At 70.2% G+C, this 55,605-nt stretch carries 51 protein-coding genes and 1 tRNA gene (1 of these 52 only partly in view); 20 read left to right on the plus strand and 32 right to left on the minus strand.

Annotated elements, in window-relative coordinates; all coding sequences use genetic code 11:
- Positions 1-10: 10 nt before the first annotated feature.
- Together ACIQVL_RS08345 and ACIQVL_RS08350 are read left to right on the plus strand one after the other, a co-directional pair.
- A complete protein-coding gene (locus tag ACIQVL_RS08345) occupies positions 11-418 on the plus strand; it encodes an amidohydrolase family protein (protein WP_403475207.1) in 408 nt (135 codons plus the stop codon).
- Positions 415-1,656: a cytochrome P450 gene (locus tag ACIQVL_RS08350; RefSeq protein WP_403474809.1), complete on the plus strand. Its 1,242-nt coding sequence runs from the start codon at positions 415-417 to the stop codon at positions 1,654-1,656. The genes ACIQVL_RS08345 and ACIQVL_RS08350 overlap by 4 nt, the downstream gene beginning before the upstream one ends.
- Before the next feature lie 14 nt (positions 1,657-1,670).
- Here ACIQVL_RS08350 and ACIQVL_RS08355 read toward each other — a convergent pair whose 3' ends face one another.
- From ACIQVL_RS08355 to ACIQVL_RS08395, 9 genes are all read right to left on the minus strand, one after another.
- Positions 1,671-2,504 carry a glycosyltransferase family 2 protein gene (locus ACIQVL_RS08355; RefSeq protein ID WP_403437880.1) on the minus strand — a complete coding sequence of 278 codons (834 nt, stop codon included), beginning with the start codon at positions 2,502-2,504 and terminating at the stop codon, positions 1,671-1,673.
- Positions 2,505-2,608: 104 nt separating this feature from the next.
- Complete coding sequence (locus tag ACIQVL_RS08360; RefSeq protein ID WP_403474810.1) at positions 2,609-3,889, minus strand: sugar efflux transporter; 1,281 nt, start codon at positions 3,887-3,889, stop codon at positions 2,609-2,611.
- Positions 3,886-4,707 carry an HAD family hydrolase gene (locus ACIQVL_RS08365; RefSeq protein WP_403474811.1) on the minus strand — a complete coding sequence of 274 codons (822 nt, stop codon included), beginning with the start codon at positions 4,705-4,707 and terminating at the stop codon, positions 3,886-3,888. Before ACIQVL_RS08365 ends, ACIQVL_RS08360 begins: the two co-directional genes overlap by 4 nt.
- Entirely contained in the window at positions 4,704-5,588 is an 885-nt protein-coding gene (locus ACIQVL_RS08370; protein WP_403474812.1) for a glycosyltransferase family 2 protein, read from the minus strand. The genes ACIQVL_RS08365 and ACIQVL_RS08370 overlap by 4 nt, the downstream gene beginning before the upstream one ends.
- Positions 5,585-6,547, minus strand: a complete 963-nt coding sequence (locus tag ACIQVL_RS08375; RefSeq protein WP_403474813.1) for a nucleoside hydrolase — start codon at positions 6,545-6,547, stop codon at positions 5,585-5,587. The genes ACIQVL_RS08370 and ACIQVL_RS08375 overlap by 4 nt, the downstream gene beginning before the upstream one ends.
- Positions 6,537-7,049, minus strand: a complete 513-nt coding sequence (locus ACIQVL_RS08380; protein ID WP_403474814.1) for an NUDIX domain-containing protein — start codon at positions 7,047-7,049, stop codon at positions 6,537-6,539. Before ACIQVL_RS08380 ends, ACIQVL_RS08375 begins: the two co-directional genes overlap by 11 nt.
- Positions 7,034-7,774 (minus strand): PIG-L deacetylase family protein, encoded by a 741-nt coding sequence (locus ACIQVL_RS08385; RefSeq protein ID WP_403437867.1) that lies wholly within the window; start codon positions 7,772-7,774, stop codon positions 7,034-7,036. The genes ACIQVL_RS08380 and ACIQVL_RS08385 overlap by 16 nt, the downstream gene beginning before the upstream one ends.
- Before the next feature lie 44 nt (positions 7,775-7,818).
- Complete coding sequence (locus tag ACIQVL_RS08390) at positions 7,819-8,793, minus strand: ATP-grasp domain-containing protein (protein ID WP_403474815.1); 975 nt, start codon at positions 8,791-8,793, stop codon at positions 7,819-7,821.
- Between the two features lie 75 nt (positions 8,794-8,868).
- Positions 8,869-9,450, minus strand: a complete 582-nt coding sequence (locus ACIQVL_RS08395; protein ID WP_403437861.1) for a hypothetical protein — start codon at positions 9,448-9,450, stop codon at positions 8,869-8,871.
- A 785-nt stretch (positions 9,451-10,235) separates the two neighbouring features.
- Between ACIQVL_RS08395 and ACIQVL_RS08400 the strand changes: the two genes are divergently transcribed.
- Positions 10,236-11,069 (plus strand): hypothetical protein, encoded by an 834-nt coding sequence (locus ACIQVL_RS08400; RefSeq protein ID WP_403474816.1) that lies wholly within the window; start codon positions 10,236-10,238, stop codon positions 11,067-11,069.
- A gap of 160 nt (positions 11,070-11,229) precedes the next feature.
- Here ACIQVL_RS08400 and ACIQVL_RS08405 read toward each other — a convergent pair.
- The 4 genes from ACIQVL_RS08405 to sucC all read right to left on the minus strand — a co-directional run bounded on the left by ACIQVL_RS08405 (position 11,230) and on the right by sucC (position 15,148).
- Positions 11,230-11,314: transfer RNA gene (locus tag ACIQVL_RS08405), tRNA-Leu, on the minus strand.
- Positions 11,315-11,583: 269 nt separating this feature from the next.
- Positions 11,584-13,119, minus strand: coding sequence for an aldehyde dehydrogenase family protein (locus tag ACIQVL_RS08410; protein ID WP_403474817.1), 1,536 nt, complete (start codon positions 13,117-13,119; stop codon positions 11,584-11,586).
- A 2-nt stretch (positions 13,120-13,121) separates the two neighbouring features.
- On the minus strand, positions 13,122-14,006 hold the full coding sequence (gene sucD, locus ACIQVL_RS08415; protein WP_403437856.1) for a succinate--CoA ligase subunit alpha: 885 nt from the start codon (positions 14,004-14,006) through the stop codon (positions 13,122-13,124).
- An 11-nt stretch (positions 14,007-14,017) separates the two neighbouring features.
- Positions 14,018-15,148: an ADP-forming succinate--CoA ligase subunit beta gene (gene sucC, locus ACIQVL_RS08420; protein WP_403474818.1), complete on the minus strand. Its 1,131-nt coding sequence runs from the start codon at positions 15,146-15,148 to the stop codon at positions 14,018-14,020.
- A 189-nt stretch (positions 15,149-15,337) separates the two neighbouring features.
- Here sucC and ACIQVL_RS08425 point away from each other — a divergent pair, with 189 nt between their 5' ends.
- The 5 genes from ACIQVL_RS08425 to ACIQVL_RS08445 all read left to right on the plus strand — a co-directional run bounded on the left by ACIQVL_RS08425 (position 15,338) and on the right by ACIQVL_RS08445 (position 23,331).
- Entirely contained in the window at positions 15,338-17,020 is a 1,683-nt protein-coding gene (locus ACIQVL_RS08425; RefSeq protein WP_403474819.1) for a thiamine pyrophosphate-binding protein, read from the plus strand.
- Between the two features lie 12 nt (positions 17,021-17,032).
- Complete coding sequence (gene frc, locus ACIQVL_RS08430; RefSeq protein WP_403437852.1) at positions 17,033-18,265, plus strand: formyl-CoA transferase; 1,233 nt, start codon at positions 17,033-17,035, stop codon at positions 18,263-18,265.
- A gap of 4 nt (positions 18,266-18,269) precedes the next feature.
- Positions 18,270-20,414: an acetate--CoA ligase family protein gene (locus ACIQVL_RS08435; protein ID WP_403474820.1), complete on the plus strand. Its 2,145-nt coding sequence runs from the start codon at positions 18,270-18,272 to the stop codon at positions 20,412-20,414.
- Between the two features lie 123 nt (positions 20,415-20,537).
- A complete protein-coding gene (locus ACIQVL_RS08440; protein WP_403474821.1) occupies positions 20,538-21,926 on the plus strand; it encodes an OFA family MFS transporter in 1,389 nt (462 codons plus the stop codon).
- Between the two features lies 1 nt (position 21,927).
- Entirely contained in the window at positions 21,928-23,331 is a 1,404-nt protein-coding gene (locus ACIQVL_RS08445) for an OFA family MFS transporter (protein WP_403437849.1), read from the plus strand.
- 94 nt (positions 23,332-23,425) lie between these two features.
- Here ACIQVL_RS08445 and ACIQVL_RS08450 read toward each other — a convergent pair whose 3' ends face one another.
- Together ACIQVL_RS08450 and ACIQVL_RS08455 are read right to left on the minus strand one after the other, a co-directional pair.
- On the minus strand, positions 23,426-24,277 hold the full coding sequence (locus ACIQVL_RS08450; protein WP_403474822.1) for a helix-turn-helix domain-containing protein: 852 nt from the start codon (positions 24,275-24,277) through the stop codon (positions 23,426-23,428).
- Between the two features lie 10 nt (positions 24,278-24,287).
- Positions 24,288-25,040, minus strand: coding sequence for a DUF6879 family protein (locus ACIQVL_RS08455; protein WP_403474823.1), 753 nt, complete (start codon positions 25,038-25,040; stop codon positions 24,288-24,290).
- A gap of 173 nt (positions 25,041-25,213) precedes the next feature.
- On the opposite strand from ACIQVL_RS08455, the gene ACIQVL_RS08460 reads away from it, so the two are divergent.
- From ACIQVL_RS08460 to ACIQVL_RS08475, 4 genes are all read left to right on the plus strand, one after another.
- Positions 25,214-25,420, plus strand: a complete 207-nt coding sequence (locus ACIQVL_RS08460) for a hypothetical protein (protein ID WP_403474824.1) — start codon at positions 25,214-25,216, stop codon at positions 25,418-25,420.
- Positions 25,417-25,620 carry a hypothetical protein gene (locus tag ACIQVL_RS08465; protein ID WP_403474825.1) on the plus strand — a complete coding sequence of 68 codons (204 nt, stop codon included), beginning with the start codon at positions 25,417-25,419 and terminating at the stop codon, positions 25,618-25,620. Before ACIQVL_RS08460 ends, ACIQVL_RS08465 begins: the two co-directional genes overlap by 4 nt.
- A gap of 290 nt (positions 25,621-25,910) precedes the next feature.
- A complete protein-coding gene (locus ACIQVL_RS08470; protein WP_403474826.1) occupies positions 25,911-26,294 on the plus strand; it encodes a VOC family protein in 384 nt (127 codons plus the stop codon).
- A gap of 72 nt (positions 26,295-26,366) precedes the next feature.
- A complete protein-coding gene (locus ACIQVL_RS08475; protein ID WP_403474827.1) occupies positions 26,367-27,356 on the plus strand; it encodes a hypothetical protein in 990 nt (329 codons plus the stop codon).
- 12 nt (positions 27,357-27,368) lie between these two features.
- Here ACIQVL_RS08475 and ACIQVL_RS08480 read toward each other — a convergent pair whose 3' ends face one another.
- The 4 genes from ACIQVL_RS08480 to ACIQVL_RS08495 form a co-directional block, all read right to left on the minus strand.
- Positions 27,369-28,046, minus strand: a complete 678-nt coding sequence (locus ACIQVL_RS08480) for a GntR family transcriptional regulator (RefSeq protein ID WP_403474828.1) — start codon at positions 28,044-28,046, stop codon at positions 27,369-27,371.
- Positions 28,047-28,187: 141 nt separating this feature from the next.
- Positions 28,188-29,135 (minus strand): beta-ketoacyl-ACP synthase III, encoded by a 948-nt coding sequence (locus ACIQVL_RS08485; protein ID WP_351961649.1) that lies wholly within the window; start codon positions 29,133-29,135, stop codon positions 28,188-28,190.
- Positions 29,136-29,282: 147 nt separating this feature from the next.
- The gene (locus ACIQVL_RS08490) at positions 29,283-29,417 is read right to left on the minus strand and encodes a hypothetical protein (protein ID WP_293994368.1); all 135 of its coding nucleotides are present in this window, start codon (positions 29,415-29,417) and stop codon (positions 29,283-29,285) included.
- On the minus strand, positions 29,392-30,720 hold the full coding sequence (locus ACIQVL_RS08495; RefSeq protein WP_403474829.1) for an OFA family MFS transporter: 1,329 nt from the start codon (positions 30,718-30,720) through the stop codon (positions 29,392-29,394). Before ACIQVL_RS08495 ends, ACIQVL_RS08490 begins: the two co-directional genes overlap by 26 nt.
- A gap of 218 nt (positions 30,721-30,938) precedes the next feature.
- Here ACIQVL_RS08495 and ACIQVL_RS08500 point away from each other — a divergent pair, with 218 nt between their 5' ends.
- The 5 genes from ACIQVL_RS08500 to fdhD are packed head-to-tail and all read left to right on the plus strand — an operon-like array spanning position 30,939 to position 37,389.
- A complete protein-coding gene (locus ACIQVL_RS08500; RefSeq protein WP_403474830.1) occupies positions 30,939-31,910 on the plus strand; it encodes a 2-dehydropantoate 2-reductase in 972 nt (323 codons plus the stop codon).
- Complete coding sequence (locus ACIQVL_RS08505) at positions 31,907-33,853, plus strand: molybdopterin oxidoreductase family protein (RefSeq protein ID WP_403474831.1); 1,947 nt, start codon at positions 31,907-31,909, stop codon at positions 33,851-33,853. The genes ACIQVL_RS08500 and ACIQVL_RS08505 overlap by 4 nt, the downstream gene beginning before the upstream one ends.
- Positions 33,854-33,858: 5 nt before the next feature.
- On the plus strand, positions 33,859-35,676 hold the full coding sequence (locus ACIQVL_RS08510; RefSeq protein WP_403475208.1) for an NADH-ubiquinone oxidoreductase-F iron-sulfur binding region domain-containing protein: 1,818 nt from the start codon (positions 33,859-33,861) through the stop codon (positions 35,674-35,676).
- Positions 35,673-36,533 (plus strand): 2Fe-2S iron-sulfur cluster-binding protein, encoded by an 861-nt coding sequence (locus ACIQVL_RS08515; protein WP_403474832.1) that lies wholly within the window; start codon positions 35,673-35,675, stop codon positions 36,531-36,533. The genes ACIQVL_RS08510 and ACIQVL_RS08515 overlap by 4 nt, the downstream gene beginning before the upstream one ends.
- 7 nt (positions 36,534-36,540) lie before the next feature.
- A complete protein-coding gene (gene fdhD, locus ACIQVL_RS08520; protein ID WP_403474833.1) occupies positions 36,541-37,389 on the plus strand; it encodes a formate dehydrogenase accessory sulfurtransferase FdhD in 849 nt (282 codons plus the stop codon).
- A 72-nt stretch (positions 37,390-37,461) separates the two neighbouring features.
- Here fdhD and ACIQVL_RS08525 read toward each other — a convergent pair whose 3' ends face one another.
- Together ACIQVL_RS08525 and ACIQVL_RS08530 are read right to left on the minus strand one after the other, a co-directional pair.
- Positions 37,462-38,019, minus strand: coding sequence for a LysR substrate-binding domain-containing protein (locus tag ACIQVL_RS08525; RefSeq protein WP_403474834.1), 558 nt, complete (start codon positions 38,017-38,019; stop codon positions 37,462-37,464).
- Positions 37,919-38,320, minus strand: coding sequence for a LysR family transcriptional regulator (locus tag ACIQVL_RS08530; protein WP_403474835.1), 402 nt, complete (start codon positions 38,318-38,320; stop codon positions 37,919-37,921). The genes ACIQVL_RS08525 and ACIQVL_RS08530 overlap by 101 nt, the downstream gene beginning before the upstream one ends.
- A gap of 138 nt (positions 38,321-38,458) precedes the next feature.
- Between ACIQVL_RS08530 and ACIQVL_RS08535 the strand changes: the two genes are divergently transcribed.
- Entirely contained in the window at positions 38,459-39,178 is a 720-nt protein-coding gene (locus ACIQVL_RS08535) for an SDR family oxidoreductase (protein ID WP_403474836.1), read from the plus strand.
- 12 nt (positions 39,179-39,190) lie between these two features.
- On the opposite strand, the gene ACIQVL_RS08540 is transcribed toward ACIQVL_RS08535, so the two are convergent.
- On the minus strand, positions 39,191-39,718 hold the full coding sequence (locus ACIQVL_RS08540; protein ID WP_403474837.1) for an isochorismatase family protein: 528 nt from the start codon (positions 39,716-39,718) through the stop codon (positions 39,191-39,193).
- A gap of 176 nt (positions 39,719-39,894) precedes the next feature.
- Complete coding sequence (locus ACIQVL_RS08545; RefSeq protein ID WP_403474838.1) at positions 39,895-40,944, minus strand: bile acid:sodium symporter family protein; 1,050 nt, start codon at positions 40,942-40,944, stop codon at positions 39,895-39,897.
- Between the two features lie 158 nt (positions 40,945-41,102).
- On the opposite strand from ACIQVL_RS08545, the gene ACIQVL_RS08550 reads away from it, so the two are divergent.
- Complete coding sequence (locus ACIQVL_RS08550; RefSeq protein ID WP_403474839.1) at positions 41,103-41,966, plus strand: LysR substrate-binding domain-containing protein; 864 nt, start codon at positions 41,103-41,105, stop codon at positions 41,964-41,966.
- Between the two features lie 87 nt (positions 41,967-42,053).
- On the opposite strand, the gene ACIQVL_RS08555 is transcribed toward ACIQVL_RS08550, so the two are convergent.
- Positions 42,054-43,031 carry an Lrp/AsnC family transcriptional regulator gene (locus ACIQVL_RS08555; protein WP_403475209.1) on the minus strand — a complete coding sequence of 326 codons (978 nt, stop codon included), beginning with the start codon at positions 43,029-43,031 and terminating at the stop codon, positions 42,054-42,056.
- 513 nt (positions 43,032-43,544) lie between these two features.
- Here ACIQVL_RS08555 and ACIQVL_RS08560 point away from each other — a divergent pair.
- Complete coding sequence (locus ACIQVL_RS08560) at positions 43,545-45,371, plus strand: AMP-dependent synthetase/ligase (RefSeq protein WP_403474840.1); 1,827 nt, start codon at positions 43,545-43,547, stop codon at positions 45,369-45,371.
- A gap of 21 nt (positions 45,372-45,392) precedes the next feature.
- Here the strand turns inward: ACIQVL_RS08560 and ACIQVL_RS08565 are convergent, their stop codons facing one another.
- The 8 genes in view from ACIQVL_RS08565 to pqqC are tightly spaced (at most 12 nt apart) and all read right to left on the minus strand, a layout consistent with a single transcriptional unit that may run on beyond the window.
- Positions 45,393-47,423: a PQQ-dependent sugar dehydrogenase gene (locus ACIQVL_RS08565; protein WP_403474841.1), complete on the minus strand. Its 2,031-nt coding sequence runs from the start codon at positions 47,421-47,423 to the stop codon at positions 45,393-45,395.
- Positions 47,424-47,434: 11 nt separating this feature from the next.
- Entirely contained in the window at positions 47,435-48,778 is a 1,344-nt protein-coding gene (locus ACIQVL_RS08570) for a glycoside hydrolase family 27 protein (protein WP_403437798.1), read from the minus strand.
- Positions 48,775-52,011 (minus strand): glycosyl hydrolase family 28 protein, encoded by a 3,237-nt coding sequence (locus ACIQVL_RS08575; protein WP_403474842.1) that lies wholly within the window; start codon positions 52,009-52,011, stop codon positions 48,775-48,777. Before ACIQVL_RS08575 ends, ACIQVL_RS08570 begins: the two co-directional genes overlap by 4 nt.
- Before the next feature lie 12 nt (positions 52,012-52,023).
- Positions 52,024-52,815 carry a Tat pathway signal sequence domain protein gene (locus ACIQVL_RS08580; protein WP_403474843.1) on the minus strand — a complete coding sequence of 264 codons (792 nt, stop codon included), beginning with the start codon at positions 52,813-52,815 and terminating at the stop codon, positions 52,024-52,026.
- Positions 52,812-54,011, minus strand: coding sequence for a glycoside hydrolase family 105 protein (locus ACIQVL_RS08585; RefSeq protein ID WP_403474844.1), 1,200 nt, complete (start codon positions 54,009-54,011; stop codon positions 52,812-52,814). Before ACIQVL_RS08585 ends, ACIQVL_RS08580 begins: the two co-directional genes overlap by 4 nt.
- On the minus strand, positions 54,008-55,174 hold the full coding sequence (gene pqqE, locus ACIQVL_RS08590) for a pyrroloquinoline quinone biosynthesis protein PqqE (protein WP_403474845.1): 1,167 nt from the start codon (positions 55,172-55,174) through the stop codon (positions 54,008-54,010). The genes ACIQVL_RS08585 and pqqE overlap by 4 nt, the downstream gene beginning before the upstream one ends.
- A complete protein-coding gene (gene pqqD, locus ACIQVL_RS08595; RefSeq protein WP_403437789.1) occupies positions 55,171-55,425 on the minus strand; it encodes a pyrroloquinoline quinone biosynthesis peptide chaperone PqqD in 255 nt (84 codons plus the stop codon). Before pqqD ends, pqqE begins: the two co-directional genes overlap by 4 nt.
- Positions 55,422-55,605, minus strand: partial view of a pyrroloquinoline-quinone synthase PqqC gene (gene pqqC / locus ACIQVL_RS08600; RefSeq protein WP_403474846.1) — the 3' end only. It continues 578 nt past the right edge of the window; only the last 184 of its 762 coding nucleotides appear in the window; its start codon lies off the right edge, out of view; the stop codon is at positions 55,422-55,424. Before pqqC ends, pqqD begins: the two co-directional genes overlap by 4 nt.

Here is a 55,605-nt window from a genome sequence, read left to right on the forward strand (position 1 = left end):
GTTCTGGGGGGTGGGGGGGGGGGGGGGGGGGGGGGGGGGGGGGGGGGGGGGGGGGGGGGGCGGGCCCCGGGGGGGGGGGGGGGCCCGCGCGGGGGGGGGGGGGGCCCCCCCGCCGCCCTCCGGCCGGCCCGAGGCGGCCGCGGCCCCGTCGGCGGACCGGGCACCGGCCGTCGACCCGGTCGCCGCGCTGCGGCGCATGTACGTCGACACGAGCCCGTTCAGTTCGGCGCATCTGAGCCTGAACGCGGAGGTGCTGGGTCCCGGGCGGATGCTGTTCGGTACCGACTCACCGCCACTGGCCGTGCCACTGCAGGAACAGATCCGCATGATCGAGAAGCTGCCGGTCGACCGGGCGTCGCAGCAGCTCGTCCTCGGTGGCAACGCCGAGGCGATCTTCGACCTCGGGAGTCGTCCGTGACCACCACGCAAGAGGCCGTCACCGCGGCCGAACGCTGCACCCCGGAGTTCCGGCGGGACCCTCACACGGTCTACGCCCGTCTCCGCGACGCGGCCCCGGTCTGTCCCATGCGACCGCCGCACGGCAACGAGACGTACCTGATCACCCGGTACGAGGACGCGCGGGCCGCCTTGGCGGATCCGCGGTTGAGCAAGGACATGTACGGGGCCATGGACGCCTACCGGAGGATCTTCGGTGACTCGTCCGTCGCCCTGGACGACAACATGCTCAACTCCGACGGGCCCAAGCACACGCGGCTGCGCAGGCTGGTCAACTCCGCGTTCACCCCACGGCGGGTGGAGGCCCTGCGGCCGAAGATCCAGGACATCGTGCGGAGCCTGCTCGACGAGTGCCCGGTCCGGGAGCCCTTCGACCTGTTGCCGGCCTTCGCGTTCCCGCTGTCGGTCGTCGTGATCTGCGATCTGCTCGGCGTTCCGCCCCAGGAGCGGTCGCGGATGCAGAACCTGTCCTCCGCGGTGGCCCAGAGCGGTTTCACCGAGGAGGCCAAGCGGGCCCAGCAGAAGGCGGAAGAGGATCTGCACGCGTACTTCTCGGATCTCATCGCCGCCAAGCGGAGCCACCCGGGTGACGATCTCCTGAGCGCGCTCACCGCGGTCCGGGACGACGACGGCGGGCTGACCGAGAACGAGCTGGTGTCCACGGCGTTCCTGCTGATGTTCGCGGGTCACAAGACGACCGCGTACCTGATCGGCAACGCCGTGCATCACCTCCTGTCCCATCCCGGACAGCTGCGCGCCGTGCGGGAGAACGGGGAGCTGATGCGTGCCGCGGTCGAGGAACTGGTGCGCTACGACGGCTCCGTGGAGAGCGCGACGTTCCGTTACGCGACCGAGGACGTGGAGTACAGCGGGACCCGGATTCCCAAGGGGGCCCTGGTCCAGGTCGCGCTCAGTTCGGCCAACCGCGATCCGGCGAAGTTCGACGCCCCGGACGAGTTGAACGTGATGCGTCCGGGCAACGCGCAGGACGCGCATCTGGGGTTCGGGCACGGCAGCCACTACTGCCTGGGAGCCCCGCTGGCCCGGCTGGAGATGCAGCTGACGCTCTCCGCCCTGTTCGACCGGTTCCCGAGGATGACCTTGGCCGACCCGCGCGCCGGAACACGGTGGCTGGAGGTTCCCTTCCCTGCCTTCCGCGGCCTCGCGGAGCTTCCGGTCGTACTCGATCCCGACGGGTGACCGACGCATGCGCGCTATCTGATGGTCTTGAGCAGGGGCACGAGCTCCGGCCACGGTCCGTAGTCCGTGTAGGCGCTGCCGCAGCGGTGCAAGGAGAGTTCCGGCGCGGTGACGTCGATACGCCCGCCGTTGGCCTCCAGGTGCCGGAGCATCCGGCGGGACTCGTCCACGGTGTCGGGGTAGGTCAGGTGCCAGTCGCCCGACGCGTAGGCCTGTTCCCGTTGGACGAGCCGGGCCAGCACCGAGTCGTTCCATTTGAAATGGTGGACCTGGGGGAAGGACTCTTCGGCGGGCATGGGCCGCCCGGTCTCGGCACCGTGCTGTCCGAGGTGCAGTCGTACGTCGCCGCGGGCCAGGGTCACCTTGGACGATCCGCCTCCCGGCAGGCGCAGCGTCACGAGTCCGGCGAGTGGGTACTGCGCCCAGACGGATGCGTGCGGGTTCAGCGCCGCCAGGCTGCCGTCGGCGGCCACCCGGTCCAGCAGGGCGCCCTTGACGTAGTCGTACCCGCCGGCTTCGCACGCGGCGATGATCTCGCTCAGCGGCCGGTCGTAGACGTGGAACTCGTCAAGGTCGGCGACGACCCACCAGTCCTCGGGGTGGCGCCGCATCTGCGCCCGGATCAGATATCCGTTGAGGTCCTCGTCCCAGGGGCCCTGGTGCACCGCGGCGAAGGAAATGCCGTGCTGTGCGGCCACTTCCCGGGAGCGCCGGAAGCCGGGGTCGTCGAACGACTCGATGTGCCTGGCGATGTGGAAGGACTCGACGCCGAGGGCGCGGTAGTGCCTGATCGCGGCATCCAGCAAGCCGGTGTCGGCGCCGACGACGGATACGAAGCGGATCGTCACGTCAGATCTCTCTCGTCTTCATCTGGGCGGTTCGGTGACCCCGCACCGAAGCGGGGGCCGAGGGAGGGGGGAAGCGGCGGGGCGAAGACGCACGGCCGAGGACGCTAGGCCGCTGCCTCCTGCGAGTTCGCCGGGCTGCCGTCGTTCGCGCCCCGCGCGGCCATGCGGAAGAGGAGGAGGACGGCGGCGAGCGCGCAGAGAACGGCGCAGATCCAGAAGACGCTGCGGTAGCCCGCCTGCGCGGCGACCACCCCGGTGATCGCTCCGGCCAGCAACTGGGCCACCGGGAAGGTGGACGAGTAGAGCGCGGACACGGTGCCCGTCCCGCCGGGTACCTCCTGTTGCACCACCACCATGGGAAGACTCGTGATCACCGCGATCCACATGGCGTTGGGCACCTGGAGGGCGATCAGAGCGGGCGCCGACCCTGCCATCGGCAGCAGGCAGAAGAAGAGGACGGCGAGGACCACGGCGGCGGCCACGACCCGTACCTTCCCGACCCGGTCGGCCAGGCGGCCCACCGTGATCATCAGCGGGATCTCCAGGGCCGCGCAGGCACCGGCCATCAAGCCGACCAGGGAGGCCGACAGGTGCAGATCCCTGGTGACGTACAGGGAGATGGCGATGAGGTACATCTGGTTCGCCACGTTGACCGCTGTGACCGAGCCGAGCAGGAGCCAGGTACGGGGCGGCACGGTGGTGAGGAGGCTGTGCAGGGCCGAACGGCGGCCCCCGGACTCGTCCTTGGGTTCCGGACGGGGCCGCGCGGGCAGGGCCGGCAGGAACCACCGGCCGAGGACCACGGTGAGCAGCAGCAGGGCCGCGGCAGCCGCGTACATCCGCCCGAACCCCGCGTGGGTCAGCAGGTAGAGGCCGACCGGCGGACCGATCACCCATCCGGCGGAGAAGATCGAGCGCACCGCGGAACTGAAGGGGGTCACCTCTCTGCCGGTCGCGTCGGCGAACTCCTTGACGTAGGCGAACAACTGGGAGATGTACGCCTCGTTGAGGCCGAGGAGCACCGCCCCGGTGGCGAACACCACCGCGTAGTCACGGGCGCCCGTGAAGATCAGCGCGCCGGCACACCCTGCCGTCGCGGTCGCGGCCAGGGCGGTCCTTCTGTCGGACAGCCGGTCGGAGAACCAGCCCATGGCCAGGTTGATGCCGATACCGACGACGGCACAGCCGGTGAAGTACAGACCGATGCGTCCCGGTCCCGCGCCCACGGCATCCGCGAGGAACAGGCTGAGCGTGGTGCCGAACACCGACATCGCGAGGGCGTAGCACCCGGCGGCGATACCCAGGGACGACGCCGTCCTGGTGGACCGGCGCGCCCCGGGGGTCCGCTCCGCGTTCCCGGCGGCAGTGGGACGCGCGGGCTTCATGGGGTTCTCCCGTTGCCCGGACGGCAGGTACGCCAGCGATCGACGTGAGCCGCCAGCCAGGTGCCCACCGAGGCCGCGGACGAGAAGACCGAGAGGCCGGGTTCGGCAGGAGTGCCGATCACGACAGCCTCACCGACGGATTCGAGCATCGGAATGTCGTTGGCCCGGTCTCCGAAAGCGACGGCGTCGGCCGGTGTCAGGTCCGCTTCCTGGAGGATCCTCCGCACTGCGTGCCCCTTGGAAGCGAGGGGTGAGAGTACCTCGACCGGTCCGCCTTCCTCCGGCCCGCAGGAGTAGGTGACGGTGACTCCGAACCCCAGGGCCTGCGCGGTGCGGGCCAGGTCCCGGGCGTTCAGCTCGCCGCTGCGGCAGAGCAGTTTCGTGATGGGCAGGGCGCTGCCGACCAGGTCCGGGATGTCCGCGCAGAATCCGTCCGCCCCCGTATCCGTGGCCGGCCACCAGGCATATCCCGGCTCGTAACCGAACGCGGACTCGAACTCCGTCGCGAAGCTGACCATCGGGTCGGCCCTGCGGAGCGCTCGGCAGAAGTCCCGCACCCGCTCCCGGTCCAGTGTGGCCAGGATCCGCAGCCCGCCGTCCACCGTCTCCGACGCTCCGTTCGAGGTGACGACGTGGCGGGAGAGCTGCTCGACCGCCGGCGGCAGATCGGACAGGCAGCGGGAGGGGCGCCCTGTCACGAAGACGAGACGGGCTCCGCCGGACGTCGCCTGCCGGAGCAGGTCGATGTCCTCGTCGAGGACGAACCCGCCGGGGCGGACGAGAGTCCCGTCGAGGTCGCAGAAGATCGCGCTGATCACTTCGTCTCCCGTGGACGCCGTATCGTGGTCGCACGGCTCGCCACCACCAGGAGGTTCCTGAGGGCGGCGTAGGCCCCTGCGCCGGGTTCGCCGCGCTGCACGCCTCGCCACACCACCGTGGCTGCCTTCCTCAGCTCGTGGCGCAGGAACAAGGGGGGCAGCACTCCCAGTGATTCACCGAGCGCCTGGCCCGCTCCGTAGGCCCGGACGCTTCTCAGGTCGTCCCGCACGGTGAGAGGCTTGTGCCAGATGACCGCTTGCGGGACCAGCCGGATCGGTACGTTCGACTTCCGTCGGCGCAGCTCGAAGTCGCGGTCCTCGCGCCACTTCATCGCGGTGTTGAAGTGATAGCCGCCCATCTTCTGCACGATGTCCGTGCTGTAGAGCAGAGGCGGGCTGTAGGCGTTGACCTTCTTCGTGACCAGAGGGTCTTCCGTCAGCCGTCGGGCCGCGGCCACCAGACGGCTGCCGCGCCCCGCGGTCTCGAACTGAACGCGTCCCTTGACCAGTCCGAAGGACGCTTCGGCCAGCATCGCCGAGACGGCTCCTGGCTCGAACACGCAGTCGGAGTCCATGAGGAGAACCAGTGGTGTGACCGCGTGCGTGATCGCGCGGTTGTAGGCCAGACCGATCCCGCTCTCCGGAGTGTTCAGGACGGTCACCCGCGGTGCGGCCTTCGCATAGGTCGTCAGTCCCGCGAGGAACCAGTCCGGCGACCCGTTGGTGGAGATGATGACGGGGCAGGGGACGTCGATGGACGCCAAGCACCGATAGATCAGGGGATCGTCCCGGACCGGGATGACGATCGTCAGGTCCTGCGAGGACAACGGCGCGGGCGTGGGCGCGGGTGAAGGTGCGGAGTCGACGGCGTCGGCGCTCATGAGGAGCTCCTCGGCCGGCTCACGGCTGCTTCGAACCGCTCGACCACGGCATCCGGATCGGTGTGCGTCACCAGATGATGCGTTCCGTCGCCCTGCTCGAACCGGATGGCCCCGCGGTGCGCCAGATCCGTGCCGACGGAGACGGTCCCCGTCTCCTTCGTGCAGGACAGGGTGCCGTCCGCCAGGAGTGCGGCCGCCACCACGTCCCAGATGGGTTCGCGGTCCGTGCTCTCGCCCCGCGGCGACTCGCGTTCGAGCCTGTCCAGAGCCATGCCCAGCGGAGTGCCGGTACGCCGGATCCGCTCCACCGCCGCCGGAACCAGCCGGGGGGCCGCCAGGACCTCCAGCGGGACCATCACCACGGCCTGCCACCGCGCCGACAGGCACTCCTCCAGGGCTTCCGGATCGGCGAACGTGTTGAACTCGGCGTGGTCCGTGACGTTTCCGGTCCTGATGGAGCCACCGGAGATCCACAGACGATGCCGGGCCTGGTCGGAAGGGGCGAGCTGCCGCAGGGCCCGTGCGATGTTGGTGACGGGCCCGATGGCGAGGACGTCGGCCCCCTGAGACTGCGTGAGGGCCGCGGCCAGCGCATCCGGAGCCGGTCCGTCCTCGATGCCGGTGTCCCAGAAGCCCTCGTTGCCAGGGTGCAGCGAGGCAAGGTACGTCTCCTCCGGCAGGGCCGCGAGGACCTCGCGCACGTCCTCCCGGACCGGCCCGCGCCACCACAGGGGCTGCTCGCATCCCCGCACGACATCGATGTCCAGAAGGTGATCACGTACCAGTGCGCGCGCGTGTCCCGCCGAGGCGGTGGCCGTGACGTTTCCGAAGACGGTGGTGATCAGGCGGGGGACCCGCGCCATGGCGAAGAGATAGTGGAGCGCGAGAGCGTCGTCGTTGATGCCCAGCGTGTCGGTGTCGACGATCAGATCGCGCGCGCTGTCCGGCTCAGAACTCAATGGACGCTCCCGAGTTCATCCAGAAACGGAGCGCCTGCGCGTAGCCGCGACCTTCCTTTTCGAGAAGGTCCACGGCATCCTCCGGTCGCAGCACGCTGACGGAGGCGACCTGTTCGGCGCCGGCGGGGTTCGTGGGGGGACCGACGATCTCCCCTTCGACCACTCCCCACAGCCAGGCCTTCAGCGGGAAGGGGGCATACGGTTTGTAGGGGACACGGTGGTAGGAGACGCCGCTGTGCGCGGCGAACCAGCGGGGGTGCCCCGTCACGAGGAAGCCCGCCTCTTCGGCGAGTTCCCGTCTCATGCACGCGTCGACGGACTCGCCTTCCTCTCTGGTACCACCGGGGAGAAAGGCCGTGCCGTCGGACAGCCGGCAGACCACGACACCGTTCCCGACCAGCGGGACGGCACGAACGCTCTGGACCACTTCGTCCGGAGGCCTTCGGTCGGTGAACCTGACGAGGGTCTGAGCCCACTCCCAGTCCTCTAGGTGTTCTCGCACACCAGCCCCCGCGCTCCTGCCGCCTCGGCGATGAACTTCAGGTCGGTCCGGTACGTCACGAACGACTCGGCGTAGGGGACGCCGATGGCAGCCCCCTGAACGGCGTCGGCCCTCTCGATGCCGCTCATGGACCGCAGGTGCGGGTCCGGCTTGGTCTGGTGCTGGTAGCACGCGATCGCGGCCTGCTTCTGGCCGTAGTGCCCGGTGATGTCGAGGGTCGCGGTCGCCTGCTCCAACTGCGAGCTCCATGAGTCCTCGGGACACTGGTAGCCCAGGATCACGGGTGGCGTGTGATGCCCGGATCCGCGGTTGCGGCATGCGGCGAACGCCGCCTGATGGGCCACCTGGTGGTCCTGGTGGAATGCCCCGCGAGTCGGCAGCAGCACGAGTTGTGGCCGCACCCGGTCGATCGAGATCGGGGAACCGGACTCGATCGACTCGACGAGACGCGCCGCCTGTGTGTGCAGCGTGTCCCGGTGATCGCCGTCCTCGATCATCACGTGGAAATCACTGACGCCCAGCTTGCTGCAGGCCAGCGCGAACTCCGCACCCCTGTCGACGGTGACCCGGGCCGTCGCCGGGCCGCCCGTGTTGATCCCGTGCTGAACGATGAGCTCCACATAGACGTCCATGCCGGAGGCTGCCAGTGTCGCCATGGTGCCTCCGCACCCGAACGTCTCGTCATCAGGGTGTGGCGCAATTACGAGCACGCTCCCACGCGCCATTTCTCGTCCTCCCCCGTTCACGTCTCCATGAGAGTGGTTGTTTTCTACGTCTCCGGCCTGACCCGGAGCGTTTCGTAGCCGGGAACACGCACGAGCGTGGTCGTGGTGAAATCCCGTCTTCCGTGTATCCCTTCAGGAAGTTTTCTTTCTCCGGTGGTCAGAAGAGCGAGGTACTGTTCCACCAGATGCGTCGTGCCCCAGAACGCCGCCGCGCATCCGCCTCCGAACCGGACGTTGATCTCTGTGAAGACGATGCCGTCGGGCTGGAGGAATCCCTGCACACAGGAGGGCCCTACAACCTTCAGCTCCCGGAGCAGTTCGACGATGAGTCGTTCGAGTTCCGGGTGATGGAAGGTCTCGGTGACCGTGGACATGCCCGAGCGGGTCCGCAGTCGCCGCCGGGCGACGACGAGCGGCAGATCCGCGCCCGTGTACAGGCAGTCGGCCGAGAACTCCGGTCCGGTCAGCACTTCCTGGACCAGTCCGTCCGGATTGCGGGCCAGCCAGGCATCCAGCTCCGGCCGGCTGGAGCAGACCATGGCATCCGTCCCGCCGCTGCCCGAGCGCGTCTTGACGAACACGCCGGCAGCCGGGAGGAGATCGGCCTCCAGTTCACCGGCCGAGAAGGAGACCGGAGTCCGGAATCGGGGGTCCCGGCTCAGTCGACGTGCGAACTCCGCCTTGTCCGAACACACCCGAACCGTTTCAGGTGAAGGAATCCACTGCGTCAGGCCCAACTCGCTCAGGGTGTCCACCTGGTCGGCGGCGTAACGGACCTCGGCGTCCGTGTTGAAGCTGACGCAGTCGGCTCCGAACTCCCCGGCGGCCTTCGCCAGTGCTTCGAGATATGCGCCGCCTTCCGACGCCGGCGGAAGCAGTTGCGCCCGGTGGGAGTTGGCCAGCAGTGCAGGGCAGAGGGGATCGGCGTCGGCCCAGAGAACTTCGTACCCGAGCCGATCGGCTTGCAGTGCCACCGCGTAGCCGGAAGCACCGCCGGTTCCCGTGACAACTATCCGCATACGGTCCATTTCGTTCTCAGACTCGCAGGAGTCCCCGCCGCGGCGCGGGAGGAGGCAGTGCCGTCGGACACACGGTCAGCCCCACTCCCCCCGGGCCACGATCTCCCGGACGCGTTCACCGAAGGTCGGGTCGGCACCCGGGTACGGGTTGGCGATGACCGTGCCGTCCCCGAGGAAATGAGCCATCCCGCGGCCCATCTTGCGACCCGCCTCGGTATGGATGTCGAGCGCGTAGTCCGGGACGACCGGGCCGCGGATCCCCTTGTTCATCGTATGGCGCGACCACATGCATATCTCGTCCGTGGTCTCGTCCTTGGGGAACGCGACCAGGTAGCGGACAGCCTGGACAAGGAAGCCCCAGCGCTCGCCGGTGCCCCGCTGCATGCGCATGCCCACGCGATGCAGGGACTCGACGACGAGCGTCTGCAGGAAGGTCCCGTCATTGCAGTCCGACACCGAGATCACCAAGAGCCGGTTCCACAAGTGCGATTCCAGCTCCGGGCTCGTCTCGTACATCTCCCGCGCGACGAGAAGCGCCTCCTCCAGGTTCCCTCTGCGGATGTATTTCTGAAGGGCGGATATCAGCTCGTCGCACTGGAATCCGCGGACGCTTGTCACGTCTGCCCAGGGGTCTCGGTCGGTCGGCGGAAGGGACATGTTCCTCCTTGCGTTTCGATGGACGGCGCCGCCCCTTGCGCGAGGGCTTCCGCTCGCTTCCGCAGGGGCTGGGCGATGCCAGACGAGGCGCTGTTCACTCCGACATGACCGCAAACGTAGATCGCGGCAGCGGAAGAGGGGTAGGAACTTTCACGCCCCGCCGGGCGGGGCGGGAATGTACTGGTTCAGCAGCTAATCGGCCCCTAGCGGCACGCGTGACGGCCGAGCACTCGCACCGTGCGCGCCGATGCGCCCGGGCCGGCAATCCGCTGCTCAAAGGCGGCATGAAGAGCAACACTCTTCTTTCATGGTTTAAACAAAGGCGTGTATACGATCGGTTGGCCGGTTAACGCCCAGGACTGCGACGCGGACGGGAGGTGCACACGGCTCGCGACCTGGCCGGGCCGAGACACGAGGGCCTCCACGGTGGAGGTCGAGCAGGGCAACCGACCCGTCGGCGAGGGCCGGAATCAGCCACCCGAACGACACCACGCCTTTACTTAACTCATAAGGAATCGAGGTCCGCCTCGCGACCCGCTGAACTGCGGTCGCCACCTCGTCAGGCGTCGGCCCGTACGACAGGAGCGACTCGCCAACTGGCGGCTGACCGTCGCCAGTTGGGGTGCAAACGGGGGCATAGCGCCCCGGGCAGGGCGGCGCGAATCCTGCTGATGGTTCTCAACTGCGATGATCTACGTTTGCGACCACGGCCGCACGCAAGAGGCATCCCGTCCACCGGCTCCCGGCCGTTCGCAGTGAAGACGACTGGAGAGAGAGGAGTGACCATGCCCGATCTCATCCGCACACTGCGCGACTTGTCCATGTCGGGATATCGGTTGCAGTCGATGATTCGGCTCACGGAACGCATTCCGGTACTGCCGGACGAACTGCGCTACTCCTTCGGCCTCGTGGACCGGCCCATGTACGCCTACGGCGTGCGCAAAGCCGTCGAGCTGACCCGCTCGCTGGGGTACGACGGGGTGACCGTCATCGAGTTCGGCGTGGGAGACGGCGGCGGACTCGAGTCCTTGAGCCGGCACGCTCGGCACTACTCCCGCACCAGCGGTGTCGACATCCATGTCCTCGGCTTCGACACCGGTCGTGGACTGCCCGGTTCCGCCGACTATCGAGATGTGCCCTACATGTGGACGCAGGGCCAGTACCAGATGCACGAGGACGAGCTGCTCGCTCGGCTCGCCGGCTCGGCCCGACTCGTGCTCGGAGACGTGTCCGAGACGGTACCCGAGTTCCTTCGCACCCACGCAGAACACCTGGCCGGGAATCCGGTCGGGTTCGTCTCCTTCGACCTGGACTATTACTCCTCCACCGCATCGGCCCTGACGCTGTTCCGCGACGCGGACGACGCACACCTGTTACCGCGCGTCACCAGCTATTTCGACGACATTCTCTCCATCGTCGAGGAGACCGGCGAACTCGCCGCCATCGCCGATTTCAACCGTGCGGAGAAAAAGGGAATCATCGGCAAGGTGAACGCCTTGCGCAGTCATCTTCCTTTCGATCCCGTCTGGGCCGACCAGATATTCGAGTACCACCGCTTCAAGCACTCGGACTACAGCCGTCACGAGTCGGCGCGCAACAACCCCGGATGGCGCCCCTGAACACAGGGCTCCCGGCGGGCGGGATCAAGTCCCACCCTCGCCGCCGACGCATCCGTCCGGGTCGGTCCGGACCCCGATCTCGAACCGACGTTCGATGCCGCAAAACGCCTTGTGCGGGCCGAGGCATTCCTCGACCCGCACAGGTTGGGGTGGTGATCTGTGTCCGAGGGGGGACTTGAACCCCCACGCCCGATAAAGGGCACTAGCACCTCAAGCTAGCGCGTCTGCCATTCCGCCACCCGGACTAGGTGTCTGCCGCCTGACCGGGGGTGCTCCCCGCGGCGACATGGACAACAATACCAAGCTTTCGGAGTGCCCTTCACCTGCGTTTCCGTCGGCTCCGGCGCAGGTGGGCGCGGGTCACGGCGCGTGGCCGGCCCGTCACCGGGCGGGCGGGGGCGGCGCTCTGCGGCCCACCGCGCCTCCTCGGCCGGGGCCGCGGGATCGCACCCCGGAGTCCGGCACCGGGCGCGCCCGGGTAGCGGGCGCGCCACGGCATGAGCGTTGCGCGGGGTCAGGGCATGAGCTGGTACTCCGGGAAGTTCCCCGGCAGCCGCTCCCCCGCCGGCCCGTTGGTCACCGCCCGTACCAGCAGTTCCCCGCCGACGAAGGCGCCCCGCCAGGACGCGCCGAAGCCGCCGAAGAGCTCGTCGCGGTCGCCGCGGGAGCGTGGCGTGCCGTGGCCGACCTTGAAGGCACGGATCTGCGGGGCCAGGCGCGCGAAGGTGGCCTCGTCGTCGGTGGAGAGCGTGGCGACCAGCGCACCGTTGGACGCGTTCATGGCGGCCAGCAGTTCCGCCTCGGTGTCGACCAGGACGATCGTGTCGACCGGGCCGAAGGGTTCCGCGTGGTGGAGCGGCGAGGAGGGCGGCGGGTTGAGGAGGGTGACCGGGTGGACGTACGACGACGTGTCCTGGCCGGGCAGGAAGCGGGCGTCGGATGCGCTGCCGCGGTGCAGCGGGACGGCGCCGCGGTCGACGGCCTCGGCCACCTGGTCGGTCAGGTCCTTGGCCTTGGCCGCGTTGATCACCGGCCCGAAGTCCAGCTCGGGAAGCGGGTCGGCGGGGTCGGCGACCGCGAGGGGGTGGCCGATCCGGAGCCGGCGCACCGCCGGGAGGTAGGCCGTGAGGAACTCGTCGAACAGCTCACGCTGGACGACGAAGCGCGGGTAGGCGGTGCAGCGCTGTTTGCCGTAGTCGAAGAGCTTGGGGACGACGGCGGTGAACGCGGCCCAGTCGGTGAAGTTCCAGATGCCCCAGGTGTTGAGTCCCTCCTGTTCGAGTACGTGCCGCTTGCCGAGGTCGGTGACGGCCGTGGCCACCGCCGCCCCGGTGTCCCGGCCGCCGACGAAGGAGACGCAGCCGATCTCGGGCGCCCGCACCAGCGCCTCCGACAGCTCGCCCCCGCTGCCGCTGAGCAGCGTCACCGGCAGGCCCTCCCGGGCGGCCAGCGCGCAGGCCAGGGTGAGGCAGGCGACCCCGCCGTCGGTCGGGGTCTTCGCCACCACCGCGTTGCCCGCCAGGGTCTGGACCAGTACCGCGTGAACGAGCACGCTCATCGGGTAGTTCCAGCTGGCGATGTTGGACACGGGCCCGTCCAGCGGGGCCCGCCCGGTGAGCATCGGCCCGATGCCGTCCAGGTACCAGCGGACCCCGTCGATCGCCCGGTCCACGTCCGCCTGGGCCAGCCGCCACGGCTTGCCGATCTCCCAGACGAGCAGCAGGGCGAGGAGTTCGCGGTGTTCGGTGAGGGCGTCCAGGGTGGCGGCGATCCTGGCCCGGCGTTCCGCCAGCGGGATGTGCCGCCAGGCACGGTGCTGGTCGAGGCAGGCGCGGACGGCCCGGTGCGCGGTGGCCTGGTCGAGGCGTGGGGCGCCGGCGATCGGGCTGCCGTCGACGGGGCTGGTCGCGGGGAGCGGGCGGCCGTCGGGCTGCCAGGCGCCCGCCCAGAGGTTGAGGACGCGGTCGTCCCGGAAGGCCTCGGGGGCGAGGTCGAGACTGCGCGCCCAGGCGTCGTCCCAGCCGGTGCCGGGCTTGCGGACGAGGTCCATGGTCAGCCCCCCGCTTCCAGGAGTTCGAGCACCAGCCGGGCGGTCTCGGTCGGCGTGCTCCCCACCCGTACCCCGACCGCCTCCAGCGCCTCCTGCTTGGCCCGTGCGGTGCCGGCCGAGCCGGAGACGATGGCACCCGCGTGGCCCATGGTGCGGCCCTCGGGCGCGGTGAACCCGGCGATGTAGCCGACGACCGGCTTGGTGACGTGCTCCCGGATGTAGGCGGCGGCCCGCTCCTCGGCGTCGCCGCCGATCTCGCCGATGAGGACGACGAGTTCGGTGTCGGGGTCGTCCTGGAAGGCGGCCAGGCAGTCGATGTGGCTGGTCCCGACGACCGGGTCGCCGCCGATGCCCACGCAGGTGGAGAAGCCGATGTCCCTTAGCTCGTACATGAGTTGGTAGGTCAGGGTGCCCGACTTGGAGACGAGACCGATGCGGCCGGGCTTGGTGATGTCGGCGGGGATGATGCCCGCGTCGGACTGGCCGGGGGTGATCAGGCCCGGACAGTTGGGGCCGATGATCCGGGTGCCCTTGGCCCGCGCGTAGGAGGTGAAGGCCACCGAGTCGTGGACGGGTATCCCCTCGGTGATCACCACCGCGAGGCCGATGCCGGCGTCGGCCGCCTCCAGCACCGCCGCCTTGGCGAAGGCGGGCGGCACGAAGACGACGGTGACGTCGGCGCCGGTCGCCGCCATGCCCTCGGCGACGGTGCCGAAGACCGGGACGGCACGGTCGGCGAAGTCCACGCTCTGCCCGGCCTTGCGCGGGTTGACCCCGCCGACGACGTCGGTCCCGGCGGCGAGCATCCGCCGCGTGTGCTTCATGCCCTCGGCACCGGTCATGCCCTGGACGAGGACCTTGCTCTCCTTGGTGAGGTAGATCGCCATGACAGAACTCCTCAGGCGGTGGTGGCGAGTTCGGCGGCGCGGCGGGCGGCGCCGTCCATGGTGGTGGCCTGTTCGACCAGGGGGTGCGCGCGGGAGTCGAGGATCGCCCGGCCGCGGGCCGCGTTGTTGCCGTCGAGGCGGACCACCAGCGGCTTGGTGAGCCGGACGGTCTCCAGGGCCCGGACGATGCCGTCGGCGACCGCGTCGCACGCCGTGATCCCGCCGAAGACGTTGACGAAGACCGACTTCACCGACGGGTCGGACAGGATCACCGAGAGTCCGTCGGCCATGATCTGGGCGGACGCGCCGCCGCCGATGTCCAGGAAGTCGGCGGGCCGTGCGCCGCAGCCGGCCACCACGTCCAGGGTGGACATCACCAGGCCCGCGCCGTTGCCGATGATGCCGACCTCGCCGTCGAGCCTGACGTAGTTGAGCCCCTTCGCGGCGGCCGCCGCCTCCAGCGGGTCGGGGTGCTCGCCCTCCTCCGCGCCCCACCGGGACTGCCGGAAGCGGGCGTTGTCGTCAAGGGTGACCTTGCCGTCGAGAGCCAGGATCCGGCCCTCTGCGGTGCGCACGAGCGGGTTCACCTCGACGAGCAGCGCGTCCTCGCGGACCAGGACCTGCCAGAGCCGTACCAGGACGTCGACGGTCTGCGGCGGCAGTCCGGCGGCCGCGGCGATCTCCTGGGCCTTGGCGGAGGTGACGCCGACCGCGGGGTCGACGGGGATCCGGGCCACGGCCTCCGGCCGGGTCGCGGCCACCTCCTCGATCTCCGTGCCGCCCTCGGCGGAGGCGATCGCGAGGAAGCCGCCGGCCGCCCGGTCGAGGACGTAGGAGACGTAGAACTCGCGGTCGATGTCGACGGGTTGGGCCAGCATCACCTTGCCGACCGTGTGTCCCTTGATGTCCATCCCGAGGATCTGACGCGCCGTGAGTTCCGCCGCGGCCGGGTCGGCGGCGAGCTTCACGCCGCCCGCCTTGCCCCGGCCACCGGTCTTGACCTGCGCCTTCACGACGACCCTGCCGCCGAGCCGGCGGGCGATCTCCCGGGCCTCCTTGGGCGAGTCGGTGACCTCGGCCCTCGGCACCACGATGCCGTGATCTTCGAAGAGTTCCCTTGCCTGGTGTTCGTACAGGTCCATTCCGGCTCCTGTCTGCGAAGTCCGTCGAGAAGTCATCGAGAGGCCGAACTCCGATGACTGAAAAGTGCCGCACGCCCCCTGGACACCACCCACCGGATGCGGGATAACAAGGTTCATACAGTATTCGTCGACTGTATGCAATGTACCGCGAGAGCGTTCCAACCCCCTACGAAGGGACAGGACTCCGCCATGCCCGACGACACCCAGGACGTGATTTCCGGTGGTCATCTCGTTGCCAAGGCGCTGAAGGCCGAGGGGGTCGACCGCATCTACACCCTGTGCGGCGGCCACATCATCGACATCTACGACGGCTGCGTCGACGAGGGCATAGAAGTCGTCGACGTCCGCCACGAGCAGGTGGCCGCGCACGCCGCCGACGGTTACGCGCGCATCACCGGCAGGCCAGGCTGCGCGGTCGTCACCGCGGGGCCGGGCACGACCGACGCCGTCACCGGGGTCGCCAACGCCTTCCGCGCGGAGTCCCCGATGCTGCTGATCGGTGGCCAGGGCGCGCTCACCCAGCACAAGATGGGGTCACTGCAGGACCTGCCGCACGTCGACATGATGACGCCGATCACCAAGTTCGCGGCGACCGTCCCGGACACCGCGCGCGCCGCCGACATGGTCTCCATGGCGTTCCGCGAGTGCTACCACGGCGCGCCGGGACCCTCCTTCCTGGAGATACCCCGTGACGTCCTCGACGCGAAGGTCCCGGCCGAGAAGGCGCGGGTGCCCAAGGCGGGTGCCTACCGCGCCTCGACCCGCTCGGCCGGCGACCCCGAGGCGATCGAGAAGCTCGCCGACCTGCTCGTGCACGCCGAGAAGCCGGCCATCCTGCTCGGCAGCCAGGTCTGGACGACCCGCGGCACCGCGGACGCCATCGAGCTGGTCCGGACCCTCAACATCCCGGCGTACATGAACGGCGCCGGCCGCGGCACCCTGCCGCCCGGCGACCCGCACCACTTCCAGCTCTCCCGCCGCTACGCCTTCTCCCACGCCGACGTCATCGTGATCGTCGGCACCCCCTTCGACTTCCGCATGGGCTACGGCAAGCGGCTCTCCCCGCAAGCGACCGTCGTGCAGATCGACCTCGACTACCGCACGGTCGGCAAGAACCGGGACATCGACCTCGGGATCGTCGGGGACGCGGGCCTGGTCCTGAAGTCCGTGACCGAGGCCGCCTCGGGCCGGGTGAACGGCGGGGCCTCCCGGCGCAAGGAGTGGCTGGACGAGCTGCGCGCCGCCGAACAGACGGCGATCGAGAAGCGGTTGCCGCAGCTGCGGTCGGACTCCTCCCCCATCCACCCGTACCGCCTGGTCAGCGAGATCAACGACTTCCTCACCGAGGACTCGATCTACATCGGCGACGGCGGCGACATCGTCACCTTCTCCGGTCAGGTCGTGCAGCCCAAGTCGCCGGGGCACTGGATGGACCCCGGCCCGCTCGGCACCCTCGGGGTCGGCGTCCCCTTCGTGCTCGCCGCCAAGCAGGCCCGCCCCGACAAGGAGGTGGTCGCCCTCTTCGGCGACGGCGCGTTCTCGCTGACCGGCTGGGACTTCGAGACGCTGGTCCGCTACGACCTCCCCTTCGTCGGGATCGTCGGCAACAACTCCTCGATGAACCAGATCCGTTACGGCCAGGCCGCCAAGTACGGCAAGGAGCGCGAGCGGGTCGGCAACACCCTCGGGGACGTCCACTACGACAAGTTCGCCCAGCTGCTGGGCGGTTACGGCGAGGAGGTCCGCGACCCCGCCGACATCGGCCCCGCGCTGCGCCGGGCCCGGGAGTCGGGCAGGCCGTCGCTGATCAACGTCTGGGTCGACCCGGACGCGTACGCCCCCGGAACCATGAACCAGACCATGTACAAGTGAGGTGGAACGCCCATGACCGCCAAGGCACTTGAGGGCATTCGCGTCCTCGACATGACCCACGTCCAGTCCGGCCCCTCCGCCACCCAGCTGCTCGCCTGGCTCGGCGCGGACGTGGTCAAGCTGGAGGCGCCGACCGGTGACATCACGCGCAAGCAGCTGCGCGACCTCCCGGACGTCGACTCCCTCTACTTCACGATGCTCAACTGCAACAAGCGGAGCATCACCCTCAACACCAAGACCGAGCGCGGCAAGGAACTCCTCACCGAGCTGATCCGCCGCTCGGACGTGATGGTGGAGAACTTCGGCCCCGGCGCGGTCGACCGGATGGGGTTCACCTGGGACCGCATCAAGGAGATCAACCCCCGGATCGTCTACGCCTCCATCAAGGGGTTCGGGGACGGCCCGTACACCGACTTCAAGGCGTACGAGGTCGTCGCCCAGGCGATGGGCGGCTCGATGGCGACCACCGGCTTCGAGGACGGCCCGCCGCTGGCCACGGGCGCGCAGATCGGTGACTCGGGCACCGGAGTGCATACAGTAGCCGGAATACTGGCGGCACTCTTCCAGCGCGAACACACCGGCCGCGGCCAGCGCGTCAACGTCGCCATGCAGCACGCCGTGCTGAACCTGTGCCGGGTCAAACTCCGCGACCAGCAGCGGCTCGCGCACGGCCGGCTCGCCGAGTACCCGAACGAGGACTTCGGCGACGAGGTGCCGCGCTCCGGCAACGCCTCCGGCGGCGGCCAGCCCGGCTGGGCGGTCAAGTGCGCACCGGGCGGCCCCAACGACTACGTCTACGTCATCGTGCAGCCCGTCGGCTGGCAGCCGATCACCCGGCTGATCGGCCGGCCGGAGCTGGCGGACGACCCCGAGTGGGCGACCCCGGAGTCCCGCCTGCCCAAGCTCAACAAGATGTTCCAGCTGATCGAGGAGTGGTCCTCGACGCTGCCCAAGTGGGAGGTGCTGGAGAGGCTCAACGCCCACAACATCCCGTGCGGGCCGATCCTCTCCACCAAGGAGATCATCGAGGACGAGTCGCTGGTCGCCAACGAGATGGTGGTGACCGTCCCGCACCCCGAGCGCGGCGAGTTCGTCACCGTCGGCAGCCCGCTCAAGCTCTCCGACTCCCCCGTCGACGTCACCAGCTCGCCGCTGCTCGGCGAGCACAACGAAGCGGTCTACATCGGCGAACTCGGTCTCGGCGACGAGGAGTTGCGCCTGCTCAAGTCGAACGGAGTGATCTGACGTGATGGCAGAGGACCGGGAGCTGCGGGTCCGCGAGCTCCTCGACTCCGTGCGCGCACAGGGCCGTACGGCACTCACCGCGCCCGAGGGCAAGGTGGTCGCGGACGCGTACGGGATCGCCGTACCGGGCGAGGAACTGGCGACGGACGTCGACGAGGCGGTGGCGTACGCGGCACGCTTCGGCGGACCGGTGGTCATGAAGATCGTGTCGCCGGACATCCTGCACAAGACCGACGCGGGCGGGGTGATCGTCGGCGTGGAGGGCGCCGCGGACGTGCGCGCGGCCTTCCACCGGATCATCGAGAACGCGCGCGGCTACGACGCCGAGGCCCGCATCGAGGGCGTCCAGGTCCAGGAGTTGCTGCCGAAGGGCACGGAGGTGATCGTCGGCGCGGTCACCGACCCGACCTTCGGGAAGGTCGTCGCGTTCGGGCTCGGCGGGGTGCTGGTCGAGGTGCTCAAGGACGTGACCTTCCGGCTCGCGCCCGTCTCCGCCGACGAGGCGCTGTCGATGCTGGACTCGATCAAGGCGGCCGAGGTGCTGCGCGGGGTGCGCGGGCAGGCCGGGGTGGACCGCTGGGCGGTCGCCGAGCAGATCCGCCGGGTCTCCCAACTGGTCGCGGACTTCCCGGAGATCGCCGAGGTGGACCTCAACCCGGTGATCGCGACCGCGGAGGGCGCGGTCGCCGCCGACATCCGGATCATCCTCGCGGAGAAGCAGCCGCCGGAGCGCAGGAAGTACACGCGCGACGAGATCCTGGCGAGCATGCGCCGGCTGATGCAGCCCCGCTCGGTCGCCGTGATCGGTGCCTCCAACGAGCAGGGCAAGATCGGCAACTCGGTGATGCGCAACCTCGTGGACGGCGGCTTCGCCGGGGAGATCCATCCGGTGAACCCCAAGGCCGATGACATTCTGGGCCGCAAGGCGTACAAGAGTGTCACGGACGTTCCCGGTGAGGTGGATGTGGCCGTCTTCGCCATTCCCGCCAAGTTCGTGGCAGCCGCGCTGGAGGAGGTGGGCCGGAAGAGGATCCCCAACGCCGTCCTGATCCCGTCCGGTTTCGCGGAGACCGGCGAGGACGAGCTCCAGGCCGAGATCGTCGCCATCGGCGAGCGGTACGGCATCCGCCTCCTCGGCCCCAACATCTACGGCTACTACTCCACCTGGCAGGACCTGTGCGCCACGTTCTGCACGCCGTACGACGTCAAGGGCGGCGTGGCGCTGACCTCCCAGTCCGGCGGCATCGGCATGGCGATCCTGGGCTTCGCGCGCACCACCAAGACGGGTGTGTCGGCGATCGTCGGCCTGGGCAACAAGTCGGACCTGGACGAGGACGACCTGCTGACCTGGTTCGGCGAGGACCCGCACACCGAGTGCATCGCGATGCACCTGGAGGACCTGAAGGACGGCCGCGCCTTCGTCGAGGCGGCGCGGAACACCGTACCGAAGAAGCCGGTCGTGGTCCTCAAGGCGGGCCGGACGGCGGCCGGTGCCAAGGCGGCCGGTTCGCACACGGGCGCGCTCGCGGGCGACGACGCGGTGTACGACGACATCCTGCGGCAGGCGGGCGTCATCCGGGCGCCGGGCCTCAACGACATGCTGGAGTACGCGCGCGGCCTGCCGGTGCTGCCGCCCCCGCAGGGCGACAACGTAGTGATCATCACCGGTGCGGGCGGCAGTGGCGTCCTCCTCTCCGACGCGATCACCGACAACGGACTGACCCTGATGGAGATCCCGCCGGACCTGGACGAGGCGTTCCGCCGCTTCATCCCGCCGTTCGGCGCCGCCGGCAACCCGGTGGACATCACGGGCGGCGAGCCGCCGTCGACGTACGAGGCGACGATCCGGCTGGGTCTTGAGGACCCTCGGATCCACGCGCTGGTCCTCGGCTACTGGCACACCATCGTCACCCCGCCGATGGTCTTCGCCGAACTGACGGCCCGCGTGGTCGCGGAGTTCCGGGAGCGGGGCATCGAGAAGCCGGTCGTCGCCTCGCTCGCGGGGGACGTCGAGGTCGAGGAGGCCTGCCAGTACCTGTACGAGCGGGGGGTCGTGGCGTACCCGTACACGACCGAACGGCCGGTGGCCGTGCTCGGCGCCAAGTACCGCTGGGCGCGGGCGGCCGGACTGTTGGGGGGCGGGTCATGACGTAGCCGAGGAAGGGGCCGGCCGGCGGTGCGCGTCGGCCGGCCCCGGGACCCGAGCGCGCACGAAAGGCATTGGACAGGGGGCGCTGGCCAGAACTTTCGACGCAAGGGGTGCTGAACGAACATGTCATCCATCGATCTAACGGCGTCCGTCCCCTTCAGGGAGGTGACGGACCGCAACGGCCGCAGGTACCGGATCGGCGAACGCGATGTCGATCTGATGGGCCGGACACGCAAGTGGATGGTCATCCTGCCCTGGGTGGGCATGATGGGCATCAGCTCCGCCGAGTACGCGTTCACGTCGGCGGAGGACACGCTGCACGAGGCGCATCTGTGGAGCAGCGGGCACATCTTCTGGCTGATGGGCGTCTGGGTGTTCTTCCAGGCGGCCGTGGCCTTCCCGGCCGGGCAGCTGCGGGAGAGCGGACGGCTCCCCGCCCGTACGGCCATGCTGATCGGCGCGGTGGGCACGCTGCTGGGCTATGTGGCGCTGGCGTTCGCGCCGAACGTGGTCGTCGCCTATCTCGGCTTCGGCATGTGCAGCGGCATCGGCGCCGGTCTCGTCTACGCGACCTGCGTGAACATGGTCGGCAAGTGGTACCCGGAGCGCAAGGGCGGCAAGACGGGCTTCGTCAACGGCGGTTTCGCGTACGGATCCGTGCCGTTCGTGTTCCTCTTCACCTCCGTCCTGGACCTCGGCAACTACCGGGTCCTGCTCACCTCGGTCGGCATCGGGCTCTGCCTGGTGGTGGCGTCGGCCGGCTGGTTCTTCAAGGACCCGCCGAAGAACTGGTGGCCGCCGCACGTCGACCCGCTGAAAGCGACCCAGGACCCGAAGATCCGGCGGGCGTTGGAGAAGAACCCGCCGGCGGTCAAGCAGTACACACCCAAGGAGGCCGCCCGTACCCCCGTCCTGTGGATGATGTGGTTCTGTCTGCTCTGCACGGCCGGGATCAACATCTTCGGCATCGCCTTCCAGGTGCCGTTCGGCAAGGACATGGGTTTCGCGGGCGGGATCGTCGCCACCGCGATGTCGTTGAAGGCGATCGTCAACGGCACCGGCCGCGGCGTCATCGGCTGGATCTCCGACCGGTACGGCCGCCGCAACACGCTCATCATCGTGTGCATCGTGCTCGGTACGGCGCAGTTCGGCGTGCTGGTCTCCGGCCAGATGCACAGCATGCCGTTCTTCCTGTTCTGCTCCATGGTCTCCGGGTTCGGCGGCGGGGCGATCTTCCCGCTCTTCGCGGCCATGACGGCGGACTACTTCGGTGAGAACAACAACGCCACCAACTACGGAATGGTCTACAGCTCCAAGCTGATCTCCGGCCTGGTGGGCTCCGGTCTGGGCGCGGTCGTCGTCGGTGAGTGGGACTACCACGGCGCGTTCGTGCTCGCGGGTTCCGTCGGCCTGGCCTCCGCAGTGCTGGCCCTCTTCCTCAAGGCACCGGGCAGGCCCAGCGCCCGGCGCATCGTCCCCAACCCGCAGCCGCTCGGCGAGGAGATGGCGTGACATGACGGCAGACCCTGTAGCCACGAACAGCACGGACGCCGGACGCCGCCCGTACCGTGAGGTCACGGACGCCCGCGGCCGCGTCTACCGGATCGGCGAGACCGACCGGGACATCCTCGGCCACTCCCGGAACATCATGGTGTACCTCCCGTGGCTGGCCATGATGGCGATCAGCGTCTTCGAGTACGCGTACGGCTCGGCGGAGGACACCCTGTCCCACGCGCACGGCTGGACGCAGTCCAACACCTTCTGGATCCTGAGCGTCTGGGTGTTCTTCCAGGCCGGCATCGCCTTCCCGGCGGGCTGGCTGCGCGAGAAGGGCATCCTGACCGCCCGTCGCGCCATGTACACCGGCTCCGGGATGTGCCTGATCGGCTTCCTGGCCCTCTCCCACATCAGCGAGATCTGGCTGGCGATCATCGGCTTCGGTGTGATCGGCGGGCTGGGCTCCGGCCTCGTCTACGCGACCTGCATCAACATGGTGGGCAAGTGGTTCCCCGAACGCCGGGGTGCCCGCACGGGTTTCGTGAACGGCGGTTTCGCCTACGGCTCGCTCCCCTTCATCTTCATCTTCAACTACGCCTTCGACACGGCGAACTACCACCGCGTCCTCGACCTCATCGGCGCCTACGTGATGGTCGTCGTCCTCGTCACCGCGTTCTTCTTCAAGGACCCGCCGAAGAACTGGTGGCCGGCCGATGTCGACCCGCTCACGTACGCGACCGGCACCAGGAGCGGCGCGGCCCTCGCCAAGAACCCGCCCGCGGTACGCCAGTTCACCCCCAAGGAGGCGATCCGCACCGGCATGCTCCCCCTGATGTGGATCGCGATCGTCATGACGGCCGGCGTCTCGATCTTCGGCATCTCCTTCCAGGTGGACTTCGCCAAGGACGTCGGCTTCGGCCCCCTGGTCGCGGCCTCGTCCATGGGCGTGATGGCGGTCATCAACGGCATAGGCCGCGGCGTGGTCGGCTGGCTCTCCGACCGCCTCGGCCGCAAACCGACCCTCGTCTTCGTCATCGTCGTCCTCGGCCTCGCCCAGTTCGGCGTGATCTGGGCCGGTGACATCAAGAGCGAGTGGCTGTTCCTCTTCTTCGCCTTCCTCTCCGGCTTCGGCGGCGGCGCCTTCTACCCGCTCTTCGCCGCCCTCACCCCGGACTACTTCGGCGAGAACTACAACGCCACCAACTACGGCCTCGTCTACAGCGGCAAACTCATCAGCGGCCTCTTCGGCGGCGGCCTCGGCTCCATGGTCGTCGGCGCCTGGGGCTACAACGGCGCGTACGCCCTGGCGGGCGGCATCTCGATGCTGGCGGCGGCGATAGCACTGCTGCTGCGGCAGCCGGGGCGCAAGACGGGCACCGGCGCGAAGGTGGTGACGGCACAGCCGCAGACGGCGACCTGACGGATTCCGCGGAGCCTCAGGCCGAGGTCTTCCCGGTGCTGAGTCCCGGACCGGTGTCCGGGACTCAGCCGCTGCCAGCATGAGGCCAAATGCTTCAGAGGGGGTTCAGGGCACGACGGGCGGCGCCGATGACGTTGTGGGCGTCAGAGCCGTAGACGGCGGATTGGCGCAGGGTCCGCCAGACTTTCTTGTAGAGGGTGACGTTGTCGACGTCGTCGAGCCAGAGTTCGGCGTGCCAGTCCTCGGCGACGACCAGGCGGTCATCAAGGACCCAGAAGCCGTTGGCGGGCACGATCTTCACGGACGCAGTGAACGGGATGATGCCGAGTTCGACGGTGTCCATGCCGATCACGCCCGCAAGGCGGTCGAGCTGGGCCGCGAGGACGGAGGGCGGGCAGATCAGCGACCTGAGCGCGGCCTCCCACATCAGCACGTGGAGTTTGCGGCCGGGCCGGTACACCCACTCCTGGCGCTGGACGCGGGAGCGCACGCCGTCCTCGATGTCGCTGGCCGAGCCCATCAGGTCGGCGTACCGCCGCAGGACGTGACGGGCGTACTCGGGGGTCTGGAGCAGACCAGCGACCACCGATTCCTCCCACATCCACAGCTCGGAGGTGCGCTCAAGCTCCTGGGTGAGGCCTTCATGGAGAGGCGCGAAGCCGTTGGCCAGGGCGCGGCGCCACGACCTGATGTGGGACTCGAAACCGGCAAGCCGGGCGGCCAGCTCGGCGTACAGGTCGGGCTGGTCGGTCGCGTCGGCCCACGCCCTGAGGTCCTCGGGGGTGGCGGTCTGCTTGCCCAGCTCCAGTTTCGAGACCTTCGAGCCGGGCCAGCCGAGCCGCTGTGCGAGTTGCTGACCGGTGAGCCGGCCACCGGGGCACGAGAACCTGAGGTCACGTAGTCGCGCGCCCAGGGCTTCCCGCGCCTGCTGGTAGTCCGTGCTCACCGGTCGCGCTCTAGCTGGTCTGAGCCACCCGCTCGGCGAACTGGTCACGTGAGACGGCGCCGTGCATGGCCGCGTCCCGCACGATGGAGTACCGCACGACCTCGGCGGGCTCCGTGATCAGCTCGATACTGAGCAGGTTGTCGGTGTCGTCGAAGTTCAGAAGGGCGACCAGCCGCGAGTCGAAGATCCAGAAGTCCTCGGCGGGCAGGGCAAGCCGGTCAGCGTCGGCTCGCCACAGGTAGCGGATGTCCTCACCGACCGTGGCGTTGTGCCGGGCGTAGTCGAGCAAGAACAGCTGTTCAGTGGTCGGCGGGTTGTCAGCGACCCGCACCCGGCCGACGCGCTTACCGGCTTCGGTCTGGCGACGGATGTTGGTGAACCACGGTTCGCCCGGGTCCAGCACCGTCGTACCGGTGGTCAGGAACATCTGGAAATCGGGGTCCTGGCGGTCGGAGGCGTAGCCGCGCCGGGTCTCCAGGCGCCAGGCGGTGTGTTCGAAGGTCTCGAAGAGGCGCCGGAAGGTGTCGCGGTCGACCAGCTCGGGCACCCGCTCCATCTCCTTCGGCCCCCAGTTCACCAGCAGCTCGCGCGGTACGACCACGGCCGAGTCGTCCGGGCCGAAGTGCCGCAGCTGCGCTAGTTCGTCAGGATCGGTGACCGGCGCGCCCTGGACAATGATCTCGCCGCTCGCGGTGTCGGTGTGCAGGGCGGGGCAGCCATCGACCTTACTGTCCGTGCCGGTGAAGCGTAGCTGACGAGCCATGGGCTCTGTCCTTTCTGAGACCGCTGATCCAATCAGCATGGACGTGGCCCCAGTTCGGCACTACGGGATCGGGCCGGGCATGGAAGAAAGTGCGAGCAATCTCAGCATGCCCTTGAGAAATCACGAGAAAACAGCGTAGTACCGACCGCCCTTCCGGACCTAGCGTCCGGTTCATGGCACCGAAGAAAGTTCAGGACGTCACCGACACTCAAGCGGCGGTCGAGGAACTGAGAGCCGCCCTGGACACGGTGGGGATCGTCTTCCCCTCACTGAGGCTCGACCCTGCCTCGCCCGGGTTACAGCTGGTCGAGCTGGGGCGGGTGCGCGCCGACGTGGCCGTCCACCTCGCCAGGGCACTCCAACGGGGAGCAACCGAGTGACCGCCGGGGAGGTCGAACCGAACGGCACCCTGGTCATCGACACGGCTAGCGACCAGCTCGGCTACGTCATGGGGCACGAGGGGCCGTGGGACGCAGACCCCGCTCACGTCCGGCGCGCCACGGACGAGGAGCGGCTGCGGGCCCTGGTCGAGCGGACCCGTGCCATGAACACCTTCAGCAGCGGCGGCATCATCTTGTGACCGCCCCCGCTGACGACACCTCGAACATGTCCGCGGAATGCGCCCTCGCCCAGCGCCCCGGTTACTCGACGCTGCACTCCGACTGCCGCCGGACCAAGGACATCCCCCACCCCCACGGTCGCGGCATCCTGCTCGTACCTCGCTGTACCTGCTCCCACCACCGCTGCACCCCTGCCAGGTGACGTCCCCTCACGAACCCAGCCGTACCCCCGTCTCATGACCGAGGACACCGATCGCCTGGGACTCGTCGGTCTGCTCACGATGTCCGCGGCACCGCGCTAGGTTCAACCATGCGATCCCGAACAAGCGGCATGTGGTGGGGAACCGCCGTCGAGGCACCGGATCCGGCGCTCCTGGCCCGTTTCTACTCGGAGCTGCTGGAGTGGCCGATCGTGCACGAGGAGCCCGGGACGGTTGTCGTCGCGCCGCCGCAGGGGGCCGTGTACATCGTGTTCCAGGAGGCTGCCGGATACCGGCGGCCGGCCTGGCCGCCGGTCGACGGTGAGCAGCGCGCGATGATGCATCTCGACTTCCAGGTGGCCGACCTGGACGGGGCGGTGGCCGAGGCCGTCGCCAAGGGGGCCGTACTCGCGCCGGATCAGCCGCAGGACCACGTACGCGTGCTGTTCGATCCCGCCGGCCACCCCTTCTGCCTGTGCCGCGAAAACGGGTAGGCGCAGAGGCCGCGGGGTCCCGTAGATTCCCGGCGGGGGCCCGACCGAGGTGCTCTGGGGATGGGGGCATCGATGACCGTGGAGTCGATACCGGTGAAGTCGGCGCCGAAGTCGCTGGCGTGGGACGGCGACGAGCTGGTCTCCGCGACCGGGGGCGGGCGCCGCTGGGGCCCGGACGGGGTGGAGCGCTCGGCGCCCTACGCGTGGAGTTTTCCGTTCGACACCGGGACCGTCTCGGCCTCCGGGCGATACTCCGCCGTGTACCAGGAGCGCGGCACCAAGGCCGCGTTGCTCGAAGGCGAACGGGTCGTGCGGGAGCTGAACCGCAGCTACTACCGGGCGCCTAACTACGACTACCCGCTCGCCCTCGGCAGGTTGGGCGACGGACGCGAGGTCGTCGTGCACTGCCCGGACAAGTACAACGTGCTCCAGATCGAGGACGCGGCGAGCGGCGAGCGGCTGACCGCCGGTGGGCGGGAGCCGCAGGACGTCTTCCACTCCCGGCTCGCCCTGAGCCCGGACGGCCGGTACCTGCTCTCGGTCGGCTGGTTCTGGCAGCCCTTCGGGACGGTCCTGGTCTACGACACCGCGCTCGCGCTCACCGATCCCGGCACGCTGGACGGCGACGGCGTGCTGCCGCCGGAGACTGCCGCGAACGGCGAGGTGACGGCAGGCTGCTGGCTCGACGCCGACCGGCTGGTCCTGGCGACGGGGGCGGAGGACTGGAACGACGAGCTGACGGCCGCGCTTCCGCCGCGCCACCTCGGCGTGTGGTCGATCGCCGAGGGCCGCTGGCTCCACCGCAGCCCCGTCGCCGATGCCGACCCGGGTGTCCTGCTCCTGCCCCGTGGTGACCAGGTGATCTCGTTCCTGGGCCACCCGCGGCTGCTCGACCCGGCCACCGGCCGCATCGTCGCGGAGTGGCCCGAGGTCGCCGTGCCCGTCAAACCGACCTGCTTCGGCTACCGGCGCGTTCCCACCCCCGTCGCCGCCCTCCACCCCGACGGCACCCGGCTGGCCGTCGCGACGGCGGAGAGCATCGCGCTCATCACGCTGCCGTGAACCCGCGCGGCCTCATGTCTGCGCCCGCTCGTGGTACGACCGCCGCGTGTGCTCCGTGTGTTCGCGCATCAGCGTCGTCGCCAGCTGCTCGTCCCGCGCCGTGATCGCTGCGATCAGCTCGCGGTGTTCGATCCAGGACTGGTGGCCGCGCTGGCGGGCCACCGGCGTGTAGTACCAGCGGACCCGGCGGTCGACCTGGGCGGCGAGTTCGGCGAGGACGGTGTTGCCGGCCAGGTCCATGATCTTGGCGTGGAACGCGGCGTTCAGGACGACGGCTCCGTCCACGTCGTCCGCGGCGACCGCCTTCTCGCCCTCGGTGCAGAGGGATTCGAGGGCGGCCACGCCCGCGCTGCCCGCGTTGGCCGCCGCCAGCCGTGCCGCCTCGGCCTCCAACAGGGTGCGGACGGTGAGGAGTTGGTCGGCCTCCTCCTCCGTCGGCTCATGGACGAACGCGCCCTGGGCGGGCCGCAGGTCCACCCAGCCCTCGGTGTTCAGCCGCTGCAGCGCCTCGCGGACCGGCTGCCGGGAGACGCCGAGGTGGCCGGCGAGTTCGCTCTCGACGAGGTGCTGGCCGGGCTGGAGGGCGCGGGTGGTGATGAGTTCCAGGAGCGCCTCGTAGACGCGGTCGCGGAGCGGTCCGGGGCGTTCGAGCTTGGGCACCGCGCCCTGCGGCAGTCCGGCTGACAACATCGGGTCCCCCTTCGGCAGACACCCGTTACGAGCGGACACTCAGTGCGGACACTCAGTATCGATTGTCTTTCGTCTACAGTCTACGGCGCACTGCTGCCGACGGAAGCGGGAGTCGACCACGTCACACCGTGGAACGCGCTCTCAGGGGCAGCGCACGACCTGCCCCGCGTACGACAGGTTGCCGCCGAAGCCGAACAGCAGGATCGGGTCGCCGCCGGACACCCGGCCCTGCTCCACCAGCTTGGAGAGGGCGAGCGGGATGCTCGCCGCCGACGTGTTGCCGGATTCGGTGACGTCCCGGGCGACGACGGCGTTGACCGCGCCGATCTTCGCGGCGAGCGGCTCGATGATCCGCAGGTTGGCCTGGTGCAGCACGACGGCCGCGAGGTCGGCGGGTGCCACCCCGGCCTTCTCGCAGGCGCGCCGGGCGATGGGCGGCAGCTGGGTGGTGGCCCAGCGGTAGACGCTCTGCCCCTCCTGCGCGAACCGGGGCGGGGTGCCCTCGATCCGTACGGCGTGGCTCATCTCGGGGACGGAACCCCACAGGACGGGTCCGATGCCGGGCTCCTCGCCGGGCCCGCACGCCTCGACGACGGCGGCGCCGGCCCCGTCGCCGACCAGGACACACGTCGTACGGTCGGTCCAGTCCGTCACCTCGGACATCTTGTCGGCGCCGATGACCAGGGCCCGGGTGGCGGCCCCGGCCCGGACCGTGTGGTCGGCGGTGGCGAGCGCGTGGGTGAAGCCGGCGCACACGACGTTGACGTCCATCGCGGCGGGCTGCGGGATGCCGAGCCGGGCGGCGACACGCGCGGCCATGTTCGGGGAGCGGTCGATCGCGGTGGAGGTGGCGACCAGGACCAGGTCGATGTCCGCGGGGGTGAGGCCGGCTGCGGCGAGTGCCTTGGCGGCGGCGTGCGCGGCCAGCTCGTCGACGGGTTCGTCGGGGCCCGCGATGTGCCGGGTGTTGATGCCCACCCGGCTGCGGATCCACTCGTCACTGGTGTCGACCATGCCCGCCAGATCCTCGTTGGTGAGTACCCTGGCGGGCTGGTAGTGGCCGACGGCGGCGATGCGCGAGCCGATCATGGGTGGTGGAGCCCCCTCGTTGCCTCGGTGTGGGTCCACCAGTCTGTTCAGTGACTCACGGGTACGACGGCACGTGAGGCCACAGGAAACGGGCGTCCGAGTTGTCGGCTTCTTGCAGACCCTCGGACGCCCGGGTAGTCCCGCCGGTCACCCGTTGAACAGTTGTGTCGCTTTCTGTACCAGTTCATAGACCCCGTAGGCGAAGGGCGCGCCCACCCAGATCCAGGCGACGGCGATCAGCCAGCGGCGGTCCGGCTCAGGCCGGCTGCTCTCGTTCGACATCGACGGCCTCCCTCGGGGCGGGGATGTGGTGGCGGGTATGGACGGGCCGGACCAGCTCGTTGGCGACGAAGCCGACGACGAGCAGGCCGATCATGATGCCGAAGGACAGGGTGTAGAGGTCGGAGCCGTGCTTGCCGGCGTCCTTCTGGTGGTCGGCGATCCAGTTGACGATCAGCGGGCCGAGCACACCGGCGAGGGACCAGGCGGTGAGCAGCCGGCCGTGGATGGCACCGACCTGGTAGGTGCCGAAGAGGTCCTTCAGGTAGGCGGGGACGGTCGCGAAGCCGCCGCCGTAGAAGGAGAGGATCACCAGGGCGCAGAGGATGAACAGGGGTTTCGAGGAGTCCCCGAACAGCGCGATGAGCAGGTACATCACGGCGCCCACGCCCAGGTAGACACGGTAGATGTTCTTGCGGCCGATCAGGTCGGAGGTGGACGACCAGCCGATCCGGCCGGCCATGTTGGCGGCGGACAGCAGGGCGACGAACCCGGCCGCCGCGGACGCCGACACCGGGGTGGAGCTGTCGGCGAAGAAGTCCGTGATCATCGGGGCGGCCTTCTCCAGGATGCCGATGCCCGCGGTCACGTTCATGCAGAGCACGACCCACAGGCACCAGAACTGGGGGGTGCGGATCGCGCTGTTCGCGGAGACCTGCACGCCCTCGAAGGCGCTCGGCGCGTCCGCGACCGGCTTCTCGGTGCGCGGGACGCGGATCAGGAGCACGCCGAGGGTCATGAAGACGGCGTACGACAGCCCGTGCACCAGGAAGGCGAGGGCGATGCCATCGTTGTCACTGCCGAAGGACGAGAGCATCTGCGCGGACCAGGGGGAGGCGATCAGCGCGCCGCCGCCGAAGCCCATGATGGCGATGCCGGTGGCCATGCCGGGCCGGTCCGGGAACCACTTGATCAGCGTGGAGACGGGCGAGATGTAGCCGATGCCGAGGCCGATGCCGCCGACGAAGCCGTAGCCGAGGACGATCAGCCAGTACTGCTTGGTCTCGGCGCCGAGTGCGGAGATCAGGAAGCCGGTGGAGAAGCAGATCAGGGCCACCGTCATGGCCCAGCGCGGTCCGTTGCGTTCGACGAGGGTGCCGCCGAACGCGGCCGACAGGCCGAGCATCACGATGGCGAGCTGGAAGGGCAGCGCGCTCTCGGTGCCGCTCAGGTTCAGGGCGGATTCGAGCGGCGGTTTGAACACGCTCCAGGCGTAGGCCTGGCCGATGGCGAGATGGACGGAGAGGGCGGCGGGCGGGACGAGCCAGCGGCTCCAGCCCGGAGGTGCTACAGGGGGGCTGCTCATGAATCCCGAACGGTAGGGCCCCGTCAGGGTGGTTGAGAACCCGCGGGCTCGATCGTATGCGTTGAACGGTATCCAGAATGCGCCGAACGGTCGCTGCCCGAACCCTTGTCGACCCCGACTCCATACTGTAGACAATATTTCGTCGACATCTTACGAAGAGGCCGAGACCAAGTCCGAGGCCACCTCCGCGGTATCCCTCAAACCGAACGGAGCGTTCCGTGAAAGTCGCAGTCCTCGGCGCCGGTGCGATCGGCGCCTACGTCGGTGCCGCGCTCCACCGCGCGGGCGCCGACGTGCACCTCATCGCGCGTGGACCGCATCTGGCGGCCATGAGGCAGTACGGAGTACGGGTGCTCAGCCCGCGCGGCGACTTCACCGCGCACGCCCACGCCACCGACGACCCGGCCGAGGTCGGCCCGGTCGACTACGTCTTCCTGGGTCTGAAGGCCAACTCGTACGCGGCGTGCGGGCCGCTGATCGAGCCGCTGCTGCACGAGCGGACGGCGGTGGTCGCCGCCCAGAACGGCATCCCCTGGTGGTACTTCCACCGGCACGGCGGCCCCTACGACGGCCACCGCGTCGAGAGCGTCGACCCGGACGGCACCGTCAGCGCCGTGCTCGCCCCCGAACGCGCCGTCGGCTGCGTGGTGTACGCGGCCACCGAGCTCGAAGCCCCCGGCGTGATAAGGCACTTGGAGGGCACCCGGTTCTCGGTCGGCGAGCCCGACCGCAGCATGTCCGAGCGCTGTGTGCGGTTCAGCGAGGCCATGCAGACCGGCGGGCTGAAGTGCCCGGTCGAGCCCGACCTCCGCAACGACATCTGGCTCAAACTGCTCGGCAACATCTCCTTCAACCCGATCAGTGCGCTGGCCCGCGCCACCATGCGGCAGATGTGCCTGCACGGCGGCACCCGGCGGGTCATCGAGATCATGATGCGCGAGACGCTCGACGTCGCCGAGGCACTCGGCTGCGAGGTCGGGGTCTCCATCGAACGCCGGCTGGCGGGCGCCGAGAAGGTCGGCGACCACCGCACCTCCACGCTCCAGGACCTGGAGCGCGGCAAGCCGCTGGAACTCGACGTGCTGCTCGCGGCGGTCGTCGAGCTGGCGGAGATCACCGGCGTGCAGGTGCCCACCCTGCGCACCGTGCACGCCATCTCGGACCTGCTCGCACTGAGGAGCGCGGCATGAGGAGCACGACAGGCACGAAGAGCACCCGGAAGCGAGAACCGAAGACCTACACCCGCCTCACCCACCCCCTGGTCCGGGACTCCCGCGACGAGCCCTTCCGGCAGGCGAGCTGGGAGGAGGCCCTGGACCGGGCGGCCCGGGGTCTGGAGCGCAACCGCGACGCGTTCGGGATGTTCTCCTGCGCCCGCGCCACCAACGAGATGAACTACGTGGCGCAGAAGTTCGCCCGGGTGGTGATGGGCACCAACAACGTCGACTCCTGCAACCGGACGTGCCACGCCCCGAGCGTGGCCGGCCTGAGCGCGGCCTTCGGCTCCGGCGGCGGCACCTCCTCGTACGAGGAGATCGAGCAGACCGACGTCATCGTGATGTGGGGCTCCAACGCCCGCTTCGCGCACCCGATCTTCTTCCAGCACGTGCTGAAGGGGATCAGGAACGGCGCCCGGATGTACGCCGTCGACCCGCGCCGCACCTCCACCGCCGAGTGGGCGGAGAGCTGGCTCGGGCTGAACGTCGGCACCGACATCCCGATGGCGCACGCGATCGGCCGGGAGATCATCCACGCGGGGCTCGCCAACGAGGCGTTCATCGAGCGGGCCACCACCGGCTTCGCGGAGTACAAGGCGCTCGTCGAGCCCTGGACGCTGTCCCTCGCCGAGAAGGTGACCGGTGTACCGGCCCGCGCCATAAGGGAGTTGGCGCACGCCTACGCCCGTGCCGAGCGCGCCCAGCTGTGCTGGACCCTCGGCATCACCGAGCACCACAACGGCACCGACAACGTCCGCGCCCTGATCAACCTCTCCCTGCTCACCGGGCAGGTGGGCCGCTGGGGTGCCGGGCTGCAGCCGCTGCGCGGCCAGAACAACGTGCAGGGCGGCGGCGACATGGGCGCGATACCCAACCGCCTGCCCGGCTTCCAGGACATCCTCGACCCCGACGCCCGGCTGAAGTTCGAGTCGGCCTGGGACACGGTCATCCAGCCGCACTACGGGCTGAACCTCACCGAGATGTTCGAGGCGATGGAGGAGGGCACGCTCAAGGCCGTCTACTGCATCGGCGAGAACCCGGCCCAGTCGGAGGCCGACAGCGAGCAGGCGGTACGCCGGCTGGGCGCCCTCGACTTCCTCGTCGTCCAGGACATCTTCCTCACGAAGACGGCGGAGCTGGCCGACGTCGTGCTGCCCGCGACCGCCGGCTGGGCGGAGACCGAGGGCACGACCACCAACAGCGAGCGCCGGGTGCAGCGGGTCCGCCGCGCCGTCACCCCGCCCGGCGAGGCCCGCGAGGACATCGACATCCTCTGCGACCTGGCGGCCCGGCTCGGCCACGACTGGAAGTACCAGGACGCGGAGGCCGTCTGGAACGAGCTTCGCTCCGTCTCCCCCGACCACTACGGGATGACGTACGACCGGCTCGCCGAGCACCAGGGCATCCAGTGGCCGTGCCCGAGCACCGAGCGCCTCGAACCGACCTATCTGCACGGCCGGTTGTGGGAGACGGACCCGGCCGGGCGCGGGATGCCGGCGCCCTTCGGGCTGGTCCGGCACGACCCGCCGGTCGACCTCACCGACGAGGAGTACCCGATCCGGCTCACCACCGGGCGACGGCTGGACTCCTACAACACCGGTGTGCAGAGCGGCGGTTACGCCTCCCCGCTGCGGCGTGGCGAGTACATCGAGCTGTGCCCGGAGGACGCCGAGCGGTACGGGGTGGTCGTCGGCGAGGAGGTCCAGGTGTCCTCACGGCGGGGCGCGGTGGTGGCCCCGGTCTGGATCGACACGGCGCTGCGTCCCGGTCTCGCCTTCATGACCATGCACTTTCCCGACGAGGTGGACACCAACCAGCTGACGATCGAGGCGAACTGCCCGATCGCGGGGACGGCGGAGTTCAAGGCGTCGGCGATCCGTATCGAGAAGCTCCCGGTCGCGACCATCGTGAGGTGACACAAGTGGACCTGCACTTCGGCGACAGCAAACCGACGGACGACGAACGGGCCGCCGTCGACTCCCTGTTGGGCCCTCCGGAGTCCTCCTGGGAGGGTGCCGACCGTTCCGACGCGGACCTGCGGTGGGCGCGTGGCGGCCGGGAGGCCCGGGACCGCCGCGACCTGCTGCTGCCGGGGCTGCACGCGATCAACGACCGGATCGGCTGGATCAGCGAGGGCGCCCTCGGCTACCTGTGCCGCCGCCTGACCGTCCCCCCGGCCGAGGCCTACGGGGTCGCCACCTTCTACGCGATGTTCTCCGTCCGGCCCCGCCCGGCGACCGTCCTGCACGTCTGCACGGACCTGGCGTGCACGGCGGCCGGGGCGGCCGCGCTGTGCGCCGGGGTGGAGGCGGGCCTCGGCCCCGGGGTGCACGTCGAGCGCAGCCCCTGCCTGGGCCTGTGCGAGCGGGCCCCGGCGGCCCTCGCGATCCGGGCCGGGGATCCGGTGCGTACGGCGGTGACGGCCCCGGCGACCGTCGACACCGCCGTCCTCGCGGCGACCGCGCCCGACTCGGTGCCGGAGGAGCCGTCGGCGGCGACGGCCGTACCCCAGGCGGGACGGGAAGGCCTGACCCTGCTGCAGCGGGTGGGCGTGGTCGACCCGGCCTCGCTCGACGACTACCGGGCCAACGGCGGCTACACCGCGCTGCGGCACGCCTTCGCACTCGGCCCCGCCGGGGTCATCCGCGAGGTCACCGACTCGGGCCTGGTCGGGCGCGGCGGCGCCGCCTTCCCCACCGGCCGCAAGTGGCAGGCCACGGCCGCCCAGCCGGACCACCCGCACTACCTGGTCTGCAACGCCGACGAATCCGAGCCGGGCACCTTCAAGGACCGCGTGATCATGGAGGGCGACCCGTACTCCCTGGTGGAGGCCATGACGATCGCGGCGTACGCGATCGGTGCGCACCGGGGCTTCGTCTACCTCCGCGGCGAGTACCCGCGGGCCACCCGCCGTCTCCGGCACGCGATCGACCAGGCCCGCGCCCGGGGCTTCCTCGGCGACGACGTCCTCGGGCAGGGCTTCGCCTTCGACATCGAGATCCGGCGCGGCGCCGGGGCGTACATCTGCGGTGAGGAGACGGCCCTGTTCAACTCCATCGAGGGCTACCGGGGCGAGCCGCGCTCGAAGCCGCCGTTCCCGGTGGAGAAGGGGCTGTTCGGGAAGCCGACGGTCGAGAACAACGTGGAGACGCTGGTCAACGTCCTGCCGATCCTGACCATGGGCGCCCCGGCGTACGCGGCGATCGGGACCGCCAAGTCCACCGGCCCGAAGCTCTTCTGCGTGTCCGGAAGCGTGGCCCGACCCGGCATCTACGAACTCCCCTTCGGCGCCACGCTCGGCGAACTCCTCCAACTGGCCGGGGTGCGCGAGAACTTGCGGGCAGTGCTGCTCGGCGGTGCCGCGGGCGGCTTCGTACGGCCGGACGAACTCGCCGTCCCGCTCACCTTCGAGGGCACCCGGGAGGCCGGCACCACACTCGGCTCCGGTGTGGTCATGGCCTTCGACGACACCGTGCCGCTGCCGCGACTCCTGCTCCGGATCGCCCGGTTCTTCCGCGACGAGTCCTGCGGGCAGTGCGTGCCCTGCCGGGTCGGCACGGTCCGGCAGGAGGAGGCCCTGCACCGGATCGTCGAGCGCACCGGCGCCGACGCGGCCGGGGACGTCGCGCTGCTGCGCGAGGTCGGGCGGGCGATGCGGGACGCCTCGATCTGCGGTCTCGGCCAGACCGCGTGGAACGCCGTGGAATCCGCCATCGACCGTCTGGGGGCGTACGAATGACCGTGACACCGCTGGGGATCCCGCGCCGGCTGCTGGAGTTCACGATCGACGGCGAGGAGGCGCGGGTCCCGGAGGGCTCGACGATCCTGGACGCCTGCCGGGCGGCCGGGAAGGACGTGCCGACCCTGTGCGAGGGCGACACGCTGCGCCCGAAGAACGCCTGCCGGGTGTGCGTGGTGGAGGTGGAGGGGGCCCGGACCCTCGTTCCCGCCTGCTCCCGGAAGGCCGAGCCCGGGATGGTCGTGCGGACCGGCAGCGAACGCGTCCGGCACAGCCGCAGGATCGTCCTGGAGCTGCTGGCCTCCTCGGTGGACCTGTCGACGACGCCCCGCGCGGCCGAGTGGATCAAGGAGTACGAGGCGAAGCCGGACCGCTTCGGCCCCGGCGCGGCCCGCCTGAACGAGGAGCCCAGGGTCGACAACGACCTGTACGTGCGCGACTACGACAAGTGCATCCTCTGCTACAAGTGCGTCGACGCCTGCGGTGACCAGTGGCAGAACAGTTTCGCGATCTCGGTCGCCGGGCGCGGCTTCGACGCCCGGATCGCCGTCGAGCACGACGCCCCGCTGACCGACTCGGCCTGTGTCTACTGCGGGAACTGCGTGGAGGTGTGTCCCACCGGGGCACTGTCGTTCAGGTCGGAGTTCGACATGCGGGCGGCGGGTACCTGGGACGAGGCCCGGCAGACGGAGACGACCACCGTGTGCGCGTACTGCGGTGTGGGCTGCAACCTCACGCTCCACGTGCAGGACAATGAGATAGTCAAGGTCACCTCGCCGCACGACAACCCGGTGACCCACGGCAATCTCTGCATCAAGGGCCGTTTCGGCTACCAGCACGTACAGAACCGGGGCTGATCAGACCATGGGACGAGTCACGGAACGACGCAAGGTCATCCGCATCCGCGACGGAGCGGTCTCCGCCCGGCCGGACACGCTCGTCGCCGAGGAACCGCTGGAGATCAGACTCAACGGGAAACCCCTGGCCATCACCATGCGCACGCCCGGCGACGACTTCGCGCTGGCGGCCGGGTTCCTGGTGAGCGAGGGGGTGCTGGCGGCCGCCGGCGACCTGCAGAACATCGTGTACTGCGCGGGCGCCACGGTCGACGGGTCCAACACCTACAACGTGGTCGACGTGCGGACCACGCCGGGCGTCAAGCTGCCCGACTTCACCCTGGAGCGGAACGTCTACACCTCCTCGTCCTGCGGGCTGTGCGGCAAGGCCAGCCTGGACGCGGTGCGTACGACGGCCCGCTGGCCGATCGCCGACACTCCCCCGGTCCGGGTGGAGCCCGAGCTGCTCGCGAGCCTCCCCGACCGGCTCCGCGCGTCGCAGCGGGTCTTCGACCGGACCGGGGGGCTGCACGCGGCGGCCCTGTTCACCGAGGAGGGCGAGCTGCTGGACAGCCGTGAGGACGTGGGGCGGCACAACGCGGTGGACAAGCTGGTCGGCCGGGCCCTGCAGAACGGCGACCTGCCGCTGTCCCGGACGATCCTGCTGGTCTCCGGGCGGGCCTCCTTCGAGCTGGCGCAGAAGGCCGTGATGGCGGGCATCCCGATGCTCGCGGCGGTCTCGGCGCCGTCCTCGCTGGCGGTGGACCTGGCGGCGGAGACCGGGCTGACCCTGGTCGGTTTCCTGCGCGGCAGCAACATGAACGTGTACGCGGGCGAGGACCGCATCGCCCTGCGGGCCGCGGCCGCCCAGGGCTGACCCGGTTCCCCGCGGCACGGCGGCGGGGCCCCGACCGGCGGGGAGCGCCCCCTGCGCCGCAGGGGCCCCGCCTCAGCCCGGTCCGGGCGCGCCGACGCGCGCCGCGGCCTCGGCGAGGGCGGCGACCAGCGCGGAGCGACGCCCGGCCGCCCAGGCCAGCAGCACCCGGTCGGGTTCGGCGTCGACGACCGGGACGTAGACGATGCCGGGGCGGGAGTACTGCTCGGCCACCGAGCGCGGCACCATCGTGATGGCGGCCACGCACTCGAACTTCTCCTCGATGGTGCGCAGTGGCAGGTCGCCTGGCCGGGGGTCGTTGTAGCGCAGCCGCTGCTCGCCGTCGAGGTCCGAGAGGGAGATCTCCTGCTTCCCGGCAAGCCGGTGCCGGTCCGGGAGCATGGCGACGCGGGGCTCGCTGTACAGGGGGCGCAGGTCGAGCCCGTCCTCCCGGACGGGCAGCCGTACGTAGGCGAGGTCGACGGTGCCGTCGAGGATCAGCTGTTCCTGGTCGTCCCTCCCCCACTCTCGGCTACGCTCGAGCGGGAGGTGCCCCCATGCCCCGGTGGGCGCGCACCTCGACGTCCGGGTGGCCCGCGGTGAAGGCCCGCAACGCCTCGGTGACCACGACACCGGCCCGGAAGCCGACGACCAGCCGCCGCCGGCCGCGCGCGGCCTGCCCGACCCGGCGCCGGGTCCCGTCGGCGACGGCCAGCAACTGCCGGGCGTCCTCGACGAGTTGCCGCCCGGCGTCGGTCAGGGTCACACCGTGGCTGTCCCGTACGAACAGCTCGGCGCCCAGGTCCTTCTCCAGGGCGCGGATCTGACGGCTCAGCACAGGTTGGGCGATGTGCAGCCGCTCCGCCGCCCGGCCGAAGTGGAGGAGTTCGGCGACCGCCGCGAAGTAGCGGACCTTGCGCAGATCCAGGTCCATGACCGCGGCTCCTTCCAAGGTGGCGATGTCTTCAGGGTATCGCCACCACCGAAAGAGGTCTTGGACGGCCGACGCCGCGGGACCGCAGGCTGGAGACGTCCGAACAGGACGGAACACCGGCTTGGAAAGGGATCGGCCATGGGTCTGCAGGGACAGCGTGTCGTCGTCATCGGGGGTACGTCGGGGATCGGGCTCGCGGTCGCGGAGGGCGCGGCACGGGAGGGTGCGCGGGTGGTCGTCGCCTCGCGGCGGCAGGAGAGCATCGACGCGGCGCTGAAAACGCTGCCGGAGGACGCCGAGGGGCAGGTGCTCGACGCCACGGACGAGGACGCGGTGCGTGCCTTCTTCGCCCGGATCGGGGCGTACGACCACCTGGTGTACACGGCCGGTGACTCGATCCTGCTGGAGACACTGGCCCAGACGGAGATCTCGACGGCCCGGACCTTCCTGGACACCCGGCTGTGGGGTGCGTACGCGGCGGTGAAGTACGGCAGCGGGTCGATCCGGCCGGGCGGTTCGGTGGTGCTGACCACGGGGACGGCGGGGCGCCGGCCGCTGCCCGGGTCGAGCGTCGCCTCCGCGCTGTGCGGGGCGATGGAGTCGCTGACCCGGGCGCTGGCCGTGGAGCTGGCGCCGGTGCGGGTCAACGTGGTCTCGCCGGGAGTGGTGCGGACCGAGCTGTGGCGGGGGCTGCCGGAGACGGTCCGGGAGGAGCTGTACCGGTCCTCCGCCGAGTCGCTGCCGGTGGGGCGGATGGGCGAGCCGGCGGATGTGGCGGAGGCGTACCTGTACCTGATGCGTGGGGGGTACAGCACCGGGTCGGTGGTGGTCGTGGACGGCGGCGGGACGCTGGTCTGAGGGGCCGGGCGGTCAGGCGGGGCCGAGGCTGAGGCCGGCGGCGGTGACGACCGTGCCGAGGCGCGGGAAGTCGAGCCGGACGGACGCCTCGTGCTCGGGGCCGGTGAGGGCGGCCATGGCGTCCTCGACGAAGACCAGGTCGTAGCCGAGGTCGGCGGCGGCGCGGGCGGTGGACTCGACGCCGAGGTTGGTGGCGATGCCGCCGAACACCAGCCGGGTGATGCCGAGCCCGCGCAGCCGGGCGTCGAGCTCCGTGCCCTGGAAGCCGCCGATCGTCCGCTTGACGATCTCCACGTCCCCTGCCTTCCTGAGTCCGGCGACGAGTCCGCTGCCCGGCGGCTGCTCGGCGAGCGAGGGCCGTTCGACGCGGATCAGCACCACGGGCGCGCCGGCGGCGCGGAAGGTGTGGGCCAGTTCCTCGGCGGTGTGCAGGACTTCGGTGCCTTTGCGGGGCTCCAGGGGCAGCGCGACGATGCGGTCCATCAGGTCGACGAGGACGAGGGCCGTGTGCGCCGGATCGAGCGCCAGGGGTGCGGTCATGACGGAACGTTAGCCGTCATGAGCCGTCCGTACCGGAAATCCGGATCAACAGGCCCGTGAACTGGTCGCGTTCGGCAGCCGACGGCGGGGCGTGCGCCGCGCCGCCGAGCCCCGGCCACGGTCACGCCCACGGCCATCGTCACGCCCACGCCCACGGCCACGGCCACGGCCACGGCTCAGCGGCGGAGCGGACCGGTGCCGACCGCGGGCCGCGACTCCGCCGCCGGGGCGGCCTGGGGTCCGGTCTCCTCCTGGGCCTCGGGGTCGTGTGCGCGGCGCTTGGCGATCACCGCGCACACCATGAGCTGCATCTGGTGGAAGAGCATCAGCGGCAGCACGGCCAGCGAGGCGTGGGCGCCGAACAGGACGCTGGCCATGGGCAGGCCGGAGGCGAGGGACTTCTTCGACCCGGCGAACTGGATGGCGATGCGGTCCCCGCGGCCGAAGCCGAGCGCCTTGGCGCCGTACCAGGTCAGCAGGAGCATCACGGCGAGCAGGACGGCCTCGACGGCGAGCAGCCCGGCCAGCCGGACCACGCTGACCTGGTGCCAGATGCCCCGGACCATGCCCTCGCTGAACGCGGTGTAGACGACGAGCAGGATGGAGCCGCGGTCGACGAAGCCGAGGATCCTCTTGTGCCGGGCGATGAAGTCGCCGATCCACCCGCGCAGCAGCTGCCCGGCGACGAACGGCACCAGCAGCTGGAGCACGATCTTCACGATCGAGTCGGCGGAGAACCCGCCCCCGCTGTTGCCGAGCAGCGCGGCGGCGAGCAACGGCGTGAGGACGATGCCGATCAGCGAGGAGAAGGACCCCGCGCAGATCGCGGCGGGCACGTTGCCGCGGGCGATGGAGGTGAAGGCGATCGACGACTGGATGGTGGAGGGCACCAGGGTCAGGAAGAGGAAGCCCTGGTAGAGCGGATGGGTGAGCAGGACCGGCACCAGACCGCGAGCCGCCATGCCGAGCACCGGGAAGATCACGAAGGTGCAGACCAGGACCGTGACGTGGAGCCGCCAGTGCCGCAGCCCGTCGACGGCCTCACGGGTGGACAGGCGGGCCCCGTAGAGGAAGAAGAGAAAGGCGATCGCGGCCGTGGAGGCACCGGAGGCCACGTCGGCGGCCGTGTCCCGGGCCGGAAGGAGCGCGGCGAGGCATACCGTCCCGAGCAACAGCAGGACGTACGGGTCGATCGGCATCCAACTGGGCCAGCTGAGGCGTTTCACGGTGCTCCACTTGCGGGTCGGTCAGGGTGTCGTAGCGGCGGACGGGGCCGGTGCTCGCCGGGGCCGGAAGGGCCCCCTCCATCGTCCTCCTCCGACACTTGATCGGGAATCCGGTATACCACTCTCACTGCCATCGCGTTCCGCGATAACATGTTCGAGTGTACGACCCTTCGCAGCTGCGCACCTTCCTTGCGGTGGCCCAGACGCTCAGCTTCACCCAGGCCGCCCGGCGGCTCGGGCTGCGCCAGTCCACGGTCAGCCAGCACGTGCGCCGCCTGGAGGACGCGGCCGGCCGCCAGCTGTTCTCCCGGGACACGCACTCCGTGGAGCTGACCGAGGACGGCGAGGCCATGCTCGGGTTCGCCCGCCGGATCCTGGAGGTGCACGAGCAGGCGGCGGCCTTCTTCACGGGTACCCGGGTCCGCGGCCGGCTCCGCTTCGGCGCGTCGGAGGACTTCGTCCTGACCCGGCTGCCGGAGATCCTGGAGGGCTTCCGCCACGACCACCCCGAGGTGGACCTCGAACTGACGGTGGAGCTCTCGGGCACCCTGCACGAGCAGCTGGCCGCCGGGAAGCTGGACCTGGTCCTGGCCAAGCGGCGCGCCGAGGACCCGCTGGGCGAGCTGGTCTGGCACGACGACCTGGTGTGGATCGGTGCGGAGCGGCTCCGTCTGGACCCCGCGCGCCCGGTCCCGCTGATCGTCTATCCCCCGCCGGGCATCACCCGTGCGCTGGCCCTGGAGGCACTGGAGCGCCAGGGCCGCGACTGGCGCATCGTCTGCACGAGCGGCAGCCTCAGCGGCCTGCTCGCGGCGGCCCAGGCCGGCCTCGGTGTGATGGCCCATTCGAAGGGGCTGATCCCGCCGGGCCTGTTCCGGGTCCCGGAGCGGGCAGGGCTGCCGGAGCTGGGCAAGGTCGACTTCGTCCTCGTGCACGGCCCGAGACGGTCACCGGCCCAGTCGGCGGCGGACGCGCTGGCGGCAGCGATCCTGACCAGCGGAGCCCGCTTGAGACGGCCTTGACCGGAGGCGCCCCCAAAGGGGCGCGGGGCTGAATCCATGTGCGGCTGCCGCCGCGTGGGCACGACCAGCCCCCACCGGCCCGCGCCGTCACCACAACCCCTGGTACGTCAACTGCTTCACCCGCCGGAAAAACGGCATGGCCTCCACATGCTGCACCCCCTCCAGCCGCCCCACCGGCCCGCTCAGATACGCGTACAGGTGCGCCGTGTCGCGCAGCACCGCCGTCACCACGACATGCGAGGGACCGGCGGTGGCCGCGGCGGACGCCACCTCGTCATGGGCCGCCAGCGCCTGTCCCACGGAGTGCATCGCGGCCGGCGTGGTGGTGATCCACAGCACCGCGGACTTCGAGAATCCCAGCACCTCGGCGCGGTACTCCACGTCGATGTACACCGCCCCGGAGCCGAGCAGTGCGGCCAGCCGCCGCTTCACGGACGACTCGGACCGTCCCGTCGCCCGCTGCAACTCCGGATACGTCGCCCGCCCGTCCCGCTCCAGGGCGGCGAGCAGCGGCGCGTCCTCCGGCTCCAGCCGCGCGGGCCCGTCGGCCTCCGGCAGCGCCGGCCGCAGCGCCGCCGTCTGTTCCTCGGTCAGCGCCCGGAACTTCCGCACCCACCCGGTCGGCCCCCCGTAGAACCGGTGCAGCAGTTGCTGCGCCCGGATCTCCACCACGCTCGGGGTCCGCGGCAGCTTGCCGAGCAGCAGGTCGTCGTGGTCGCTGGGGTGGCGTGGCCGCGTCATGCAGACGATCTCCGTGCCGCCGGAGGCCAGCCCGATCCAGGCGGTGTCGGGGCGCTTGGCAAGGGCGTCGGCGATGACGGTGGCGCCGTCGGGCGCGCAGCGCAGCCGGAGCATCCACTGGTCCTGGCCGAGCCGTTCCGCGTCCCGGACCGCGACGACCCGCAGCCCGGCCTCGGCGCACAGCCGCCGGTAGCGGCGGGCGATCGTCTGGTCGGAGACCCCGAGGACGGCCGCGATGCGGCTGAAGGAGGCGCGGCCGTCCACCTCCAGCGCGCAGAGCAGTTGCACGTCCAGCAGATCCGTCGTGTCGGATTTCAGCTCCAGCACGGCAACCCCCGTCGGATTTCGCCTTGCGACCGCTCTTCTCCGCTCCGATCGGCCGCGGGACGGCCATCCTACGGAGCGAACGCCAGTCGACGGAGTGAAGGAGCACGGAGACGCGCACATGAGGGCCGCCGCAACGGTGGCGGGCGCACGGGTCCTGGTGCTGGTGAGGGCACCCCGGGCGGCAGGCGGAGTGACAGAATCCGCCCTCTCGACGCTGTCTGAGGAGAGCACGTAGACACCGAGCTCCTGACCGGTCGGTAACCGGCCGGGGGCGGTAATCGGGTCGTACAGATTCCGTGGAGATTACGGAGCCGGAACTTACTGAACCGTAAGGATTCTGTCCGGCCCTTCCCCATGTGGGCGTATTTTCCCTGCGTGAGCGCGGTCATACGAGAGCAATGCTCGCTTTCGCACCCCCTCCCGATCGGTCTTCCGGTGGGGTAGCTTTCACGGCGCTGTGCGGAGCGTCACGACTACCGTCACTGTGGAGCGAGGAGCGGGGAGCGGGGTTTGCGCGAGTTCACCAACCCGCCGTTGGCGTCGGCGCCGCCGGTCGGCGGTCTGGCCGACAGTGTGTTCGAGCATGCCCGGACGGGCCCGCTGCACGTCGCGCTGGGCCGCAAGGACGATCTCGGCCAGTGGCGCGACGTGACCGCCGCCGAGTTCCGCGACGAGGTCCTCGCCCTCGCCAAGGGGCTGCTCGCCCGTGGCATCCGGTTCGGCGACCGGGTCGCGATCATGTCCCGCACCCGCTACGAGTGGACGCTGTTCGACTTCGCGCTGTGGACCGTCGGCGCCCAGGTGGTGCCGGTCTACCCGACCTCGTCCGCGGAGCAGTGCTTCTGGATGCTGTACGACGCCGAGTGCACGGCGGCGATCGTGGAGCACGAGGACCACGCGATGACGATCGCCACCGTCATCGACCGGCTGCCGCAGCTGCGCCAGCTGTGGCAGCTCGACGAGGGCGCGGTGCAGGAGCTGTACGACGCGGGCGCGCACCTCGACGACGAGGTGGTGCACCGGCACCGGCAGGCGGTCACGCCCGAGTCGACGGCCACGATCATCTACACCTCGGGCACCACGGGCCGCCCGAAGGGCTGTGTCCTGTCGCACGGGAACTTCATGTACGAGGCGGACACGGTGGTGGCCCGCTGGGAGTCGGTGTTCCGCGCGAAGAAGGGCGAGGAGGTCTCGACCCTGCTCTTCCTGCCGCTCGCGCACGTCTTCGGCCGCATGGTGGAGGTGGCGGCGATCCGGCACGGGGTCCGCTTCGGCCACCAGCCGCAGTTGCACGCGGCCGCGCTGCTGCCCGACCTGGCCGCGTTCCGGCCGACGTTCATCCTGGCCGTGCCGTACATCTTCGAGAAGGTGTTCAACGCGGCGCGGCGCAAGGCGGAGAAGGAAGGCAAGGGCGGGCCGTTCGAGAAGGCGGTCGAGATCGCGGTGAAGTACGCGGACGCCGTCGAGGCGAAGGCGTGGGGCACCGGTCCCGGTCCGTCGGCGTCGCTGCGCATGCAGCACCAGCTCTTCGACAAGCTCGTCTACGGCAAGGTGCGGGCCGCGATGGGCGGCAGGATCCGCAACGCGATGTCCGGCGGCTCGGCGATGGACCGCCGGCTCGGCCTGTTCTTCGCCGGCGCGGGTGTGCAGATCTACGAGGGCTACGGCCTGACCGAGTCGACGGCGGCGGCGACCGCCAACCCGCCCGAGCGCACCCGGTACGGCACGGTCGGGCAGGCCGTCCCGGGCTCCACCGTGCACATCGCGGACGACGGGGAGGTCTGGCTGCACGGCGGCCACGTCTTCCAGGGCTACCTCAACAACCAGAAGGCCACCGACGCCACCCTGCACGACGGCTGGCTGGCCACCGGCGACCTGGGCTCCCTCGACGAGGACGGCTACCTGACCATCACCGGCCGCAAGAAGGAGATCCTGGTGACCTCCGGCGGCAAGAGCGTCTCCCCCGGTGTCCTGGAGGAGCGGGTCCGCGACCATCCGCTGGTCAATCAGTGCATCGTCGTCGGCAACGACCGCCCCTACATCGCCGCCCTGGTCACCCTGGACACCGAGGCCGTCGAGCACTGGCTGCAGATGCGCGGCAAGCCGCAGATGTCCGCGGCCCAGCTGGTGCGGGACGCCGACCTGGAGACCGAGGTGCGGCGCGCGGTGGTGGCCGCCAACACCCTGGTCTCACAGGCCGAGTCGATCCGTACGTTCCGTATCCTCGCCCAGCCGTTCACCGAGGAACACGGCTTGCTGACCCCGTCGTTGAAGCTGAAGCGCAAGGCGATCGAGAACGCCTACGCCAACGAGGTCGAGGCCCTGTACCGGGCCTGACGGCACGTCAACTGCCGTCTGTCAACTGATGTTGACCCGGAAGATCTTGTCGGATCCGTCCGGCTCGTTGCCGTTGTTGTCGCAGTTGGTGGTGGACAGCCACAGCTGGTCGGCGCCCGGCACCTTGGTCACGGTCCGCAGCCGGCCGTAGGTTCCCACGTAGTACGCCGTCGGCGTGCCGACGTTCTCGGTGTCACCGTTGATGGGGATGCGCCAGAGCCGTTCGCCGCGCAGCGATGCCATGTAGACGACGTTGCGGACGATGGCGATGCCGCTCGGGGAGGCCTCGGAGACGTTCCAGGTGGCCTTGGGGTTGGTCATCCCGGCGACGGAGCAGGTGCCCTCGCAGGTCGGCCAGCCGTAGTTGGCGCCCGGCTTGATGAGGTTGAGCTCGTCCTTGGAGCTGTTGCCGAACTCGGCCTCCCACAGCCGCCCGTTGCGGTCGAAGGCGAGGCCCTGCGGGTTGCGGTGGCCGAGGCTGTAGACGTAGTTGCCGAACGGGTTGCCGGGGGCCGGTTTGCCGTCGGTCGTCATGCGCAGGATCTTGCCGTTGAGGGAGTTCTTGTCCTGGGCGAGGTCGGGTGTCTGGGCCTCCCCGGTGGAGACGTAGAGGTAGCCGTCGGGGCCGAAGAGGAGCCGTCCGCCGTTGTGGTAGCGGTTCTTCTTGATGCCCTGGAGCAGGATCTTGTAGTCGCTGAGCTTGGTGCCGTCGTAGGTCATGCGGACGACCCGGTTGCCCTCGTCCGCGGTGTGCATGAAGTAGACGTAGTGGTTGGTCTCCCACTTGGGGTCGACGGCGACGCCGAGCAGGCCACCCTCGCCGTTGGTGGTGACGGCGTTCGGGACGGTCCCGACCTGGGTCCTGGCCCCGTCCTTGGTGACCTTCCAGACCCGGAAGTCGTCCCGCTCGGTGACCAGGGCGGTCTTGCCGTCGGGCATCCAGTAGGTGCCCCAGGGGATGGTCCAGCCGCTGGAGAGGGTGGCGACGGAGGAGGGGGTGCCGCCGTCGGTGGCGCACGCCTTGGTGGTGAAGGTGACGGCGTTGCTGGGCTGGGAGACGTTCCCGGCCGCGTCGCGGGCGACGACGTCCAGGGTGTAGGGGCTGTCGCAGGCGAGGCCGGTGAGGGTGCTGGTCGTGCCGCTGGTGACCGTCTGGTAGACGGTGTCCCCGCTGCGGACGTCGTACGCGGTCACCGCCCGGTCGTCGGTGGACGCGCCCCAGGAGAGGTCGGCGGTGTTCGCGGTGAGGTTCGTCGCGGACAGGGTGCCGGGGGCGGTGGGCGGGGTGCTGTCGCTGCTCGGCCGGGTCGTGCAGTCGACGACGGGACTGGCCGGCGAGGTGTTGCCGGCCGCGTCGCGGGCGATGACGGTGAGGTCGTAGGTGGTGTTCGGGGCCAGCCCGGTCAGGGTCTTCGAGGTCGAACTCCCGGCCGCCTCACCGATCTTGTTGCCGTGCTCGTAGAGGTCGTACGCCGTCACGCCCACGTCGTCGGTGGCGGCGCCCCAGGCGAGGGTGAGGGTGTCCTCGCCGACGGCGGAGCAGGACGGCTGGCCGGGGCGGGTGGGGGCCTGGGTGTCGGCCGCCGCGGCGACACTGACCTTGTCCAGGTTGGGGCCGCCGTTCGCGGTGGTGGCGGTGGCGCGGATCTTGTTGCTGCCCGCGGTCAGCGGGACGTTCACCGTCCTGGTCGCCCAGGTGTTCCAGTCGGCGGTGGCCGGGAAGGAGACGCCGGAGGCGACGACCGATCCGTTGACGGAGATGTCCAGCGGCCGGTCGGTGTCGGTGCCGTTGGCGAAGCGCAGGGTGAGCGCGGAGGTGCCGGTGGTGGCGGCACCGACCGTGAACTCCACGTACGAGCCCTTGATGTTGGTGTAGTCGACGAAGCCGGTACCGGTGTACCCGGTGTGGTTGGTGGCGACGGCGCCCTGGGAGATCGTGGCGTCCTCGGCCTGGTAGTCGGTGGCCGCCCGCGCGGTCCCCGGCAGCAGGGCGACCAGCGGGACGGCGAGGGCCAGCGGCAGGGCGCGGGCCAGCAGGGTTCTGGGTGTCATGACGGTCCTCCTCAGCCGAGCGGCCGGACGCGGATCAGCCGGGTCTCTCCCGGGCGCAGGGTCGCGCTGTAGGTGGTGGCGACGGTGCCCTTGTGGGAGCCGGACCACAGGTCGGTGACGTCCCCGGAGCCGGTGAAGCCGGCCTGGGACCAGTCCACGCTCACCGTGGAGCTGCCGGAGGTGCCGGTGTTGAAGAGGGCCACGACGTACTGGCCGTCGCTCTCCTTCTTGCTCCAGACCTGCTTGACCCCGCTGTTCACGATCCGCTTGGCGGCCACCCCGTCCTGGTCGACGCCGATCAGCCGGTCGTTGGTGAGCATGGCCTTGTCGACGGTGTCGAGGTGGGTGAGGTCGGTGCCCAGCAGCAGCGGGGCGGCGGCCATCGCCCAGAGGGTGAACTGGGAGCGGCGCTGGTCGGCGGTGAGGCCCGCCTGGTCGCCGTTGCCGATCTCCAGCGAGTCCAGGTCGTTCCAGCCGCCGGGTCCCGCGTACTGCTGCCAGCTCGCGGCCGTGTTGAAGCGGGCGGAGACGTGCGACCAGTCGGTGAGCGGGTAGCCGCTGCCGTTGTCGCCGGGTCCGCAGTAGCACTCGACGTCGCCCTGGGTGCGCCAGCTGTTGGCCAGGGACCGCCAGGTCGGGGCGTCGGCGATCGCCAGGTTGTTGGAGAGCGCGAAGGTGATGGGGCGGCCGGTGACGCGCAGCGCCTTGGACCAGGCCTGGACGTCGGGGATGTCCTGGCTGCCCACCCCGTCGATCTTCAGGTAGTCGACTCCCCAGGACGCGAACTGCTTCGCCCAGGAGTTCACGAACTCCTGCGCGCCCGGCTTGGCGTAGTCGATGTAGTACATGTTCTTGCAGTTGTAGTTCTTCTCGGTCTTCGAGGTGTCCGCGATGTCCTGCGCGTGGTACGAGGTGCCCTCGATCGGGGTGTTCCTGGTGACGGCGTTCTTGGCGATGCCGGGCGTGACGTAGAAGCCGAACTTCAGGCCCTTGGCGTGGACGTAGTCGGCGAGGGCCTTGATGCCGTCGGGGAACTTGGCGGGGTCGACGGCCCAGCGGCCGTAGGAGTCGACGGTGAAGCCGTTCGCGTCGCACTTCTGCCAGAAGTCGTCGAGGTTGACCTGGACGAAGCCGTGGTCCTTCAGGCCGCTCGCGGCGAGTGCGTCGGCCTGGGCCTCGATCTTGGCCTGGGTGGGCGACCGGCGCACATAGCTCCAGCTGCTCCAGCCCATCGCGGGCCGCACGGCCTGGCCGTTGTCGGAGGCGGGGGCCGGGTCGCCGGCGCGCAGGAGCGGCACCGCCGCCGCGACCAGCAGCGCGGCGGCCGCCACGGTGAGGTTTCTGGTCCTGGTCACGGGCGTCCTCCGGTGGCGGGTGTCGCGTAGGCGGTGCCGATCCACGCCTCGTCGACCCGCAGTCGCTGGTAGCGGGTGGTGTCGGTGGCGGCGGCCCAGGTGGAGTCCACCTCCAGGCGGACGTAACGGGCCGTCGCCGCGGTGAGGTCGATGCCCTGGATGCCGCGGCGGCTGGGCAGCTGACCGGACTTGACCGCGCTTCCCCAGGTGGTGCCGTCGTTGCTGACGTACACCTTGTAGTCCTTGATGCGCGCCGACTGCTCGGTGTCCGAGCGGGCGTAGGCGACCGAGTCCTCTCGCTGGTTGAGGCCGATGTACTGCACCTTCTTGGCCGAGCCGAGGTCGAAGGTGAGGTTCACGGGCAGGGTCTTGTTGTTGTCCCAGTAGGTGAGGTAGTCGCCGTCACCGGCTGCCGAGCCCGCGTGCCCGCTCGCGGCGGCGCTCGCGGTCACCTTGACGCCGGAGAGGATGCCCTGGCGGCCGGCCGTCGTGACCTTGAAGACGGTGTCGTACGGGTCCCAGCCGCCGAGCCCGGTGAGGGTCAGCACACCGCCGGACTGCGACCAGGAGACCGCCTTGCCGGTGCGGAGGTCGCTGACCGAGGCGATGCGGTAGCCGTTGTCGCGGATCCGCAGGGTGCTGGTCGACGGCGGGGTCAGGACGTGGACGTACTGGCGGTCCGGGTCGTCCTTGGCGATCGTGGTCACGCCGTGGGCGCCGTCGTTCCAGAAGCCGGGCTTGAGGCCGCCGTACAGGTACCCGCCGCCCTCGGTACCGTGCAGGGACTCCCAGATGGGGTTCAGGTAGGAGTTGGCGAAGTTGTTGAAGGCGGCCTGGTTCGCCGGGAACTTGCCGTTGACCTGGGCGGTCTCGGCCATCAGGGCCTTCACCGAGGAGCCCGCGTTGGTGACGAGGCGGCCGAGGGTGAGCATCTTGTCGACGGACGGGTCGGAGCCGTCGTACCACCAGGCACCGGTCGAGGGCAGCTTGAAGTCGGCCTCGGTCAGCCGGGGCTGGGCGGTGTAGACGGCCTGCGGGTAGTCGTAGGCCGGTGTCATCCCCGTCTTCTGCTCATTGCTGATCATGTCCATGATCGGCGTGTCCTCGTTGTTGTTGCTGAGCGTGTAGTTCGGGCGCTTCTCGTAGATCTGCTGGTAGAGGTCGTGGCTCTCCCAGTACGCGTTGTCGTTGTCGATCCAGAAGCCGCCGAGGTCGGGATAGCGGTCCATGACCTCGAAGAAGTTGTCGTAGCTGAACTGCCCGAAGCCGTCGTTGGTGGTCAGGTCGACGTTCTTGCCCTTGTAGGCCGAGTACGCGGCGGAGTCCAGCCACTCGTGGCCGCCCTCGTCGTGCCACTGGGGGTCGTTGGTCATGTAGAGGATGACCTTCATGTCCTTGGCCTTGGCGGCGGCGATCAGCTCGCCGAGGAAGTCCCGTTTGGTGGAGCAGGAGCCGGGGATCTTCGACGGCCAGGGGCGAGCGTAACCGAGGCGGCTGTGGAAGGTGGCGAGGACCAGGTACTGGGTGTGCAGCTTCTGGGCCTCGTTCACCCAGTAGTCCGGGGTCCAGCCGCCGTTCGTGGCGTCGTTCTCCCAGGCCGTGCAGCTGGTGTGGGCGGGCGCGGTGCGCTCGCCCCAGTGCAGGAACAGCCCGCCGACGGAGTTGCGGAGGAAGTCCTGGCGGGGGTTCTCCAGGTCGAGCGGCCGCGCGGCCGCCGTGCAGTCCTGGCTGCCGGAGACACGCAGCGCGCCGCCCGAGCTGTTGTGACTGTCCGTCAGACAGGCGCCCGTGACGTCCTGGAGGCCGACGTCGTACGGGGAGTCGCTGCCCTTCTGGGCGGTGAATCGGGTGAGGCGCAGATCGCTCGCCGCGTTGGCGATGAGGGCCGGACGGCCGTCGTTCGCGGCGAACTTCACGCTGCTGTCCGTGAACTGGACGTCGTCGGCGTTGTGCAGGTACCAGCCGTAGGCGGGCCGGGTGCCGATGGCCTTGGGGTTGTAGTCGTTCGGGTCGTTGCTGGGCACGCCGGTGGACATGGTGCCGTTGCCGCCGGGGACCGTGATGTCGACGTTGTCGAAGGTCACCCCGCTGATGCGGTGGCCGCTCTCGCCCCACAGGGTCGGGCTGAAGGAGGGATTGTTGCCGGTGGCGGTGATGTCGTCGTACGTGACGTCGCTGATCGATCCGACGCCGGGACTGTTCCCGCATCGCTTCCGGGTCCCGATCTTCTCCATGATCGGCGAGTGCACGTTCGTCATCGTGATGTCGCGGTAGTGGACGTCGGAGATCTTCGCACCGTCCATGGAGACCATGCCGAGGCCGGACTTGTCGGCGCCGTCGATGCGGATGTTCTCGAACCGGTAGTCCGAGAAGTCGCCGCAGGTCTCGGAGCCGAACATCAGGGCGTTGCAGCACTTGGCGCCCAGTGTCGAACCGCTCACCCGCACATGCCCGTTGGGCAGCTTGGCGCCGAGCGCGTAGTCGCTCTTGAAGACCAGGGCGTCGTCGTTGGCGTGGATGGTGGCGTTGGTGATCGTGGCGTTCGTCGTGGAGATGACGTTCCAGCCGTCGCGGTCGCTCGCGGTGTCGATGGTCAGGTGGTCGGACGTCACGTCGTTGCAGCCGTTGACGAGGGCCGCGAAGTGGCCGCCGCGGCGGAGGGTGAGGCCGTCGCCGATCCGGAGGCCGTCGCACCGGGTCAGCGAGATGATCTTGTCGGCCTCGCCGGTCTTCGGGTTCCCGGTGATCAGGTTGCCCGCGCCGTCGATGACGCCCTGCCCGACGAAGCCGATGTCGGCGAGCCGGTCGCCGTAGATCATCGCGTCGTGGAAGTGGCTGTGGCCGTAGTCCTGGTAGGCGTCGTTCGGGTTGGACTCGGCCTTGTCGTAGGTGTCCGCGCTGGAGCCCTGGAGGGTGGCGCCCTTGTCGAGCTGGAGCGTCACATGGCTCTTCATGTGGATGGTGTTCTTGGACTTGTAGGTGCCGGCGGTGAAGCGGACGGTGCCGCCGCCCGCCGCGTTCGCGGCCGTGACGGCCTTGTCGACGGCCGGGGAGTCGTTGGTGGAGCCGTCGCCCTTGGCGCCGTAGTCACGGACGTCGTAGACGGCGCCGGCGTGCGGGGCGGCGGCCTGTGGGGCGGCGAGGGCCGCGGGGTGGGCGAGCCCGAGGACGACGGCGAGGACGAAGAGGACGATGGCGGCGGCACGGTGCCGCTCGGCGGTGGGGGGTGTCATGGTGGCGGTTCCTCACACCTGTTGGTAGCCGCGGAGGTTGGTGAGCAGGAGATAGGTGTCCTGGAGCGAGCCCGAGGCGTCGCCGAGGGAGCGGTAGATGCCCCACTTCGGGCGGACCCGGTCGGCCAGGAAGGTGTCGACGCCGGTCTTCGAGGCGTCGATCACGGTGGCGCCGCCGGACTTGAGGATCCAGCGGACCGAACCCGCCGAGCCGTTGCCGACCTTGATCTGGAAGTCGACGTCGGTCCAGGTGTCGTGCAGCGGGTCGAGGTCGGTGCGGCCGACGAGGATGTCGTCGATGGCGAGCTTCAGCTCGATGGTCTGCTTGCCGTTCACGCGTCGCAGCGACTGCACGACGATCGGCGAGGTGCCGCTGCCGGGCTGCTTCATCTGCATGATGTGGGTGAAGGTGGTGGTCGCCTTCAGCGAGCTCGGGATGTACATCGAGTACGTCACCCGCCAGGTCTGGCCCTGGTTCCACTTGAGGTAGTCGCTGCCGCTGCCGTTGCGCAGGCCGGTGACCTCCTGGCGCTGGCGGTCGGTCGAGGTGTCCCGGTCGACCGTGTGCACGTTGAAGCGCCAGTTGTTCCCCGTCGCGAAGATGTGCGGGTGCCCGGCGGGGTGCGAGTCGGCGCGGTCGTCCTCGACGGTCTCGAAGGCGCCGAGCCCGTCACTGCTCGCCGACGGCTGCCACTTGAGCTGCCAGGACGCCGCGTGCGCGGGGATCGCGGGCAGCCCGACGGCCGCTCCCGCGGCTCCGGCGAGCGCGGCTCCCAGCACCGCCCTTCTGGATGTTGTGCTCATGACACTGAATCACCTCGCAGTTGTTCGTTCATGATCAGGAAGGCCCCGAGACCGTGGAAGTCGTCGGTGGCCCGGGTGCGGCCGACGTAGTACGCGTAGTCGCCGACGTTGGTGCCGATCGAGATCCCGGCGAGGTCGGTGCGGCCGTCCGCGCCGACGGACAGCTCGGCGAGCACGCCCTGGTAGCCGCGGCGGGCGACGTCCGCGTAGTGCGGGTCGAGGTAGTGCTGCCGGGCGCCGCGTGAAAGGGCGTAGGTGAACATGCTGGAGCAGGAGGTCTCGGTCCAGTTGTCGCTCCGGCCGCCCTTGTCGATCACCTGGAACCAGCGGCCGGTCGCCGGGTCCTGGTACCGCTCCAGGCCGGCCGCCAACTTCTGGAAGATGCCCAGGAGTTGCGGGCGGCGGGGCTGGTTCGCCGGGATCGCGTCCAGCACGTTGACGATCGCCATCGCGTACCAGCCGACGGCCCGGCACCAGTGCTCGGGCGCGAGCCCGGTCGCCGGATCCGCCCAGCTCGCGGTCTTCGACTCGTCGTAGGCGTGCTTGAGCAGGCCGTTCGAGACCTGGAGGTGGCCGCCGTAGACGGCGAGCTGCCTGGCCGCCTCGTCGTCGGTGTACGCGCTGTCGCCGAACTCCCTGCCGTACTCGACGAGGAACGGGTTCACCATGTAGACGCCGTCCGCCCAGAGTTGATGGGCGCGGCTGGAGTTGTCCGCGTGCCAGAACCCGCCGTCGCTCGTGCGCGGGTAGGTGTTCAGGCGGTCGCGGATCTTCTTGGCCGCCTTGCGGTAGCGGTCCTGGCCGGTCTCGTGGTGCAGGATCACCAGGAGCCGGCCCGCCTGCATGCTGTCCAGGCTGTTGAAGGACTGGTCGATGGAGCCGTCGCTCTTCACGAACCGGTCGACGTAGCTCTTGATGTAGGTGAGGTAGCGGGGGTCGTGGGTGCGCCGGTAGGTGAGGTACTGGCCGTAGAGGTAGAGGCCGACGGGGTAGGACCAGCCGCCGATGGTGCTCGGGGTGTAGCGGGCCATGGTGGAGTCGACGACCGCGGTGGACCAGTCGGTGGCGGCGGCCGGACTGGTCGGCACGACGGCCGCGGCTGCCGCGGCGGCGGGCGGGGGTACGGCCGCGGGGAGCGCGACCAGGGGGGCGGTGGTCAGGGCGACGGCCGCGAGGGCGACTCGCAGGCGTTTCATGGTCCTCCTTCTTCTGCAAGGGCCTCGCTGGAGGCTTCTCCTGGTGCTTCTCTTGGTGTTGCTCTTGGTGTTGCTCTTGGTGTTGCTCTTGGGGCTTCTCTGGGGACGGCGGCCTCAGAGCTCCGCCGCAGGGGTACGAGGTGGTGGTCGGGGGCGTGGCGGCAGGCCGGGTCGGTGTTGCGGGCGTCTCCGGTGAGCGCGTACGCCTGGCAGCGGCAGCCGCCGAAGTCGGTCGTGCGCAGGGCGCAGCCGCGGCAGGGCTCGCGCATCCAGGACTCCCCCCGGTAGGTGTTGAAGGCCTTCGACTCCCGCCAGATCCAGGCGAGTCGACGATCCCTGACGCTGGGCGGGTCGAGGCCGGGCAGAGTGGCGGCGGCCGGGCAGGGCAGGACGGTGCCGTCGGGGGTGACGGTGAGCGAGATCCGGCCCCAGCCGCCCATGCAGGGTTTCGCCGTGCCGGTGAGGAGGTCGGGGGCGACCCAGACCAGCTCCGGTTCGTCCAGGCGCCGGCGCCAGTGCAGGACCGCCTCGCGGGCCCGCTCGACCTGTCCCGGCAGTGGCAGCAGGGCCGCACGGTTGCGGGCGGCCCAGCCGTGGTACTGGGTGTTGGCCAACTCGATCCGGTCCGCGCCCCAGGCCACGCCGAGCGCGATGAGGTCCTCGACGGCGTCCAGGTTGCCCCGGTGCAGGACGACGTTCAGGCCGAAGGGCAGGCCCGCCGCCCGGATCAGCCCGGCCGCGCGTTCCTTGGCCGCGAACGAACGGGCACCGGCGATGCGTTCGGCGGCCGTCGGCTGCGCGTGCTGCACGGACAGCTGCACCGCGCGCAGCCCGGCCTCGACCAGTCCGTCCAGCCGCCGCCCGGTCAGCCCGAGCCCGCTGGTGACGAGCTGGGTGTGCAGGCCGACGGCGTCGGCGGCTGCGACCAGCTCGGGCAGGTCGCGCCTGAGCAGCGGCTCGCCGCCGGACAGATGGGTCTGGACGACGCCCAGTTCAGCGGCCTGCCGGAACACCTCCGCCCATTGCGCGGTGGACAGCTCCGCTGACCGACCGATCAGTCGGACGGGGTTGGAGCAATAGCCGCAGCGGAGCGGACAGGCGTGGGTGAGTTCGGCGAGCAGTGCCCAGGGCGGCGCGGGTCCGCCCGGCTCCGCGGTCGTCATCGCAGCCATCCCTCCTTCCGTAACGCGGTCAGGAACTCCGGGACCTCGGCGGCGACCGGGGCGCCCGGGAACGCCTCGGACAGTTCGGCGACGATCTCGGACACCGCCCGGCTGCCGTCGCACAGCCGGAGCACGCCGCCCGCCCGGCCGTGCAGCACGACCACCCGCTCGGGCAGCAGCAACAGGTCGGTGCCGCGGACCCGGTCGTGGCGCAGCACGGCCGTGCGGGCGAGGGCGGGCCGCCAGGTCATGGCCCGCCGCCGTCCGGGGCGTCGCCCCAGCCGACGGTGTCCCCCCGGTCCACGGAGTCGAGCAGTGCCCACAGGACCTCGCACTTGTAGGCGAGCGCGGCGACGGCGCGCTGCTGCTGCTCGCGGGTGCGGGCCCAGGACAGGACCAGCGCGAGGGCCTCCGCGCCGTCCCGGGCACCC

The sequence above is a fragment of the Streptomyces sp. NPDC090499 genome (assembly GCF_044769305.1).
Lineage (GTDB): Bacteria > Actinomycetota > Actinomycetes > Streptomycetales > Streptomycetaceae > Streptomyces.

What these genes read in the sequence shown, in the direction of transcription:
- ACIQVL_RS08515 (WP_403474832.1), top strand. Translation starts at nt 35,673, where the DNA reads ATGACCGTGACACCGCTGGGGATCCCGCGCCGGCTGCTGGAGTTCACG.
- ACIQVL_RS08395 (WP_403437861.1), bottom strand. Translation starts at nt 9,450, where the DNA reads ATGTCCCTTCCGCCGACCGACCGAGACCCCTGGGCAGACGTGACAAGC.
- ACIQVL_RS08495 (WP_403474829.1), bottom strand. Translation starts at nt 30,720, where the DNA reads ATGAGCAGCCCCCCTGTAGCACCTCCGGGCTGGAGCCGCTGGCTCGTC.
- ACIQVL_RS08435 (WP_403474820.1), top strand. Translation starts at nt 18,270, where the DNA reads ATGGCAGAGGACCGGGAGCTGCGGGTCCGCGAGCTCCTCGACTCCGTG.
- ACIQVL_RS08530 (WP_403474835.1), bottom strand. Translation starts at nt 38,320, where the DNA reads ATGGACCTGGATCTGCGCAAGGTCCGCTACTTCGCGGCGGTCGCCGAA.
- ACIQVL_RS08535 (WP_403474836.1), top strand. Translation starts at nt 38,459, where the DNA reads ATGGGTCTGCAGGGACAGCGTGTCGTCGTCATCGGGGGTACGTCGGGG.
- ACIQVL_RS08565 (WP_403474841.1), bottom strand. Translation starts at nt 47,423, where the DNA reads ATGACACCCAGAACCCTGCTGGCCCGCGCCCTGCCGCTGGCCCTCGCC.
- ACIQVL_RS08440 (WP_403474821.1), top strand. Translation starts at nt 20,538, where the DNA reads ATGTCATCCATCGATCTAACGGCGTCCGTCCCCTTCAGGGAGGTGACG.
- ACIQVL_RS08445 (WP_403437849.1), top strand. Translation starts at nt 21,928, where the DNA reads ATGACGGCAGACCCTGTAGCCACGAACAGCACGGACGCCGGACGCCGC.
- ACIQVL_RS08540 (WP_403474837.1), bottom strand. Translation starts at nt 39,718, where the DNA reads ATGACCGCACCCCTGGCGCTCGATCCGGCGCACACGGCCCTCGTCCTC.
- ACIQVL_RS08400 (WP_403474816.1), top strand. Translation starts at nt 10,236, where the DNA reads ATGCCCGATCTCATCCGCACACTGCGCGACTTGTCCATGTCGGGATAT.
- sucC (WP_403474818.1), bottom strand. Translation starts at nt 15,148, where the DNA reads ATGGACCTGTACGAACACCAGGCAAGGGAACTCTTCGAAGATCACGGC.
- ACIQVL_RS08585 (WP_403474844.1), bottom strand. Translation starts at nt 54,011, where the DNA reads ATGAAACGCCTGCGAGTCGCCCTCGCGGCCGTCGCCCTGACCACCGCC.
- pqqE (WP_403474845.1), bottom strand. Translation starts at nt 55,174, where the DNA reads ATGACGACCGCGGAGCCGGGCGGACCCGCGCCGCCCTGGGCACTGCTC.
- frc (WP_403437852.1), top strand. Translation starts at nt 17,033, where the DNA reads ATGACCGCCAAGGCACTTGAGGGCATTCGCGTCCTCGACATGACCCAC.
- pqqD (WP_403437789.1), bottom strand. Translation starts at nt 55,425, where the DNA reads ATGACCTGGCGGCCCGCCCTCGCCCGCACGGCCGTGCTGCGCCACGAC.
- ACIQVL_RS08370 (WP_403474812.1), bottom strand. Translation starts at nt 5,588, where the DNA reads ATGAGCGCCGACGCCGTCGACTCCGCACCTTCACCCGCGCCCACGCCC.
- ACIQVL_RS08460 (WP_403474824.1), top strand. Translation starts at nt 25,214, where the DNA reads ATGGCACCGAAGAAAGTTCAGGACGTCACCGACACTCAAGCGGCGGTC.
- ACIQVL_RS08360 (WP_403474810.1), bottom strand. Translation starts at nt 3,889, where the DNA reads ATGAAGCCCGCGCGTCCCACTGCCGCCGGGAACGCGGAGCGGACCCCC.
- ACIQVL_RS08480 (WP_403474828.1), bottom strand. Translation starts at nt 28,046, where the DNA reads ATGTTGTCAGCCGGACTGCCGCAGGGCGCGGTGCCCAAGCTCGAACGC.
- ACIQVL_RS08485 (WP_351961649.1), bottom strand. Translation starts at nt 29,135, where the DNA reads ATGATCGGCTCGCGCATCGCCGCCGTCGGCCACTACCAGCCCGCCAGG.
- fdhD (WP_403474833.1), top strand. Translation starts at nt 36,541, where the DNA reads ATGGGACGAGTCACGGAACGACGCAAGGTCATCCGCATCCGCGACGGA.
- ACIQVL_RS08455 (WP_403474823.1), bottom strand. Translation starts at nt 25,040, where the DNA reads ATGGCTCGTCAGCTACGCTTCACCGGCACGGACAGTAAGGTCGATGGC.
- ACIQVL_RS08390 (WP_403474815.1), bottom strand. Translation starts at nt 8,793, where the DNA reads ATGCGGATAGTTGTCACGGGAACCGGCGGTGCTTCCGGCTACGCGGTG.
- ACIQVL_RS08505 (WP_403474831.1), top strand. Translation starts at nt 31,907, where the DNA reads ATGAGGAGCACGACAGGCACGAAGAGCACCCGGAAGCGAGAACCGAAG.
- ACIQVL_RS08580 (WP_403474843.1), bottom strand. Translation starts at nt 52,815, where the DNA reads ATGAGCACAACATCCAGAAGGGCGGTGCTGGGAGCCGCGCTCGCCGGA.
- ACIQVL_RS08410 (WP_403474817.1), bottom strand. Translation starts at nt 13,119, where the DNA reads ATGGACCTCGTCCGCAAGCCCGGCACCGGCTGGGACGACGCCTGGGCG.
- ACIQVL_RS08475 (WP_403474827.1), top strand. Translation starts at nt 26,367, where the DNA reads ATGACCGTGGAGTCGATACCGGTGAAGTCGGCGCCGAAGTCGCTGGCG.
- ACIQVL_RS08425 (WP_403474819.1), top strand. Translation starts at nt 15,338, where the DNA reads ATGCCCGACGACACCCAGGACGTGATTTCCGGTGGTCATCTCGTTGCC.
- ACIQVL_RS08385 (WP_403437867.1), bottom strand. Translation starts at nt 7,774, where the DNA reads ATGGCGCGTGGGAGCGTGCTCGTAATTGCGCCACACCCTGATGACGAG.
- ACIQVL_RS08490 (WP_293994368.1), bottom strand. Translation starts at nt 29,417, where the DNA reads ATGTCGAACGAGAGCAGCCGGCCTGAGCCGGACCGCCGCTGGCTGATC.
- ACIQVL_RS08575 (WP_403474842.1), bottom strand. Translation starts at nt 52,011, where the DNA reads ATGACACCCCCCACCGCCGAGCGGCACCGTGCCGCCGCCATCGTCCTC.
- sucD (WP_403437856.1), bottom strand. Translation starts at nt 14,006, where the DNA reads ATGGCGATCTACCTCACCAAGGAGAGCAAGGTCCTCGTCCAGGGCATG.
- ACIQVL_RS08470 (WP_403474826.1), top strand. Translation starts at nt 25,911, where the DNA reads ATGCGATCCCGAACAAGCGGCATGTGGTGGGGAACCGCCGTCGAGGCA.